The sequence below is a fragment of the Blastococcus saxobsidens DD2 genome, assembly GCF_000284015.1.
In the GTDB taxonomy this organism is placed as follows: Bacteria; Actinomycetota; Actinomycetes; order Mycobacteriales; family Geodermatophilaceae; genus Blastococcus; species Blastococcus saxobsidens_A.
Genome location: NC_016943.1, coordinates 4,161,976 through 4,219,646, shown reverse-complemented (window position 1 = coordinate 4,219,646; position 57,671 = coordinate 4,161,976). Strand labels below are relative to the sequence as shown.

Below are 57,671 nucleotides of genomic sequence, written 5' to 3'. Positions count from 1 at the left end.
CACCACGTCGCCGCCACCGACCCAGCGGAGAACCTCTTCGACGTCGTCCACCAGCACGGTGGCACCACCGGTCACCACCGCCCTCCCGTCGCGCCCGACCACGGTAAGCACGCCGTTGGTGAGGCGACCGTGGTCCCCAACCGTGGCGAACCCGTCCGGAGCGATGGTGAACGGTCCTCCCGGGGCGAGGTAGCCGTGAGACAAGAACGGTGACCGAGTCCAGATCACGCCGTCGCGGATCTCCAGTTCGACATCGGGGAAAAGGCGCAAATCCTCCTCATCGGAGCCCCAGGCGACGAAGGACAACTCCGCCGCGCCGTAGTAGTGGCTCACGCGAGCTCCCGCCGCAGTGGCCCGGCGGGCCACCGTGCGAGTCAGCCGGTCACCTGCGACGACGAGATGCATTCCGGCGACATCGACTCCGTCGTCGAGAGCACCGATGAGCGCCATCGGCGTCAGAAGTCCGTGGCTCGCGCCGGCAGAGGCCGGGACGACGTCCGCGCCGACGAACCGGGCGTGTGCTGCCGCGAACAGATTCATCGACGCCCCGAGCGGGCCGGGCACCCACACCCGCGAGTCCGCCGCGATGCCGGTCAGCTGCGACACCGCGGGAAATGACTCGACCCAGGACGCGGCGGTGCGGACCACCGACCGCGGCCGTGCGGTGGTCCCCGACGTCACCAGGCAGATACGCCGCCCATCGGCGTAGGCGGACAGAACCGACGCGACCGGGTCAACGGTGCCGAGGACGTCCACCGGGTCCGTCGTCATCACTTCCGCCTTTTGCGGGTTGGCGGCCCGCTCACGTCGAGATGGTGCCATCGACTGCGGCCGCGCAGGCCAGTTTGGCGGCTGGGGCTTCGTGCTGGCGCTCGGAGGGACCTGCGGTGTGCCCGCCGTCTCGTTCATCGCCGACCGCAAGTCGAAAAAGGTCGTTGATCTTCGACAGCCTACCGGCTTCTGCTTGGTGCCACGATGGTGGCCAAACTGCCGCGTTCAGGGTCGTCCATAGCGGTCCACGGACGACGTGGCAGCCGTTTGACCTGCGTAACGGACTGCTGCGGACCACCGCGAATACAGGCAAGCCCCTCTGGCAGTGTGGATCAGAACTCCAGGGCTGCCCAGTCCCACGGTGGGGCAATGCTTCGCAGCGTGGCGTCGCCGCCGTTCTGGGTTACCGGGCCTGACCGGGTGTTCATCGCCCGGCGCGACCGCAGCCAGCTCACGTCGACGATCCTCGCGTTCGGCGAACTGACCGACCTGGTCGAGCGGATGCTTCGGAAGTCCGGACGGCGGGTCGACATAAGCACGCCCTTCGCCAACGCGACGATACCCGGCCGCTCGCCGCCGGACGCCGTGATCCCGGACATTACCTCCGGGTGAACCGTTGACCTGCACGGATTCTCATAACCTGCCCTATGACCTGCGCTTACAGGTATGGGCAGCCGTTGGCGGACGACGGCCAGTTGTGGACGTCCCGCGGACTATCTGCGGACTCCATGCGGACCAGGGTTGACCCCGGGATAGGTCGATGACCGTTCCGGAAGTTTGGCGAGCGAAGGCTCATCCAGCGACGGGGGCGCCGGGGCCCGATCCTGGCCAACGGTTACGCGGTGCTCGGTGGCCCACCAATCGAGTGACCACCGAAGGTGTCCCGCTTGGGCTGACGGGTAGGGCGACAGCCGACGAGGCGGGCCACAGGGGGTGGGGTGGCGATGATCGAGAGTCAGTGGATCACCTGGGAGCCGTGTCCCCGCTGCGGGGACACAGCGGCGGTTGGTTGGAGCGAGGTCGGTCGGTTCAGGGGCCCCATCGAGTTCGACTGCCACAACGACTGCCGCGTGAGCATCTGTGAGCTGGTGAGGACGTTCCCGCCCGAGCGAGCCACCCGCATTGAGCATCATCCCGTGGAGGACTTGTGCGACGCCTCGGAGGTCGCCTGCGACGCGGTGCGCCGGGGAGCTGTGGCCATCACGATCGCCGCCGGATTCGGGGGCGCGGCCCGGGTGACGATCGTCTGGCGCCCCGAGCACTCGTGACCGATGCGCGACGCAATCGGTAGTCAGGCCGATCGCTGCCAGGGGCGCAAACGACCGGCGAGCACACGCGCAATGCGACCGGTGGCTGGCCGCGGGCCAGTGGCAATGGCGTCAGCGCCGGACTCGGCTGCGGCCGCATCGTCCACGAGGGGTGCCGCGCGGAGGCCGGTCCGTGGCCGCAGCTCCGGCAGGCCCGGCGTGCTCGCGGCGTGCTGGCCGTACGACAGGCCGAGCGGTGAGATCGCCACGGTGTCGGTCAGCTCATCGACGTCATCAAGGTCAGGCTCTGGCTCAGGGGCACGGTGTCGCGCTCGGGAGGCAGCTGCTGAGCCTGGCTGCGCGTGGTTCCACTTCACGCGTTCTCTATCGGCAGTCCGTGGGCGCTCGTTGACCGTGCCAGTCGCGTCGCCGCTGGGCATGGCAGGGTTGATGATCACAAGACGGTCGGTGTCAGCGACAGGGAGTCGTGGTAGACGTTCATCACCAGTGAGATCTGATCTGCCGTGAGGATGTTCACGCGAAGGCCTCGCCGTCCTCCTTCACCTCCACGCAGCGCCAGTGGGTTGTGTCACCAGCGGTCGGTGAAGCGCACGTGGCAGTCCTGATGATTGGGCGACAGAGGATGAACCGGGCGGTGACGGTCGGCCGGCCGCTCACCGCCGTCCCGATCTTGAGATCAGGGTCCATCACATGATCTTGCCGGGGCCTGCGCTGGTCCCGGGCGGAACTTCCCATTCGCAATGTGGGAAAGCCGCCGCCCTCCACCTCCCATATCCTTGCCGATGTGACCTCCGACGCACCGACGGCGGCGATCGCCTGCCGCGGGTGCCCCCACGGATACCTGGAGCACGACGACAGCGGCGGCCACTGTGGCGGTCGGATCGGTGGGTTTTCCTCACCCGCGACCGCTCTGCCCTGCCCGTGTCCCGGGTTCCGGTGGGTCGATCCCGGCGGGCCAGCGGTGGGCAGCTACCGGGACCCGCCGAGCGCGCGCATGTAGGGCGCGACGCCACTGGCGGGTGGGCAACCTAGAGGAAGGTGAAGCTCTATGCGGCCCTTTCCGACTCCCTAGCGCGGTCGATCCACTGGCGCTTCTCACGCCTAGCCATGTCCGCCCAATCCCAGGAGATCGCCGTCTTCGCCCCTGTGAAGCGCCACATGTCGAACGCCTTGCGGCCGGAGAGCTCCTCGGCATCGGTCCAGTCGGACACGCAGTTCTCCTTGAGGGGAAGTCAGAAGAGATTCCCGCACATGGTGGCCTGACCGCCGCGAGCTGTCGAGACCCCCCCGTTATCTTTCGTGATCTGCGCATCCTTCCGATCGCCAGCCGAGGCTCTGCAAGGTTCCACTGCCTAAAAAGTCGACTGCAGGAGCTGGCGACATCCACCTGGGAGTCGACACCGCAGTTCAGCGTGCAGCCGCGCCCCGCCGCGCAACACGGCGGCAGGACTGCTGCACGGTCGGAGTCGGGGATCGAGACGGCGGGGTAGTAGCCCTCGGCAAGCAGCCCTGGGTCGGGAAGCCGGCCCCGGGGGCTGCACGCTCCTCACTCGCCGGGATGAGCTTGTCTCCGCCGCCGTTCCGGCGTCGCCGGCATCGGAGCCACTCTTGCCCATGCAGGTCCGGCCGACGCTTACCTTGCCTTGGGACGCCCTCGACTCTCAGAGCTGCGCCGAGGACGGGATGCCCGACTGGCAGACGCTGATCGTCGTGGGTCCGATGAAGCGGCGCGACGCCCACGGGCACGTGACGCTCGAGTGGACGGTGACCGCGGACTGTCGGCCGGCCGAGTGACACAGCCGGATCCAGCGCCAGGGCACGGAAGGCGATGACCGGGCGCTGCCCGATCGGCCGCTCGCGTGCCGGGCGAGGACGACGGCGTGCGACGTCAGCGCCCCGCCCGGTGCGCCCAGACATGTCGGCGAGGGCGTCGGACATCCGGGCGGTGCACTCCGCGGCCAGATCCAGGCAGATCCACGGCCTTCGATCACGCAGCACCAGAGACCGTCGGCGGAACCGAGGGGCTGACGATGTCGCCACGCGCAAGGAGGAAGGGGGCGACGAGCGGCGGCGGGTAGCCGTGGTGACGGTGTCGGTTGTTGCCGGATGACGTGGGTGGCCGAACTTCGTCGACTCGCCACGGGTCACCGGTTCCGTGACGGGGTACGACGGCGTTCTCGCCCATCGGTCGGCACCACCTCGGCCGGCGATGCGGATGGTGCCCGGCGATGCGGTTATCCCGGCGATGCGGATGGTGCCCGGCGATGCGGATGGTGTGAGTGCGATGCCACGGCAGGACGGTCCCGGTTCTCTGCAGCCGGTGCTGCGAATACGCCCGGCCGCAGATGTCGACGCGCCGAGGGTCGCGGCCCTGCACGGGGCCAGCGTCGCAGCCTCGGTGCGCGCGACCGGACGCGTCAAGGAGCATCCCGGCTCCTACGCCGACCGGCTGGTTGCCTACATCGAGTCCGTCCGTTCTCCCCGGCACGTCCTGCTGTACGCGGAGCTGTGGAGGAAGCCGGTCGGGTTTGCGTTGCTGGGGCCACCGTCGCGGAAGGCCGAAGCGGACGGCCGCGCGGTCGGCGAGCTCTGCCAGCTGCACGTGCTACCGACTCGCCGGCGCCGTTACATCGGCAGCGCCCTGCACGCGGCGGCCCTGCGCTGGTGGCGTCACACCGGCGAAGAGGAGGCCTGGTCGACGGTTCGCGATGATAATGTGCCGGCCCGCCGGTTCCTGGACCACCACGGCTGGCAGCTCACCGACCCGGCGCGTGACCTCGCCGGTGCCGTCCCGTGGCTGACCTACCGGTTGCCGCTCACCCGAATCGGTTGAGAGCACCCCGGGTGTCCTCACCGGGCCGTCATCAGCGCGGTCATCGCAGGCGCCGAAGCGGAGTGCGCAACGCCGTCGAACGAGCAGGCGCCCGAATCGCCGCCGACCCCGTTCTCGCTCAATAACCAGGGGGACGCTGACGCAGCCTGCCTCGCCTCCGCGGCCCGCTCACGGGGTGGCGATCAGTCCGTCCGCGCTCCTGTGGCGTGGTGGGGAGGCTGGCGGTCCGGTCGGCGCACGCCCCGATCCCCGTGGTGTCATGGTCTGGCCTTGCGGACAGAAGCTCCTTCGGGCCACGCTGCGCGTGGCGCCGGCTGCGTCGTCGAAAAGGTCGGCCTTGCGGGGCTGTGCTTGCTGATCCCCCGACCCGTCCGGCAGCTCAAAGTAGGGTCTTCGGCGCCGGCTCCTCCCGACCCCTGAGCAGCGCTCTGTGCCGGACGGGCCGGGGGAATGGGTGCCCCCACATGTGGTTCATGCGGTCGGCGGTGCGGGCGTGGGCGGCTTCCTCGGCATCGCTGAGCACGCAGTCGGTGCCGGGCGGGGTGGTCAGCAGTCGGGCGGTGAGCAGTCGGGTGTCGTCGGTGGGGGAGAGGTCGGAGCAGACCGGCCAGCCGTGCGAGAAGCGAGACCAGCTTGGTGGGCTCGGTCCGGCGGTGGCCGCTGGGGAGCGGCACGGCGTCGGCGTCGACCAGCTCGGCGATGTCGGGACCCAGCCCAGGGTGGCCGAGGGCGGCGGCGGTTCCGCACAAGAGGTCGATGTCGGCGGCGGGCAGGATGAGCGCGGTCAGCGGCGCGTGCTCGTAGCGGCCGTCCGGGGCGAGCAGCCGGCCACACACGGGCCGGGCCCCCGGGACTGGGTGGGCGCGAGGGCGCTGAGCAGGCGCTGCACGGCGGCGAGGGCGACCCGGCCGGCCAGCGGCGCCGGCAACCGCAGCGGCTCCGTGCCGGCGCCCGGATCCCGCCGGTCGTCGTCCTCCCACGTGCCCAGGCACAGCAGGATCTCCTCCAGGGCGCGCAGCGGCGCCAGCGGCTCGCCGTCGAGGTCGACGACCAGCACGGTGCGCTGCCCCGGCGGGGTCTCCTCGCTCGAGCCGTGGGGGCCGGTCGCCTGCTCAGCCACGGGCGGACCACCGCTCGGTGGCCGACCGGCCGGTCATGCCGGCGGCCCGGCCGATGTCGGCCCACGAGGCCCCGGCCGCGACTGCGGCGCGCACCGCCTCGTCCAGCGCGCGGGCGGCGGCGGCCTGCCGGGCGGCGGCCACCTCGACGTCTTCGAGGGCTTGCCATCCGGCGATGTGCCGGCGCCATTCCTGTCTCACCCGGTTCTCGTCGGCAGCCTCCAGATCGGCCCACGGGCCAGCGGTGGCCAGCCGCCGCACCGCGGGGTCGGCCAGCTCCGGTGGTACGCGGGTCCAGGGGGTGCCGCGCCAGCCGCAAGTGCAGCCGGCGACCCAGCCGACGACCGCGGCGTCGGGGCGCCACTCCTCGGCCTGGTCGACCACCTCCAGGCCATCCTCGTCGCTGGTGTAGGCGTGCACGATCCCGTCGCCGGGGAGAACCGTGCCGTCGGACCAGACGCCTTCGGCGGTGCAGCCGTCGCGGTAGGTCAGCCGCACCCGGTCGCCGTTGCAGGGCCCGTCGTCGGGCCCGCGGGCCACCAGAACACCGCGGGCGCTGCTGGCGCCGGGGCCTTGCGCGCCGTCGGCGAACACCGGCACCACCCAGCCCTCGTGCTCCTGGCCGTCGGCGACCGGGCCCATCCATCCCATCGCTCCTCCTCTCGATGCGCGTGAGCAGCGTCGCCGTTCCGGCGCTGCCGGAGCCCGTCCCGGCCGGCTTCTGTGGACGACCGTCGTCGTCCACAGCCGGGGGGTGGCCACAAGGCCTCACCGTGTGCCCGGAGTTCGAAGCGGCCCCGCGCCCCGTCCAGCCGCTCTCGGAGGCGAGCGGCTATCGGTGCGGGGACTGGTCTGCTTGTGCGTCGATCCAGCTGCGCAGGTCGGCGCGGCGGTAGAGGACGCGCCGGCCGAGTCGGAAGCTGTTCGGGCCTGTGCCGAGGTGTCGCCAGTACCGGAGGGTGGCGACGGGCGCGCGGAGCACGTCCGCGGCCTCGGTGATGGTGAGCAACTCGGGCTCGTGGTCGGCCGTGGGGGCGGGCATGGCTGGCTCCCGGAGGTCGTCGGTGGTGGGCGGTGCCTTCACCACAGAAGGCGCCATTTCGGGCCCGGTGGTGACACTTCACAGCCAGCCTTGTCTGACTGTCTCCGGTTGTTCTCCTGTAGTGGCGGCTGTGGCGCGTCACCTGCCAGCGACGGAGACCCTGCATCTGCCGACGCCGGGGGCGGCGCCGAGACAGCCGGTGCACCCCCCGGTGATGCGGCTGGGTTCGGCCCCGTCTTGGTAAGCGGTCTCCCGGACCGCCTCGTTCGTCTGCGGCCGATGCCCGGTTGTCACTCCCCGACGCTGTCCCTGACCGACCCGCGCCGCCCGCACTTCTGAGGCACGTTCTCCGGTAGGCAGACGACAGTCGGGGAACCCGTGTGCCCACAGGGACTGGAGAACCACTGGAGGCCCGCTGCCGGCCGGGGGTCCGTCCTCCTGTTGTCCTCCAGTCAGCCGATGCCGGCCGCGAGCATCGGGGCGCTCCTGCGCAATGGGTCCCTGTGGACAACGGCTCCTGTCCATAACATCCGGACGGACGCCCTCGAGCGGGCGCCGGCCTGGCCACGCTCGACTCATGGCGCGCGACACCGACCCCGGGCACGGCGAGACGTCGGGGCCCGTGACCGGTCCGCCAGGGTCTCCCGCGACGTGTCGGGTGATCGAGGCTCGCTGACCCGTGGGTCCGCCGTCGACATCGTTGTGCGGGGGCCGGTGGGGCAGTCCAGGAGCGCCCTTCGGGCCACGCTGCGCGTGGCGCCGGCTGCGCCGTCATCAAGGTCCGCCTGCGGCGGGCTGTCCTTGCTGGTCCCCCGACCCGTCCGGCAGCTCAGCGTAGGGGCCTCCCGCGCCATCTCCTCCCGACCGGACCAAGATCCTTCCGCCCTTCGGGCGCTGCGCTGCGGAAGCAGTCTTGGTCCGGTCGTCCCCCGCCGCCGCTCCCGGCCCCTGAGCAGAGCTCTGTGCCGGACGGGCCGGGGAATGGGTGGCAGGACACCCGTTCCGTAGTCCCTCGCGTACCGGTTTCGGCTCCGGTACCGGGAGGGTCCAGATGACCTGCGCCAGCAGCAACACCGGTGGGAGAGGCGGAGCCGGCCACGGCTCAGCGCGCTCGCGGTCCTGGCGCCGTGCACGAATACGCCAAACATCACCGGCACCGACGGGCACACTGACCGGGCCGCACCCGCCGCCGCGACGGCGACAGGAGCGGCAGGGGGTGCCGTCCGGTGGGACGCCGAGCGGTCGGCCGGGGCGAGGGTGCTGCGCGGGTATCGGGTCGCGCACGGTCTCCGACATCTCTCAGACCGAGGGCGACCCCTGCCGACGTCGCACCCGACCTGTTGTATGGCGCCGCCCCCGCCGCCCCCTCTGGAATCCCTGGCCCAGATCACCGCCCACGGCTACACGCCCACCCGGGAGTACTGCGGGCAGGCCCACGGCCACACGGGTCCACAGGTCCGCACCGTGCGGGTCCGTCCGGAGGACGCACACGGGGCGGTTGGCGCACGGAAAGCGCGACCACCAGACGAACGACATCTCCGATGTGGTTGACATCACTTCGTCTACCGGGGTACGCATAAACGGAACATCTGTTCCGTTCTGAAACACCGTCCTTGAGACCAGTCACGTAGGACGGTCGGCGATTGGGTGGGCATGGGCCAGGATCTCGACCACGACGGCGCTGCAACCTTCCCCGGGCCCGGCCCTGTATCTGCCAGTGCGCTCGTCGCGGAGCGGGCAGGTGCGCCGCACCCGCGGCCAAACGTCAATCCGTCCGCACCAGACGGCACACAGGTTGAGTGGCGTTCACTACTGGTGGGGACTAAGCGGCTTCGTTCCGGACGCCAAGCGCGATGACGGTCACCGGAGACTTGGCTGCATCGAGCCGACTGCCCACCGACACGGCCTATCTGCGCGTGCTCACGCTCAACAACATCGCCGCAGGCGCAGGAGACCTGGGCAGCAGTCGTCGACTGGTGGATCAGCTGCGGAACACGGCTCCTCCCTCACCGGGACAGGACGCCTTCGCGCTGGCGACCCAGTTGCATGCGCGGACCCAAGACGACTTCTTCCCTGCCGGCCGTTCGCACGTCGGTGCGGTGACCCTCGCCGCGGCGTTGGCCTTGGCAGACGAGAGCAGTGACCGATTTCTCGAGTCGCTGGCGGCCGGCTACCGAACCATGTGCGCGGTTGCGCGGGTGTACTCGGCAGACGCGCAGCAGCGCGGCTACCGGCCGTCCGGCCTGTTTGGCGCCTTCGGCGCCGCCGCGACAGCTGCAACCGCGCTAGGCATGTCGGCGGACGAGACGGCGAACGCAATCGGACTCGCCGCGGTCATGGCCGGCGGAACGAATCAGGCATGGCTCGACGGATCCGACGAGTGGCTCCTCGAGGTCGGGATCGCCGCCCGGGCCGGCGTGGAAGCCGCTCTGCTGACCCGGGTGGGTGCCATGGCAGCCCCGGAGGCGTTGGAAGGGGACGCTGGGTGGAGCACGGCCTTCTTCGATGATCCAGGCTCCGCACGGCTGACCGCGTCGATGTCAGCGGGTGCCCCGTCGATCGCCGAGATCGCGGTGAAGCCCTACCCGATCAGTGGTATCGCCCAGGTGCCGACCCACCTGGCGTGCGCCGCCCATGCCTGGCTCGCGGGTCGCAGGCCCCGGTCGGTCGTCGTCCGGATGTCGGAGGCAGAAGTCGGTTACCCCGGTACGCTCAACCGGGGCCCGTTTCGGTCGCGCGGCCAAGCGCTCATGAGCGTGTCCCACTGCGTCGCGGCCGGCCTCGCCGACGGCACCGTGCGGCTGTCGCGGCTCGACGAGCCGGGTCCTCTGGCCTCACTGGCGGATGTGGTCCAGGTCGTCCCTGACGCGACTTTGAGCGAGATGTCGGCTGTGCTCACCGTCGTCACAGGCGATGGCACGGAGACGTTCACCGGCGAGGGAGGCGCTCTCCTCTTCCCCACATCCGAGTCCGCTGATGTCCCAGCTTTGGCCGCGCACTGCGAGGCCCCGAGAGCGGTCGTACAGGCCGCACACGACGAGCTGGCTCACGACTGCCCGGATGCGGGCTTCATCAGGGCGCTCCTGGTCGACTCCGGCCGGGCGCGAGCTCAGGAGAGGAACAAGAGATGACAGACGTCGCCGTGGCCGGGGTCGGGATGCACCCCAGCGGACGCTTCCCCCATGCGTCGCTGAAAGACCTGGCGCGTGTTTCGGTTCTGCGGGCCCTGGATGACGCGGGCATGGGCGTGAAGGACATTCAGGCCGTCTACTCGTCGAACGCCATGGCCGGCCTGCTCCAAGGGCAGGAACAGATCCGTGGACAGTCGGTCCTGCGGGAGATCGGCATTGAACGGGTACCTGTGGTCAACGTCGAGAACGCGTGCGCAAGTGGGTCGAGCGCCTTCCGGGAAGCAATCATCGCGGTTCGAGCGGGAGTCGCCGACACCGTTCTCGCCGTGGGCTTCGAAAAGATGTTCGTCGATGAGCTGAATCGCTCGTTGAACGCCCTGGAGACTGCGGCCGACCTGGACGTGGTCGGCGGGCTGGGCCTCCAGTTCACCGCGGTCTACGCCCTGCGGCTCCGCAAGCGACTCGACGACGGCAGCCTGACACTGCAGGACCTTGTCGACGTGGCCGTGAAGAGCCATCACAACGGCTCTCTCAATCCGTACGCCCAGCATCGCAAGCCCGTGACAGCAGATCAGGTTCTGGCGTCCCGGCCGATTGCCGAGCCGCTCACACTGCTCATGTGCAGCTCGATGTGTGACGGCTCAGCGGCGGCCATCGTGACGCGAGCGGACCTTCCGAGCCGCACCGGGAAGCCACGCATCCTGGTGCGTGCCAGCGCGGCCGCCTCGGGTTTCACGGCCACGGAAACGCCAGGACCATCAACAGCGACGGGCTGTGCGCGTCAGGCCTACGAGGAAGCCGGCATCGGACCGGAGGACATCGACGTCGCCGAGGTGCACGACGCCATGGCACCGGGCGAGCTCCTCTACTACGAGCAGCTGGGTTTCTGTGAACCGGGCGGGGCCGCCGATCTGCTGCGCAGCGGTGCTACCGCCATCGACGGAAAAATTGCGGTGAATCCCAGCGGAGGGCTGTCCTCGCGCGGCCACCCGGTAGGCGCAACCGGCCTCGCGCAGATCTCTGAGTTGGTGTGGCAGCTGCGCGGGGAGGCCGAGGGCCGGCAGGTCACGAGGCCGCGCATGGCCATGGCCCAGAACAGCGGGGGGTGGCTGGAAGGCGAATCCGCCGCATCAAACGTCCACATTCTGGAGCGGACAGACCCATGGAATTGAGCGCGCACGAGTTCACCAACACTCGCGACCGGCCGCGCCTCGACCGCGACAGCGGACGACTCGTCGGCACGCGGTGCACGGAGTGCGGAGCGGTCTCCTGGCCAGGACGGGCCGTGTGCTATCGCTGCGGACAGGCGACCATGGCGATATCGGAGTTCGCCAACCGGGGAAGGATTCTGTCCTACACGACGGTCTGGGTGGCGCGCCCGGGCCTGGCGCCGCCGTACACACTCGGCCAGATCCAGTTGGACGACGACGGCCCCCTGGTTTTCGGGCACATCCGTGAACTCGGCGACGGGACTCGCGTCCCCGTCCCGGTCCGGATGGTCGTGGCCGACACGGATGACGCCGTCCCGCCGTTCTGGTTCGAGCCGGCCTGAGGGACTAGGGACCGATGGATCTCGCCTACCTGTTGCGCAACAGCGCCCGCTATCACCCGCAAGCGACTGCGGTGTCCGACGGTGAACACTCCCTGACCTTCGCCCAGCTGTCGTCACGGTCGGCCCGTCTCGTGAACGCGCTCACCGGGCTCGGAGCGCGGACCGGCGATCGGGTCGCCGTCCTGCTGCGGAACAGGTGGGAGTTCGCCGAGGTCGACGCCGCGCTGGCCACAGGAGGCTTTGTCCGGGTCGCACTCAACGCCCGCCTGGCGCTCGACGACTTCTCTTTCTGCCTCGCCGACTGCGATGCCCGGGTGATCATCACGGAGAGCTACTTCGACGAGATCGCGCTCGCGCTGGTCGAACGGCATGACGTGACCTGGATCCGCATGGACGGCGGTGACGTGCCGGCCATGGCTCGCGACTACGAGGACGCGCTGCAAGCGGGGCATGACGTAGCTCCGAGCCTCGGCGATCTGACCGATCACCCGGCCTGGATTTCCTACACCTCCGGAACCACGGGGCGACCGAAAGGCGTGGTGCTCAGTCACCGGGCCCTGGCGCATGTCGTCTTCAACGTGGCCCTCGAACTGGGACCGATGCACGACCGGACCTCGATGCTCCTTCCTCAAGCCTTGTCACACGGTGCCGGCTACATGCAGATGGCCGGTCTGGCGATGGGCTCGGCCAGCTACGTGATGCGTCAGTTCGACCCGGAGCGCGCAATCGCACTTGGGAAGCAGCACGGGATCACGACCTTGAAACTCGTGCCGACGATGCTGGCCACCCTCGTGGAAAGGCGCACCGAGGTGCCCTTCGAATCGGTGGTCTACGGCGCCTCCCCGATCGGTCCGCGACTCCTGGAAGAGGCACTGGATCTGATGGGTCCCCGACTCATCCAGATCTACGGGCAGTCGGAGGCGCCGGTCACCCTCACCGTTCTGCGCAAGCATGAACACGAGGGTTCCGGAGAGGAGCGGTTCTCCGCCGGCCGACCGTGGTCGACGATCGAGGCGCGCATCGTCGACGAGGACGGTCAGGACGTCGTCGCGGGCGAGGCCGGCGAGCTCATTGTCAAGGCTCCCCAGGTGATGGACGGCTACCACAACTTGGCAGCGGAGACCGCTGACGTCCTGCGGGACGGCTGGGTGTGGACGAAGGACATGGCCCGTGTCGATGAGCGCGGGTTCGTCTACCTGCTCGGACGCCGCGACCAGATGATCAACACGGGCGGATTCAATGTGGCCCCCGCCGAGGTGGAAGGCGTCGTCGGTCACCACCCTCGGGTCAAGGAGTGCGCGGCTTTCGCATTGCCGGATGAGCAGTGGGGCGAGGCCGTCGCCGTAGCCATCGTGCCTGCCGACTCGGACCCGATGGATCCGGCGGAAATCATCGAGTTCTGCCGACCCCGCCTCAGTTTCCGGCGCCCTCGGCAGGTTTTCTTCATTGAAGCAATGCCCTATTCGCCTTACGGCAAAGTCGACCGCCGGCGATTGATGCAGTTGATCGGAAAGGAAAACCCGTGACGAGGGAAGGCCGACAGTCGGCTAATGCCGAGGAGCGCTATTCGACGAGTGGGTTTCAGACCCGGCCCTTCTACGCGTCAGCCGACGTGGAGGGTCAATGGCTCGCCGAGGAGACAGACTTCCCGCCACCTGGCCGGTTCCCGTACACCCGCGGGTTCACGAGCGGCGGATATCGCGACGAACTCTGGGCGAGAGAGATGTACGCGGGATTCGGTTCCGCCGAGGAGGCCAACCGGCGCTACAGGTTCCTCATCGAGAACGGCGCCACTGGCGGTGTGTCGATCGCCTTGGACCTCCCGACCCAGATCGGCTATGACTCCGACGACCCGATGGCGGTCGGCGAGGTCGGGCGGATCGGTGTCGCCCTCGACAGCTACTCCGACATCGACGACCTGTTCTCGGGTGTTGACCTCGCCGGTGCCGGTCACGTCTTCTCGACCGCCAACTCCATCGCGCCGATCGTGTACTCGTGGGTGCTGACGTACTGCGAGCGGCACGACATTGATCCCGGGTCGTTCCGCCTGCAACTGCAGAACGACCCGATCAAGGAGTACGTCGCTCGAGGAACGCACTTCCTTCCCATCGAAGCGGCAGTCCGGCTCGCCACCGACGTCGTCATCCACTCCCACCGGACCACGCCTGGCTGGCTGCCGATCTCGGTGTCCGGTTCACACATGAAGCAGGCAGGCAGCAGCCCGCTGCAGGAGGCGGCCTTCACCCTGGCGAACGGGATCGCCTACCTCGCCGACGCACAGAACAAGGGCCTCTCCATCCCCGATTTTCATCCTAATCTAGAGTTCCATTTCTGCACGGAGATGGACTTTTTCGAGGAGGTCGCCAAGTACCGGGCTGTGCGCCAGGTGTGGTCGCGGATTGCGACCGAGCGGTTCGGCGTCCCCGAGGATCGACTTCGCTTCCGGCTCCACGCGGCCACCTCGGGACAGCCCCTCACCGCTCAGCAGCCGCTGAACAACATCTCGCGGATAACGCTGCAGGCACTGGCGCAGATCCTCGGAGGGGTCGAGGCCACCCGGACGGCGTCCTTCGACGAAGCCCTGGGGATACCGACGGAGGAAGCGGCCAAGACGTCGCTCCGGATCAACCAGATCATGGCGTACGAGACTGGCATCCCGGACACCACCGATCCCTTGGGCGGCTCCTTTTACGTGGAGACCCTGACGGGCCAGATGGCCCAAGGCATGGTCGCTGAACTGGACAAAATCGAGGAGATGGGCGGCGCCCTGGGCGCGGTCGAATCGGGCTACTACGCCCAGGCCCTCGCCGCCGGTGCGTACCAGCAGCAGGTGGCGCTCGACGAAGGCGACCGAGTCATCGTTGGCGTCAACAAGTACCGCAGCGAGGAGCCTCGTCCGTATCCACGGTTCACGGGGGACGAGCAGTCGGAGCAACGGCAGTGCGAGCGACTGTCTCGCCTGCGCGCGGCACGCGACGCCGACCGATGCCGGAAAGCTCTCGAGGACCTGCGCGATGCCTGCGCAGGGACGGACAACGTCATGCCGGCGGTGCACGCGGCCGTCGGGGCTGATTGCACCGTCGGTGAGATCTCCGGCGTATGGCGTGCCGTCTTCGGGGAGCACCACGAGACCAGGTCGGTCCTGTGAGCGACGTCCAGCGCCTGCGAGCCATCCTGGCCAAGCCAGGGTTGGACGGTCACGACCGTGGCGCCAAGGTCGTGGCTCGGGGCCTGCGCGACGCCGGCTTCGAGGTCATCTACACGGGTCTCCGCCAGACCCCCCACGCGATCGCCGTCGCGGCGATGCAAGAGAACGTCGACGTCATCTGTCTGTCGATCCTCTCCGGCGCCCACGTAGGCATCTGCGCCCGGCTGCACCAGGAGCAGGCCGCGCTGGGCACGGACGTCCCGGTGGTGGTCGGCGGCATCATCCCCGACGACGACCGCCCGGCGCTCAAGGCCTCCGGTGTGCGCGCCATATTCGGGCCGGGCTCGGGTCTGCCTGACATCTGCCGCGAGGTCAGGCGCATCGCAGAGGAGTACGCCGGTGCCCCGGCCGAGTGACGCGACCGGAGGGCTCCCGTGCCAGTGCTGACTCGTCCTGCGGACCTGCCAGGGGTGGTGTCACGCGCACGTGACGGCGATGTCCTGGCACTTTCCAGGCTGCTCTCCGTACTGGAGGACACCCCTGAACCGAGCGACTTCCTCGACCTCGTACCTGCCCTCCCGGAGGCGACCGTCACCATCGGTCTCACCGGTCCGCCCGGTGCCGGGAAGTCCACGCTCACCGCTGCGCTCGTCGAGTGCCGACGCGCGCGCTCGCGTCGCGTGGCCGTGCTCGCTGTGGACCCATCGTCCGCGGCAACGCAAGGCGCGGTCCTCGGTGACCGCATCCGCATGACACGGCTGTCCGAGGACGACGGCGTGTTCGTGCGCTCGCTGGCAGCCAGGGGTCACCTTGGCGGCCTCGCGATCCGTCTGCCGGCGGCCATCCGCGCCCTAGCGTGGGCAGGCTTCGACGAGATCATCGTCGAGACGGTGGGCGTGGGCCAGTCGGAGACCGCTATCGCGGATGTTGTCGACACCACCGTGGTCGTGCTCTCCCCAGGACAGGGCGACTCGGTGCAGGCGGCGAAAGCCGGAATCCTCGAGATCGCCGACATCTACGCCGTCAACAAGGCCGACCAATCCGGGGCCGACCGGGTCGTCCGCGACCTCCGGAGCACCATTCTCTTCGCGAGCGGCACCGGGCCCGGGGAATGGAGGCCGCCCGTCGTCCGGACGGTGGCCAGCGACTCCGACGTGGGCCGACTGGACGAACACCTGTCCGACCACTCCACGTGGCTGCGCGACCACGGAAGGCTGAGCGAGAGACGCGTCGCCTTCGTCCGCCGGGAGGTCCGCGGCATCGTCGAGGGCCGATTGAAGCAGAACCTCGACGCTGTACTCAGCGAGGCCGGCCTTCGATCGGTCGTCGAACGCGTCGCCGGTCATGAGACACCGCTTACCGACGCGCTCCGACTCGCGGAATCCAGCCTCGCCGTGGCTCTCGCCAGCGCGGCGCCCGCACCCCGGGCCGGAACCGGCACGCCCGGCGACGGTGGGGGCAGTAAGGCATGAGCGGCGACATGAAGTTCGGATTGGTCATCAACGGCGCGCCGGCAGGTGCCCGGACCGGAGCGGAGCATGTCGAAGCCGCCGTCCTGACCGCACGTGCCGCCCGCGACGCCGGGTTCGACCTCGTGGCCGTCGGACAGCACTTCCTGTCCCCTGAATACCGCTACCTCCAGCCGATCCCGCTGCTAAGCAGGCTTATCCCCGAAACCGGCGACATGTCATTGGCCACCGTGATCCTGCTGCTCCCGCTGCTCCACCCCGTGGAAGCTGCGGAGCAACTCGCCACCCTGGACGTACTCAGCGGAGGACGCCTTGTGGTCGGAGTCGGGTTGGGCTTCCGGGAACCTGAGTTCGCAGCCTTCGGCGTGGACAAGCGGGACCGGGCTGCACGCCAGACCGAGGCGCTGGAACTGATGGCAAAGTTGTGGAGCGGCCAGCCGTTCCGGCACCAGGGAACGTTCTTCCGGGTCGACTCCCCCGGCAGCGGGCTCGTCCCCGAGCAGAGTCCACGCCCGCCGATCTGGGTCGCCGCCATGAACGCGCGATCCTTCGCTCGCGCCGTGGAGGCCGGCTATGTGCCCTACATAGGACCGCGGCTACCCACAGCGGACCTCGCGGCCCTCACGTCCGCCGCCGCGCCCGGCAGTCAGATTGCGATCCGGCGCGAACTCTTCCTCGGGACCGAGGACGACGTGCTCGAGCGAGCCGCTGAGCACATGGGCGCCCGCTTCTCCCATCACGACCGCGGATGGGGCTTCGCAGCCGATGCCGGCGTCCAGGGTGCCGAATCGCTTGAGAGCTTCGCGATCGCGGGTCGACCGGATGCGTGCATCGAACAGCTCCAGGCCGTACGGGACGCCGCAGGCGGACGACCCCTCAAGGTGATCTTGCGCTGCAGCTGGCCGAGCCTGTCCCGAGACGAAGTCGTCGCCATGGTTCACGGATTCGGAAGAGAGGTGCTGCCCACCTTCCGGTAAGGCGTGGCGAACAAACGGTTCGATCAATCTCACGTGGAGGATTTGAAATGTCCCGAGGAAAAAGTACCCGTGCAGGCATCTGCTTGCTGGCAATGACGGTCGCCACCGCAGCGTGTGGGAGTGGCGATACCGATTCCGGCGAAGAGACGGCTGCTGCCGAAGAGGTCCAGATCCGAGTCGCCGACCAGTACTCGACCGAACACCCGATCGCGGTTGCGAGCATTCTCCCTTTCATGGAGGAGGTCGAGCGACAGTCCGACGGCAGGATCACTTTCGAGTACTTCGGCTCCAACGAGCTGGTTGAGGCGACGGACATCCCGTCCGCCATTCAGGACGGGATTGCCGACATGGGGAATCTCCTCTACATCGGGAGCGTCAACCCGCTGATGTACGTGGTGCAGCTTCCCGGTCTCTACGCGGACCCCGAGACAGGTGCGGCATCCGAGGCCCTCCTCGATTTCGTCACCGAGAACGAAAACGTGGCGGGGACTCTCGACGAGACGGGGATCCATCCGTTGATCTGCCTGACCACCACGAACTACCAGATCCTCACGAGCGGCCCCGTGAACTCGCCTCAGGACCTGCAGGGTCGGCAGCTGCGTGCCTCGGGCAACGTGCTGCCCTTGAGCATCGACGCACTCGGGGCAGTGCCAGTCAACCTCAGCATCAATGAGACGTACGAGGCCATCAACCGGGGGGTTGTGGATGGCGTCTCCATCTCGGTGCCGAGCGTGCGCGAGTACGCCTTCACCGAGGTTGCACCGAACGTGGTGGTTAACGTGAACCTGGGCGGCTTCCCCGTCTGCTATGGAATCTCGGAAGGAATCTGGGACGAGCTCTCCCCGGAGGATCAGGAATTGATGACCAGCGTGGGCCGGGAAATTTCTCGGTCAGCCGGTGAGGAACTCGCGGCGACAGTGGAGGAGCAGATCGCCGAGTGGGAGTCATCCGGCGTCACGGTGGTGACCTTTGATGAAGCTGAGCGGTCTGCCGCCGCCGACGCGCTGTCCAGCGTCGAGGAGCGGTGGATCGAGGACCTGGAGGAAAGTGGCATCGCCGACGCGGGTGATGCCGTGGAGCAGTGGAAGACCACCCTCGAAGAGGCGCTCGAGGGTGAACGGTAACCGTGCGGGCCGCCACGGATGAACCCGCGCGCACGGCAAGGGATGCAGGTACCCGACGGCGGCCGAGGATCCTGCCAGCCATACGCATGGTGGTGGACGGCCTCGCAACTGCATTGAAGTGGGTGGCCGTGGCGGTCTTGATCGTCGTGGCGATCGTCACGGTCATCGACATCGTGGCACGCCGGGCAGCGGGCCAGCCCCTGCCTGGCGTGCTCGAGTTCACCGAGGTCGTCGGGATGGTCGTCATCGTCTATGGAGGGCTTGCGACCGCCAACCACATCACGGTGGAAGAGTTGGTAGCGAAGCTGGGGAGAAGGTCTCAAGCAATAGTGCGAGCATTAACAAGCCTCGTCGTCGTGGGAACCTTCGCGATCGCAGCATGGGTCAGCTTCGGCGCGTTCGAGAGGTCCTATACCCGCGAAGAATATGCCACGGGACTTGTGTCGATCCCGCTATATCCATCGCGTCTCATCGTCGCGCTCGGATTCGCGGTGGCCGCGGCAAGGGTGCTCGTGACCGCCCTTGAGCGAATCCGCTTCTCGACCGGAGCTGAACAATGCTAACCGTGATCTTCTCGGTGATAGGGCTCCTCGCACTCATGGCCTTCGGCGTGCCCATCGGCGTGGCCTTGCTCATCGCCGGCCTCGCGGGTATAGCCGCCGGTTTCGGGCCGGACGTCGCGATGGGGTATCTGCAGACCAGTCCCTTCACTAACGTCGCGAGCTTCACCTTGATAGCGATCCCCTTGTTCCTGTTCATGGGCAACCTCGGTGAGCAGGGAGCCGTCTGGGGAAGGCTCTTCGACTTCGCTTACCGCTGGGTCGGTCGCTTCAGAGGCGGACTCGGGATGACGGCCATTCTTGCTGGCACGGTCTTCGCCGCGGTATCCGGGTCATCTGCGGCTTCGGCGGCCACGCTCGGCAAAATTCTGGTGCCGGAGGCAGATAAGTACGGGTACGACAAGCGGTCCATCGTCGCTACAGTCGCGGCCTCCGGGACCTTGGCCATCATGATCCCGCCGAGCATCACGCTGATCGTCTTCGGCGTGCTGACGGAGACATCGGTCGCACGACTATTCGCTGCGGGCGTGGTACCGGGCCTGTTGGGCGCGCTGGCCTACATCGTGACGGTATTTGTCATGGCTCGCAGGCACCCCGAGGCCATGCCCGCAGGAGCAGCCTTCGGTACCAGAGACAAGATAACGAGCACGTGGAAAGCCTCGCCCATCCTGAGCGTGGTCGCCGTCGTTCTCGGAGGCATCTACCTGGGTTGGTTCACGCCGACGGAGGCCGCCGCAATCGGCGTGGTCGGCATCACTGCCGTCTCGGTCAGCCTGGGCGGGCTGCGTACGCGGGGAGGAGTCAAGGCCGCCGAGGAGGCCGTCAAGGCCACCGCCATGATTCTCTTGATCGTGGTGGGCGCCACCATTTTCTCCCGCCTCGTGGCGATCAATCGGATACCAGGCCAGATCACGAGCGCACTTGAGGAGACCGCTATTCCAGGCCTCCTGATAATTATCGGCCTGGTCCTGGTATACGTGCTGCTCGGCCAGTTCCTCGAGCCTCTCAGCATGATGGTGCTCACGCTCCCGGTGGCATTCCCCCTTGTCATGAGCTTGGGATATGAGTCCGCGTGGTTCGCTATTCTCTTCGTCCAGGTTGCGGAGCTAGGGATGATCACCCCGCCGGTAGGAATGAACGTATACGTGTTGACATCGGTGACCGACGTGAAAGTCACCGAGGCCTTCAGGGCGTGTATCCCCTTCTATATCGCAAATGGCGTTCTGCTGACGATCCTGGTAGCCTTCCCGGCGGTCGCCACCTGGCTCCCGGACCTTTTGGGCGTATGACTGAACCGCTGCGGCTGCCCGTCCGGTCTGAGACGATACCGGGATCTTCGAGCGACGTAGCGACTGGAGGCCCTGGCCATGAGCAGCGGCGAACGACCTCGCTTGGTCGAACGGACCATCGATGTGCTCTTGGCTTTGGCCGACGGCCCGTCGTCGTTCGGGGTGATGTCGCAGCGGACGGAACTGTCGAAAGCTACGCTCCACCGCATCCTCGGGGCGCTGTCTCATCAACAGTTCGTCGTTCAAGACCCGGTCGACGGGAAATACATGCTCGGCGCCGGGTGCTACCGGCTCATGACTTCCCTGACACTCGGTCGGGGCGGTATAGGCACGATCAGTCGCCCCGGGCTTGAGCGCCTGCAGGCTCTCTGCGGTGAGACAATTGTGGTACACGTCCGAGCGGGTAGAGACCGCATCTGTGTCGAGGAGCTGGCTAGCCCCCACCCGCTGCGGTACGTCAACGGTGTCGGCTTGGCCGCTCCACTCCATGTCGGCTCAGCAGGGAAAGTCCTGCTTGCCTGGCTCGACGAGTACACACTGGAGCAGATCCTGCCCGTGGATCTTCCTCGCCTGACCGAGCAGACCGTCGTCGACCGTGCGACTCTGCGCGAGGAGCTCAAGCTTGCCCGTCAGCAGGGTTGGGCTCAGAGCGCCGGCGAAAGAGTCGTCGGGGCGGCGGCCATCTCGGCGCCCGTCTTCGGCGCGAACTCCGAAGTCGTCGCCTCGGTGAGCATTCTCGGACCATCTGCTCGGCTGACCGATGAACGGCTCCACGACCTCAAGGACCCGCTACTCAACACTGCACAATGGATAAGTCGGCAGATTCAGGCGATCGACGCGGGAGCGGGCCCTACTGAGGCGATCTGAGGGACTCGCGCTGTCGAGCCTCGGGAGGGTGGTGCCCTGCTCAGAGAGGGGGTGTCCGGGTGCCCAAAGCATCGGGTGATCGGCCGGCTGCTGCGTCACATCGCCGCCGGGTCGGCGCCGGCCTGCCGGTGCCCGTCGCGGATCACCGCGGGAGTCTTGCCCCAGGAGTGGAACCCGGCCCGGGGCGGCCCGTCCGCGCTGGTCGTCTCTGCCACGCCGGTGCCGGACCGCTGATGGCTGTCGGGGAGGACTTCACCGCGGGAGTCGCGGGCCACCGGCTCGTCGGCGCCCTCGGTCTCGAAGTAGGTGCTGGTCGTGTTGAAGAACAGCGGGTCGACATCATATCCGTCTTCCCTCTCAGGTTCGAAGAGCCGGTATTCGTCGTCACCGGCGTCACCAACGCCCGAACCGAGGCCGCGAACACCACGATCAAGCAGATCAAGCGGACCGGCCGCGGCTACCGGAATGCAGGCAACTACCGCGCTCGTATCCTGCTCGCCAGCGCCGCTCGGACGGCAGCGTGAAGATTCACCTCAGCGGGACCGTTCACCAGGAACCGTGAAGAGCCGTATTGGAAAGGTCGAGCGCCAGCTCGAAACGATCAACTGCCCTCAAAACTTCCGACAGTTCATTCGCCCGTGATCAGCTACCCCGTTAATATCAATCCTTGCCGTCGCCCACCATCTCTTTACTCAGGAACTGCACGCATGCTACCTTCGGAGGGGGGTCGGGCCCCGCTTTGCGGGGCCCATCGCCGTTTCTAGGGGTGACTTGCTGGTCATTGTTGGGTGGCGCTGAGAATGCATGGCGGGATGAAGATCTACGCCGGCGCGCCGGCGGCTGCCCGGCAGTACGTGGAGGCCGACCGGGGCCGGGCGGATGACTACTACCTCACCGAGGGCGCCGGCGTCGCCCGCCGGTTCAGCGTCACCGAGGGGCGGGTGACCGAGCTGGCGCCGCTGACCGGCGACGCCTACGAGACGTGGGTGGTCGGCTGCGATCCGGGCACCGGCGAGCCGCGGGGGCAGCTGCGCGGCGACGGGCATGCGGTGCGGTTCGTCGAGGTGGTGGTCAACGGCCCGAAGACCTGGTCGCTGGCGGCCGCGCTGCATCCGGACATCGCGACTGCGTATGACGCGGCCCAGGCCCGGGCGGCCGGGCAGATCATCGGCTGGCTGGGGCAGCACGCCACCACCCGGGTCGGTCCGCGCGGTGGGCAGGTGCAGGTGCCGGTCGAGGTGGCCGAGGCGGTGACGGTGGCGCACTACACGTCGCGGGCCGGGGATCCGCACCGCCATCTGCACCTGCAGATCAACGCCCGGGTGTTCGCGGCCGGGAAATGGCGCGGCCTGCACACCGTCGGCGTCCGCGATTCTCTCGCCGCAATCAACGGTATTGGGCACGCCGCGGTCGCCTGCGACCCGCAATTCCGGGCCGCACTCGCCGCCCACGGATATGCATTGAATGCCGGTGGGGAGATACGGCAGCTTGCGAATTTTGTGGGCGCCTTCAGCGCACGGGCCGCGCAGATCGCCCGGAACATCGACACCTACGAACGAGACTGGGCCGCGGCACATCCCGGGGAATCCCCCGGCTCGGCGTTGCGCCGTTCCTGGGACGCACGAGCGTGGGCAGCGGGCCGCCCGGACAAGGTGTTGCCGCAGCCGGGGGAGGACCTCACGGCACGGTGGCTGGCCGAGCTGGTCGCCCTGGGCTACCGCGACCGGAACGTTCCCACCGGCCTGACACCTACCCCGGTCGGCAGCCTGGACCGGGAACAGGTGGCCGACCGGGTGCTGGCCCGGCTGGCCGCCGCTCGGTCGGCGTGGAACGCCGCCGACGTGCGCGGGGAGGTCGAACAGCTGCTCGCCGCCGCCGGCATCGTCACCGACCCGGCGGTGCGCATGGAGCTCGCCGAGGACCTCACCGCCCGCGCGATGGGCCGGTGCGTGCCGCTGCTGGACCGCCACAGCCCTGTCGGTGGGCTGCCCGAGCACATCCGGGTCTGGACCTCCGCGCCGGTGCTCGCCGTCGAGGCCGACCTCACCGCCCGCCTCGCCTCCCGCGCCACCGAGCGGCCGGCCGGCGTCCCGGACACCGACCCGATCCCGCCGGTCGACGTCACAGCCGGTGCCACCCGGCTGGATGCCGGGCAGGCCGCGGCGGTCGCCGCGCTCGCCGGCCGCCGGCGCCTGGTCGTGATCGAGGGCGCGGCCGGCGCCGGCAAGACCACCACGCTGGCCGCCACCCGGACCCTGCTCGCCGAGCAGGGTCGCCGGCTGATGGTCGTCACCCCGACGCTGAAGGCGGCCAAAGTGGCCGCGGCGGAGGTCGGCGCGGTCGCCGGGTCGGCGGCCCGGCTGGCCTTCGAGCACGGCTGGCGCTGGAACGACGACGGCGCGTGGACCCGCCTCGCCGTCGGCCATCCCGACCCGGTCACCGGCCGCGCCTACGATGGGCCCACTGACCGGGCGCGGCTGCGGGCCGGCGACCTCCTCGTCGTGGACGAGGCGGGCATGCTGGACCAGGACACCGCCCGAGCCCTCCTGACGATCGCCGACGAGTGCCAGGTGCACCTCGCCCTGCTCGGTGACCGGCACCAGCTCGCGGCGGTCGGCCGCGGTGGCGTCCTGGACCTCGCCGCGGCCCAGGTCGACCCGACCGAGCACCTGACCCTGGTCGGGGTGCACCGCTTCACCCGCACCGACGCCACCGGCCGCACCGCACCGGACACCGACTACGCCGACCTGACCCTGGACATGCGGGCCGGCACGAACCCCGGGACGGTGTTCGACGCGCTCCTGGCCCGCAAGCAGATACGGCTGCACCCCGACCCCGAGGCGCTGCGGGAGGCGCTCGCCGCCGACGCGGCCGACGGCTACACCGCGGGCGAGCGCGTGGCCGTGGTGGTCGCCACACGCGAGCAGGCCGCCGCCCTCAACGCCGCCATCCGCGACCGCCTGGTCACCGACGGCCGGGTCGACGACCGACACGTCGTGGTCACCGGGGCCGGGGAGCGGATCGGCGTCGGCGACCAGATCGCCACCCGCCGCAACAACCGCCACCTGCAGGTCGCCAACCGCGACGTGTGGACAGTCACCGGCGTCGACCGAGACGGCGGGCTGCTCGTCACCCCCGCCGGCACCCCGCATGTCACCCCCACCGGCGGCCTGTTCGCCGCTGTCACCCCCGCCGTCACCCCCGCCGTCACCCCGGCCGGGACAGGGGCGCGGGTGCTGCCCGCCGACTACGTCACCGCGCACGTGGAACTGGCCTACGCAACCACCGCGCACGGCGCGCAAGGCGACACCGTGACAGCCGCGCACCTGGTCGTCGGCGAGGAGACCGGAGCCGCTGCCGCCTACGTGGGGATGACCCGCGGCCGTACCGCCAACACCGCCCACCTCGTCGCGACCGAGACCGCCGAGGCGCGGGAGCAGTGGCTCGCGGTCTTCGCCCGCGACCGCGCCGATCTCGGCCCCGCGCACGCCGCCCGGCTGGCCGCCACCGAGGCCACCCGGTACGCCACGCCCCGACCGCTGGAGCAGGCGCTCGCCGACCTGCACTCTGCGTGGACGGCCGAGCAGCGCTGCCTGGATCGGCCCGCCCACGACCTGCCGCGCCGGGACGCGCTGCGCGAGATCGTCGCGCTCGAGTCCGCCCACGCCGACCGGGCCGCCGCGCTGACAGATGCATATCGGCAGACGGGAATCGACGCCCGCCACGCCACGGCGGGGGTCGACGCCAGCGGCGCGGAAGTCACCGCCGAGACCGACCGAATCCGCGACACGCTGCTCGACAGCTGGGACACCGGGCGTGACGCCGCCCGCGACGCCGCGCAGGTCGTGCTCGACGGCCCCGGCCCGCTCCAACTTCGGCGGGCGGCGGTGAACCGGGCCGGCAAGCAGCTCACCGACTGGGCGGACGCCTGGCGGCCCTACCTGCCCGCGATGCCCACAGAACCGCAGCAGATCGCGCGGCTGGCTGACCGGTCCGACGACCGACCGCGGCTGTGGACCGCCTTCGACTCCTACGCCCGCCACCACGCCGAACGTGCCCACCCGGAGCACGCTCAGTTGCGTGCGGTCGCAGCCACCGCCCAGGAGGCCCACCGGCACGCCGGGGCCGCGGTAGCCGACGCCCGCCGTGCGCATGAGGACCGGCTCGCCCGCTTCGGATCTCTCGCCTGGACCCTCGACCCGGCGGAGCGACTGGCCGACACCGACCGACGCATCGCCGCTTCCCACACAGAACTGGCCGCCGTCCGCGCTCGCATCGCGCGCCTGACGGTCGAGCCGGCTCTCCTCACCCAGCCGGCCGACCGCCTTGCCCACGAACGGGACACCTGGCGCGCACACCAGGACGCCGACCCGAACCCACACCGATCGGCCGCGCCGCTGCTGACTGCCCCCGAACCGGGTGTCCGCCTCCCGCGGCCCGAGGACCACACGCCGCTCACGCGGCGCACTGCCGCTGGTCCAGGCATAGGACGATGAAGGTCTACCCGCGGCGCCCTGCCAGGGACGCGGAGGTATGCGCGTGCCCGGCAGGCGCGAGCGGAAGCCGGACAGCAAGGCTGTGCTCGGGGTGACAGCTTTCCAGTCAGTAGCAAAGCCCAAACTGCGGTGGGCGGCGAGGCCCCGAGAACTCACGGAGATGGAGGCGATCAACGGTGGCGTCGATCGCGAAGAGGCCTGACGGGACCTTTCGGCCGCGGTACCGGGACGAGAACGGCAAGGAGCACGCCCGGCACTTCAAGCGGAAGGTCGATGCTCAGCGGTGGCTGGACGAGGTCACCGCGGCGATGGTCACTGGCGACTATGTCGACCCCGCCGCGGGGAAGATCACTTTCAAGGCCTGGTTCGCGCAGTGGTCCGGCCGGCAGGTGTGGGAGCGCGGGACGACACTTGCCGCTCGGCAGGCGGCCGACTCGGTGACCTTCGCCGACGTGCCGATGCGTCAGATCCGTCCCTCCCACGTGCAGCAGTGGGTCAAGGCCATGTCGCAACCGGCACGTGGCCGGAAGGCCGGGCTCGCGGCCAGCACCATCCGGACCCGCTACAACTACGTCCACATGGCGATGCGGGCCGCGGTCGTCGACCGCATCATCAAGTCGGACCCATCGGCCGGCGTGCCGCTGCCACGAGCGCGCAGGGCGTCAGCGTCGATGACCATCCCCGCTGTAGACGAAGTGGGGCGCGCGCTCAGCGCCGCACCGGAGTGGTTCCAGCCGTTCATCGCTGTGTGCGCCTTCGCCGGGCTGCGGCTGGGGGAGACGGCTGGACTGCGGTTGGAGGACGTTGACTTCCTACGCAGGACGATTTCCGTTCGCCGCCAGCTGCAGGGTGAGAACAGCGCGACGACCCAGCCGGTAGCGCCCAAGTTCGGGTCCGAGCGAGTGGTCTACGCCCCAGCCGAGCTGATGGCGCTTCTGGCGAAACACGCAGAGCGACCAGGTGTCCAGCGAGAGGACTGGCTGTTCACGAACGCCGGACAACCTCTGAACCGCAACTCCGCGGGGCACCAGTGGCGGCAGGTCCGCAAGGCCTCCGGGCTCGACGGGTACACACTGCATGACCTGAGGCACTTCTATGCCAGCGGGCTCATCGCCTCCGGATGCGACGTGGTGACCGTTCAGCGAGCGCTCGGGCACTCGTCGGCGACGATCACCCTCGGCGTCTACTCGCACCTGTGGCCCACAGCCGAGGACCGCACGCGCGCCGCAGCGGGCGACCTCATGGCCGCCGCGCTGGGCGCGTCTGCGGACTCCCTGCGGACCGGGAGGCCATAGTGAGCCTCTGACCTGCAGGTATATGGCTGGTCAGCGATAGTTGTCGAACTGCAGGGCGACGTCGAGGTCCGCGCCGCGCAGCAGCTGCTGCACCGCCTGCAGGTCGTCGCGCTTCTTCCCGCTCACCCGGAGCTGGTCGCCCTGGATCTGCGCCTGGACTCCCTTGGGGCCCTCGTCACGGATCAGCTTGGCGATCTTCTTCGCGGTGTCGGACTCGATGCCCTGCTTGATCTTCGCGCCGATCTTGTAGCTCTTCCCCGAGGCCTGCGGCTCGCCGGCGTCCAGGACCTTGAGCGAGATGCCGCGCTTGACCAGCTTCTCCTTGAACACCTCGAGCGCGGCCGCGACCCGCTCCTCGGTGTCCGCCTGGAGGGTCACGCCCTCCTCGCCGGCCCAGGCGATGGTGGCGTTGGTGCCGCGGAAGTCGAAGCGCTGCGAGAGCTCCTTGGCCGCCTGGTTGAGGGCGTTGTCGACCTCCTGCCGGTCGACCTTGCTCACGACGTCGAAGGATGCGTCGGCCATGTCTGTCCTCTCCTGCCGGACGGTCCCGGCGCGCCGGTCGCGTCGCCGGGGACCCGTCACCCGTGGATCCGTCCTCTTGTTACTCTCTCCCGGTACCGAACACGGCGGGTTGCCCGAGTGGCCAATGGGAGCGGACTGTAAATCCGTCGGCTTAGCCTACGAAGGTTCGAATCCTTCACCCGCCACGCCTGGTGCGACGGCCCCCGACCTGCGGTCGGGGGCCGTCGCCGTTCCCGGTGCGGATCAGGGCAGCGTGGGTGCCCGCGCGCTGGAGACGGCGGTGCGCTCGAGTGGCTGGCCGCCCACGAACAGCCAGCCGAACGCGATCTCGACGTGCCGGGTGCAGCGCACGGTCACCTCGGCGCCGTCGGTCTCGGCGGACCAGCTGTCCAGCCGGGTCCCGCCGTCGGCGAGCTGGTCGGCGACCGCTGCCTGGGCCGCCGCGCGGGTGAGGGGTAGCTCGGTGCCGACGCCCCGGGAGTAGACGACCGCCTCGTCGGCCTGGTTCGCGGCGGCCAGCGCGGCGCTGTCGCAGACCGACTGCACCTCCTGCTGTTCCAGGAAGGCGTCGGACGCCGCGATCCCGCCGAAGGCCATGAGGGCGGCGACCAGCCAGCAGACCAGGACGAACGGCAGCGTCGAACCGCGTTCACGATCGTCCAGGGCGGGGCGCATGCCGGGACCGTAAGCACAGCCCGCCGGTCGTCCACCACCTGTGGACACGATCTGTGGACAGTGTGGACAGCGGTTCACCCGACCCGGCGGTGCACGGGGCCGCCTGTGGACGGCGACCGCGCCGGTCGGTCTCCGGCCTCCCGACGCTCGCGGCAAGGGTCGGAGGTCGCCGGGTTCTCGCGACACGGCCCGGGGTGACTGATGGTGTGATCAGAGTTGCACTTGGTCACGACTCGGCGACTGTGACGGCGCGTCATCGTGCCGGTGCTTGCCGCGACCCGTGACGGGAAGGAATGTCTCCCGCGCGGTCCGTATTCGACGACGCTCTGCCCCCGCGCGTGGATGGCTGCCGCTACAGCCAATCAGTCGTGCTCAGAGGGAGTCGCCATGAACAGCAGCATGCAGCGTGACGCACAGTCGGCCCGGGGCGTGAAGTGGGGTCGCGGTGTGAAGTGGGGCCGCGGTGTGAAGTGGGGTCGCAGCACCTCGTGACCACGCTCGACGACGGTCGAGCCACCGGGGCAGCCACTCACAGGAGTGGCTGCCCCGACTCATGTCCGAGGCTCGTCGTGCCGATGGCATGTGCGGACGGGTCCTTTCTCCGAGGTCCGAAGAGGTCGCGGTGACCGAGGTCGCTGTTAGCCTTCGCCCGCCCATCGATCCGGGGAGTCCAGTGCAGGTGCCCGAGCAGGACGTGCGCGAGCCTGCGCGCCCACCGGTGACGACCCGTAGCCCCTGGGGCGTCGCCGTGCTCGCGCTGGCGCTCGCGGTGCCGCTGGGTGTGGCGGTCGTCGAGCGCGGCCCGCTCTCCGTGGACGTGCCGGTGCTGCTCGCGGTGTTCCTGACCGCGGTGGTCGCGGAGTGGGTGAACGTCCACATCGAGTTCCGGCATCAGAGCTTCGTGAACTCGGCCAGCGAGCTGGTGTTCGTCATCGCGCTGCTGGAGATCGGCGGTGTGTGGACCGCGGTCACGCGTGCCGCGGCGGTCGGTGTCGTGCTCGGCATCCAGCGGTTCTCGCGGGCCAAGCTGGTCTTCAACGTGGCCGTCGCGATCATCGACACCGCCGTGGCCGTCTTCGTGCTCGGACTGCTGCCGGTCGGCGACGTGACCGACCCCTGGACGTGGGTCTCGTGCCTGGTGGCGGTGTTCGCGGCGAACGCCGTCGCCGCTGTGATGGTGGCCGGGGCCATCGTCATGACGCAGGGCTACTCCGGGCGCGCGCTGTGGACCAGCCTGCTCGTCCCCGTGGTCGTCGTCTCGCCGGTCGCCGTGCTGATCGGCCTGGCGATCCTGCTCCTCCTGCACGCGGCCCCGTGGTCGTGGGTGATCATCGCCCCGCTCGCCGTGGCTCTCGTCCTGCTCTACCGGCGGTTCGCGGCGGTCACCCGTGAGGGCAACTCGCTCCAGCAGGTCTACGAGTTCGCCCGCCGGGTGGAGGAGGTGCGGCCCGACGAGGCCGGCACCCGCCAGATCGTGCAGGCCGTGCGAGAGCTGCTCAACGCCGAGCGCGTGGCCCTGTGGCTGCCGCCCTACCTGGACGAAGGCCCGCGGCTCGTCGTCGCCACCGAGAGCGGTGCCCACTGGTACGACGGGCCAGGGGATCCCGACGACCCGCTGCGCCGCCGGGCGGTCCTCTCCACCGACGGGGTCATCCAGGTCTGCGCCGCCCGAGCCGACGAGTCCGAGGTCGCGGCACTGGCCCGCCGCGGCGTCTCCGACGTGCTGGGTGCACCGGTGACCACGGCGGCCGGTGAACCCGGGTATCTGGAGGTCTGCGACCGCCGCAGCGACCTGGTCACCTTCGGCACCAGCGAGCGCGGTGCGCTGGACTCGATGCTCACCCACGTCAACGCCGCGATCCGGCAGCAGCAGCTGCTCACCCGGATCCGCTTCGACGCCGACCACGACCGGCTGACCGGCCTGCCCAACCGGCAGCGGCTGGCCGCCGAGATCGACCAGCTGCTCTCCGCCGACCCGGCCGATGCCCGTGCCGGGCTGATCCTCGCCTCCCTCGGCACCTACGCCGACGTCACCGACACCCTGGGTCACGCGGCCAGTGACGAGCTGCTGCTGGTCACCGCCGGGCTGCTGCGCGAGCACGCTCCGCCGCGCGCCCTGCTCGCACGGATGGAGCGCGAGCAGTTCGCCGTGCTGCTGCCGGGCCTCTCCCTGGACGAGACCGAGCGGGCCGCGCGGCGGCTGCGCGAGGCCGCCGCCACGCGGGTCCGGGTCGCCGGCCTGGACCTCGAGGTCTCGCTGACCATCGGCGTCGTCGCCGCACCGGTGCACGGCACCCATGCCGGTGCCCTCATGCAGCGGGCGGACGTCGCCCTGCTCGCCGCCGGCGACTCCGGCGGGGTGGCCAGCTACCACCCGGTCATGGACCAGCAGAGCCTGCGCCGCCTCCAGCTGGGCACCGAGCTGGAGCAGGCCATGGCCGACGGTCAGATCGGGGTGGTCTTCCAGCCGGTCATCGACGCCCAGAGCTCCGACATCGTGTCGGTGGAGACGCTGGTCCGCTGGACGCATCCGCGGTACGGCGCCGTGCCGCCGGAGGACGTGATCGGTCTCGCGGAGCAGATCGGCCGGATCGGGGCCCTCACCGACCACGTCCTGGACCTCGCGCTGGCCCGCTGCCGCCGCTGGCTGGACCAGGGGATCGCGCTCTCGGTCGCGGTGAACGTCTCGGCCCGCTCGCTGGCCGATCCCGACCTCGTCGACCGCGTGCGCTCGGCCCTGGAGCGCCACCGCGTCCCGGGCGAGCTGCTCGTGCTGGAGCTCACCGAGAGCAGCGTCGTCGACGACCAGGTGCGCGAGAGCTCGGTCCTGGAGCACCTCCACGACCTCGGCCTGCGGTTGTCGATGGACGACTTCGGCACCGGCTACTCGTCGCTGTCCCAGCTGCGGCAGCTGCCGATCGACGAAGTGAAGATCGACAAGTCCTTCGTGCTCACCATGGCGACCAGTCAGGGGGAGTCCTTCATCGCCCGCTCGATCATCGAGCTGGCGCACAACCTCGGGCTGTGCGTGGTCGCCGAGGGTGTCGAGGACGAGATGACGCGCAACCAGCTGACGGCCATGGGTTGCGACAAGCTGCAGGGCTTCCTGATCAGCCGGCCGCTGCCCGAGGACCGGCTGGACAAGTGGCTGCTGGCGCGTACGGGCGTCCGATCAGCCGCACCCGGGGCCATCCACCGCCGGCTGTTCGTCCGGACCTGACGAAGGACCGGCGTCCTCCTCGCCCTTCGCAGGCTCGGGGTGAGCCGCTGGACGGGGCCGACCGAGGCGGCTGTTACAGTCGTCGCGCACGGTCCGGAGGGGTCCGCCGGTCGCCACGAGCGGCTTGGTAGAGTTTTCTCTGCTTCCGAGCACGCCCCTTTAGCTCAGTCGGCAGAGCGTCTCCATGGTAAGGAGAAGGTCTACGGTTCGATTCCGTAAAGGGGCTCTGGCAGTAAGCTGACCGGCCGGTCCTGTCGCGAGACCGGGCCGCACGGTCGTCCCGGCGGTGTAGCTCAGCCTGGTAGAGCAAGCGGCTCATAATCGCTGTGTCACCGGTTCAAGTCCGGTCACCGCTACTCCCGACGGACCCGGCAGTTCCGGGTCCGTCATCGTGTCGGCACCTGCCGGCGCGGCACCAGGTCCCGGTTCCGGGGCCTGTCCGACAAGGCTAGGAGCGCTCCTGTGGCAGCCACCGACGTCCGTCCGAAGATCACCCTGGCCTGCCAGGAGTGCAAGAACCGGAACTACATCACCCGCAAGAACCGGCGGAACGACCCCGACCGGCTCGAGCTGAAGAAGTACTGCCCGCGCGAGCGCAAGCACACGCTGCACCGCGAGACCCGCTGACGGTCGACGGCTGCTGAGCGAGGGCGGGAGCATGACGCTGGACCGGGAACTGGTCGGGCGCAGCTACCCGCCCTCTGCCGTCTACGAGGTCGGCCGCGCGAAGATCGCCGAGTTCGCCGCCGCGGTCGGCGCGGACGACCCGGTGCACCGCGACCCGGCGGCCGCCCACGCCGCGGGCCACCCCGACGTGGTGGCGCCGCCCACGTTCGCCATCGTGGTCAGCCTGGAGGCGGCCTTCGTGGTGCTCGGCGATCCCGAGGTGGGGCTCGACTACAGCCGGGTGGTGCACGGCGAGCAGAAGTTCACCCACCACCGCCCGATCCGGGCCGGCGACCGGCTGGTCGCCACCACGACCATCGACGCCGCGCGGAGCGTGGCCGGCAACGACCTGCTGACCGCCCGGGTGGAGCTGGCCACCGAGGACGGCGAGGCCGTGTGCACGGCCGTCTCGATGCTCGTCGCCCGCGGCGGAGGGGATGTCCCGTGACCGAGCGTCCGTCCGACGTCGCCGTCGGCACCGAACTGCCCGCGTTCGTCACCCGGCTCACCCGCGCGGACCTCGTCCGGTACGCGGGCGCCTCCGGTGACTTCAACCCGATCCACTGGAGCGACCGGGTGGCGACCTCCGTCGGCCTGCCGGGCGTCATCGCCCACGGCATGCTCACCATGGGCGTCGCCGCCCGGGCGGTCACCACCTGGACCGGCGACCCGACCGCCCTGCTCGAGTACCACGTCCGATTCGGCCGCCCGGTCGTCGTCCCCGACGACGACCAGGGCGCCGAGGTGACGGTGCGCGGCAAGGTCGGGGCACTGCTCGACGACGGGCGGGCCCGCGTGGACCTGACCGTCACGACCGAGGGGGAGAAGGTGCTCTCCCTGGCGCGCGCGATCGTCCGCCTGCAGTGACCGCACGGGCGCGCGGGCTCTCCGCGGCCGCCGTCCTGCTGGTGCTGCTGCCCGGGTGCACCTCCTTCGCCGACGGCCTCGCCGCCGATCGGGCGGCGGCCCCGTCGACCGGGCGGCCGGACCCGGAGCCGGCGTGTCCGGCCGAGCGGGCGGAGCCCGACCCGGACCGGCCGCGCATCGCCCTGGACCTGCGGCTCGAGGACGACCTGAGCACGGTCACCGGCACGGAGGCGGTGACCTTCACTCCGGACCGCCCGACCGACGAGCTGGTGTTCCGGCTGGTGCCCAACCAGCCCGGGTCCGCCGCGGCCGGTCACCGCCTCGTCGTGGACGACGTGCGGGGCGCCGACGTGGCCGGGAGCCGCTACGAGCTGGCGGGGGCGACCGAGCCCGGTGGGTTGTACGTCGTGGACCTCGAGGACGAGTTGGCCGCGGGGCAGTCCACCGAGGTGGAGCTGGACTTCACGCTGACCCTCGGGGCGGGATCGTTCGAGCGGTTCGGCACCGACACCGGCGTGAGCTGGTGGGCCAGCGGGGCGCCCCTGCTGGCCTGGGAACCGGGGGTCGGCTGGGCGCGGGACCCGTTCGTGGGGCTGTCCGGGGAGACCACCACGAGCCCCGCCGCCGACACGACCGTCCAGGTGTCGGCGCCCGCGGCGCTCACCGTGCTGATGACGGGCGCCCAGGAGCCGCCGTCGAAACCCCGGGACGGTCGTCGGACGTGGCGGTCGTCGGAACCGGTGGCCCGGGACGTCGCCGTCGCGGTGGGGGAGTTCGGCAGCGCCGAATGGGCGACGCCCGGCGGTGTCCACGTGCGCGTCGGCACGCTGCCGGGTGCCGAGCTCGAGCCCGCGGCGCTGCTCGAGCACACGACGGACGCCATCACCCAGCTGGAGGGGTTCCTCGGCCCGTTCCCCTACGACACGCTCACCGTCGCCCTGCTGCCCGACCACGGCGGCGGGATCGAGTACCCCAGCCTGATCCTCCAGGCCACCCCGTCGCGCGAGGTCCTCGTGCACGAGGTGGCGCACATGTGGTTCTACGGGATGGTCGGCAACTCGCAGTTCCGCGACCCCTGGCTGGACGAGGCGTTCGCCACCTACGCCGAAGCCGTGGTGAACCCGTCGTCCGCGCGGCGCCTGGGGTTCGCCACCGGCCTGCACGGCGACGTGGGGGCGGCGATGGACCGGTTCCCCACCCAGCAGCAGTACGTCGCCCGGGTCTACGGCAAGGGCGGGGCCACCCTGCTCGCTGCGCGGGAGGCCGCCGGGGCCGATGCCTTCGACGAGGCACTGCGCTGCTACGTCGACGCGGCGGCGTGGCGCATCGCGACCCCGGAGGACGTCGGAACGGCGCTGGCGGAGCTGCCCGCGGCGGTCGACGTCCTCGTCCGGGCCGGAGCGCTGGACGAGGACGACCTCCCTGGGTGACGGTCCCGTCCCGAGGTTCGCGCCGAGCGTGCGAGGCGTGCGGAGGACGGGGTCCTTCTTCAGCCCGCCTGGCCCAGCAGCCGCTGCATGCGGCTGACACCCTCGACGAGGTCGTCGTCCCCCAGCGCGTAGGACATCCGGACGTACCCGGGGGTGCCGAACGCCTCACCGGGGACGACGGCGACCTCGGCCTGCTCCAGGATCAGCTCGGCCAGCTCCGCGCTGGTCTCCGCGGTGCGGCCGCCGATGGGCCGGCCGAGCAGGCCCTTCACCGACGGGTAGACGTAGAAGGCGCCCTGCGGCTCGGGGCAGGCCACGCCGGGGATCTCGCGGAGCATCGACACGATGGTCTGCCGGCGCCGGTCGAAGGCCTCCCGCATGGTGGCCGCAGCCGAGAGGTCGCCGGCCAGCGCGGCCACCGCGGCTGCCTGCGAGACGTTCGCGACGTTCGACGTCGCGTGCGACTGCAGGTTGGTCGCGGCCTTCACCACGTCGGCCGGGCCGATCATCCAGCCCACCCGCCAGCCGGTCATCGCGTAGGTCTTGGCGACCCCGTTCACCACCACGCAGCGCTCGGCCAGCTCGGGCACGAGCACCGGCATCGACGGGGCGGTGACCCCGCCGTAGGTGAGGTGCTCGTAGATCTCGTCGGTGAGCACCCACAGCCCGTGCTCCACGGCCCAGCGGCCGATCTCCTCGACCTGCTCGGCCGGGTACACCGCCCCCGTCGGGTTCGACGGCGAGCAGAAGAGCAGCACCTTGGTGCGCGGCGTGCGTGCCGCCTCCAGCTGGGCGGCCGAGACCAGGTAGCCGCTCTGCTCGTCCGCCACGACGGGAACGGGGACACCGCCGGCCAGCTGGATCGCCTCGGGGTAGGTCGTCCAGTAGGGCGCGGGCAGGAGCACCTCGTCGCCCGGGTCGAGCATGGTGGCCAGCGCCTCGTAGACGGCCTGCTTGCCCCCGTTGGTCACCAGTACCTGCCCGGCCGTCACCTGCAGGCCGGAGTCCCGCGCCGTCTTGGCGACGATGGCCTCCTTGAGGGCCGGCAGGCCACCCGCGGGGGTGTACCGGTGCATCGCCGGCGTGCGGGCAGCGGCGATCGCCGCCTCCACGATGTAGTCGGGCGTCGGGAAGTCCGGCTCGCCGGCCCCGAACCCGATCACCGGCTTGCCGGCCGCCTTGAGCGCCTTCGCCTTCGCGTCGACCGCGAGCGTCGCGGACTCGGCGATCGCGCCGACGCGGCGGGAGATCCGCCGCTCGGTGGGTGACGGCTCGGTCGGGTGGGCGGACTCCGGGGCGGAGGCGGCGGTCATGGGCCCATCGTGTCAAAGACCCATCGCCGGCGGGGGTGCGCCCGGCACGTAGCCACCCTGGAGGAGCCGGTCGGCGGGACGTTCGCTGCCCGCCCCGCCGGTCCCGTACACTGGCTGCACCGGGGCAGTTGACCCCGCCACCGGCGTGCCCCGGATCCTGCTCGCGGAATCCGGCGTTGCCGTGGCGGTCGGCCGTTCCGGGGCCCCGCCAGGGCAGAGGGGTGTAGCTCAATTGGCAGAGCAGCGGTCTCCAAAACCGCAGGCTGCAGGTTCAAGTCCTGTCACCCCTGCCAGCAGGACACGGCACCAACGACCGACGGCCCTCGCGGGAGAGGCCACCACGACGAGGCGAGCGAGGCCCAGTGAGCGACGAGAAGCCGGACCGCGAGGACGACGTCCGCGCCTCCGACGCCGACCTCACCGACGAGCAGCTCGACGCTGAGACGCCGGGCGTCGACGATGCCGCCGCGCTCGAGGCCGCGGAGGACGACGTGGCCGGCGAGGCCGAGTCCGACGAGGACAAGGTCGTCGCGGGCCGTGCGGGCGACCAGCACGGCCGCCGCCGGGGACGGATCACCGCCGGCGCCGACGACGACGAGGACGACGAGCCGGTGGCCGGCACCCGCCGCGCCGCCCGCCAGGCGGCCGGCCCCGCCCGCGACGGCAGCGGAACGCGGTCGCGGGCCGCGGCGCAGCGGGCGCGGGCCGAGGAGATGCGGCCCCGGCGGTCGCTCATGCGGTTCCTGCGCGAGGTCGTCGCCGAACTGCGCAAGGTGATCTGGCCGGGTCGCCGCGAGCTGATCACCTACACCACCGTGGTCATCGTGTTCGTGGCTTTCATCGTCGCGCTCGTGGCCGGCCTGGACCTGCTCTTCGCACAAGGCGTGATCGCCGTCTTCGGCTGACCCGTTCGTCCGCGCCTGAACGCCCCCTGACAAGGAAGAGACCTCTGTGACCGACCCCCGCGAGCCCTTCGAGACCGACACCGCGGTCGAAGGCATCGATCTGGACGACGCCCGCTTCGAGGCGCGCGGCACCGCCGACGTCGAGACCGGTGCCGGTGAGACCGGCGCCGCCGAGGGGTCCCGCGACACCGCCGACCTCGCCGCCGGCCCCCTGGTCGAGGACGGCGAGGCCGCCGACGTCGCCCCCGAGATCGAGAGCGGGAACCCTGACACCCTCGTGACCGATCCGCTGGCGGCTGCGGCCCCCGACTCCGACCTGACGGTGGAGGAGGAGGACGAGGACCCGGCCGAGGCGATGAAGAAGGCGCTGCGGATCGCCCCGGGCGACTGGTACGTCGTGCACTCCTACGCGGGCTACGAGAACAAGGTGAAGACCAACCTCGAGGCGCGCATCCAGTCGCTGGACGTCGAGGACTACATCTACCAGATCGAGGTGCCCACCGAGGAGGTCACCGAGATCAAGAACGGCAAGCGCTCGCAGGTCAACCGCAAGGTGCTGCCGGGCTACCTGCTGGTCCGCATGGAGCTCAACGACGAGTCGTGGGGCGCGGTCCGCAACACCCCCGGCGTCACCGGCTTCGTGGGCGCCACCTCCAAGCCGTCGCCCCTGACCCTCGACGAGGTCGTCAAGATCCTCGTGCCGGCGACCACGCCGCAGGCGCCCCGGGCCACCGAGGCCGCCGCCGCGACCGGTGGCGGTGCGGCAGCCACGCCGGCCCCCGTCGTCGACTTCGAGGTCGGCGAGTCGGTCACCGTCATGGACGGCCCGTTCGCGACGTTGCCCGCCACCATCAACGAGATCAACGCCGAGCAGCAGAAGCTGCAGGTGCTGGTCTCCATCTTCGGCCGCGAGACGCCCGTCGAGCTGTCGTTCAACCAGGTCAGCAAGATCTGAGCGCTCGACGGCGTTCCGAGCACCAGCTGATCCACCACGGATAGAAGGAAGTCATGCCCCCCAGGAAGCGGTTGACCGCGGTCATCAAGCTCCAGATCAAGGCCGGCGCGGCCACCCCCGCGCCGCCCGTGGGTCCGGCGCTCGGCCAGCACGGCGTCAACATCATGGAGTTCTGCAAGGCCTACAATGCGGCGACCGAGTCGCAGCGCGGCGACGTCGTCCCGGTCGAGATCTCGGTCTTCGAGGACCGGTCGTTCACCTTCGTCACCAAGACCCCGCCGGCTGCGCGCATGCTGCTCAAGGCCGCCGGTGTCGAGAAGGGTTCGGGCGAGCCGCACAAGACCAAGGTCGCCGCGGTCACCCGGGATCAGGTCCGCGAGATCGCCCAGACCAAGATGGTCGACCTCAACGCCAACTCGCTCGAGCAGGCCGAGAAGATCATCGCCGGCACCGCCCGGTCGATGGGCATCACCGTCAAGTAGGAGAACCCCTCTGCCCCCACCGTTGGCACGCTCACGGCGGGGCCCTGCAGAGGGGCCGTTCCAGCACGTCACGAGTGGGAGGGCCGTCGCCGGCCCGCGCACCACACGACCGGGGCACCCGCATCCGGAGAGGACAGATCATGGCGAAGCACGGCAAGAAGTTCCGCGCCGCGGCCGAGAAGGTCGACCGCGACAACCTGTACAGCCCGCTCCAGGCCGCCTCGCTGGCCAAGGAGACGTCGACGACCGCCTACGACGCCACCGTCGAGGTGGCCATGCGCTTGGGCGTCGACCCGCGCAAGGCCGACCAGATGGTCCGCGGCACGGTCAACCTGCCCCACGGCACCGGCAAGACCGCCCGCGTCATCGTCTTCGCGACCGGTGACAAGGCCGCCGAGGCCGAGGCCGCCGGTGCCGACGTCGTCGGCACCGACGACCTGATCGAGCGCATCCAGGGCGGCTTCCTGGATTTCGACGCCGCGATCGCGACGCCGGACCAGATGGCCAAGGTCGGCCGGATCGCGCGCATCCTCGGCCCCCGTGGCCTGATGCCGAACCCGAAGACCGGCACCGTGACCCCCGACGTCACCAAGGCCGTCAACGACATCAAGGGCGGAAAGATCAACTTCCGCGTCGACAAGCAGGCGAACCTGCACCTGGTCATCGGCAAGGCGTCGTTCGACGAGGCCAAGCTGGTCGAGAACTACGCCGCGGCCCTCGACGAGGTGCTCCGCGCCAAGCCGTCGTCGGCCAAGGGCCGCTACCTCAAGAAGGTCACCATCTCCACCACCATGGGCCCCGGCATCCCGGTCGACCCGAACCGCACCCGCAACCTGACGGCGGACGAGCCGACCGCCTGATGATCAGGTGACCTGGTCGTTCCGGGTCCTGGCTCACCGCCGACAGTGAGCCAGGACCCCGCCAGGTGAGCCAGGACGGCCCCGCTGCGCACCCGCGCGGCGGGGCCGTCGGCGTATGGCGTATCGTTGCCGCTGTTCCCCCCAAGACCGTTGGTCGTCGCACGTCCGCGTGCGATCGAAGGTCCCGGAGATCCGGGCGACCCGCGCAGGAGGACGGTTCGATCGACGGGCGCGTGCGCCCGTCCCTCGCCCCGTGCGCCCTGCGCCGGGGCGTTCTCGTCTCCCGGGCCGTTGATCGCCCGCAGTCGTGCAACGGCCGGTGGTCGCCCGACAGACGAGAGGAGGCCCATGCCCACGCAGGCGAAGGCCGCGGTGATCGACGAGATCACCGAGCGGTTCCAGAACTCGAGTGCGGCGGTGCTCACCGAGTACCGCGGGCTGACCGTGGCGCAGCTGACCCAGCTGCGCCGTTCCCTCGGTGAGGGCAGCAGCTACGCCGTCGTCAAGAACACCCTGACGAAGCGGGCGGCGGACTCGATCGGTTTCTCCGATCTCGCCCCGCTGCTCACCGGCCCCACGGCGATCGCCTTCATCGAGGGTGACCCGGTGAACGCCGCCAAGGCCATCCGTGACTTCGCGCGCGCCAACCCGCTGCTCGTCGTCAAGGGCGGCGTGGTGGAGGGCCGCACGGTCGACGCCGCCGAGGTCACCCGCCTCGCCGACGTCGAGAGCCGTGAGGTGCTCCTGGCCAAGCTGGCCGGCGCCATGAAGGGCAACCTGACCAAGGCCGCCGGGCTCTTCCAGGCCCCGCTGTCGCAGGTCGCCCGCCTGGCCGCCGCACTGCAGGAGAAGAAGGCCGCCGACGCACCGGCTGCCGAGGCTCCCGCCGCGGCCGCCCCGGCCTCCGATGAAGCTGCTGCTGACACCACCCCCGACACGGCCGCTCAGGCCACCGACTCGCCGGCCGCCGACGCGGCCAGCGACGACTGACCCAGAAGGAGATCACCATGGCGAAGCTTTCCAGCGCCGAGCTGCTCGACGCGTTCAAGGAGATGACCCTCCTCGAGCTGTCCGACTTCGTGAAGCAGTTCGAGGAGACGTTCGACGTCACCGCTGCTGCTCCTGTGGCCGTCGCGGCCGCCCCGGCCGCCGGTGGCGGCGGCGGTGGCGACGAGGCCGTTGCCGAGCAGGACGAGTTCGACGTCATCCTCGAGGCGGCCGGCGACAAGAAGATCCAGGTCATCAAGGAGGTGCGCGGTCTGACCTCGCTCGGCCTCAAGGAGGCCAAGGACCTGGTCGACAACGCGCCGAAGCCCGTCCTCGAGAAGGTCGCCAAGGACGCTGCCGAGAAGGCCAAGGCCGCCCTCGAGGGCGCCGGCGCCACCGTCACGGTCAAGTGACCCCTCGCCCGGCGGTCTCGATCGCCGGGTACGTCACCGGCACGTGACCCCTCACCCGGCGGCTTCGATCGCCGGGTAGGTCACGGTCCGTGACCTCCTCCCGGCCCGAGCCGGGAATGCACCATCCCGCACAGGGGCCGTCCTCCTCCCGGAGGGCGGCCCCTGTCGCATGTCCGGGTGGTTTCTGACCCGAGGACGAGATCCGGCTCACGTAACCGACGTGACACACGTAACCTCCGCCGCAGGTGATCGTTACTGACTGGTAGTGGCGCGTGGCGTGACCCTCCGGATGTGGAGCAGGTCAGGCTGCTGCGTTGCCGGGGCCCGTCGTGCGGCGGGGCGGGGAACTGGCAGCTCGGCCGGGAGCGGGAGGCGAAGGACACGTGGGCGTCGCAGTCGAGGTCTCGGGGCTGACCAAGTCGTTCGGCAGCCAGAACATCTGGAGCGATGTCACGCTCACCCTGCCGCCCGGGGAGATCTCCGTCCTGCTCGGCCCCTCCGGCACCGGCAAGTCGGTGTTCCTCAAGTCGCTCGTCGGGCTGCTCAAGCCCGAGCGCGGCTCCATCGTCATCGACGAGACCGACATCGTCCGCACGAGCGAGCTCAAGCTCTACGAGGTCCGGAAGCTCTTCGGGGTGCTGTTCCAGGACGGCGCCCTCTTCGGCTCGATGAACCTGTTCGACAACATCGCCTTCCCGTTGCGCGAGCACACCCGGAAGAGCGAGTCGGCGATCCGCAGCATCGTCCTCGAGAAGATGGACATGGTCGGTCTGCAGGGCGCCGAGGGGAAGCTCCCGGGCGAGATCTCCGGCGGGATGCGCAAGCGCGCCGGCCTGGCCCGTGCCCTGGTCCTCGACCCGGAGATCATCCTGTTCGACGAGCCGGACTCCGGCCTCGACCCGGTCCGCGTGGCCTACCTCAACCAGCTGATCGTCGACCTCAACGCCCAGATCGACGCCACCTTCCTCATCGTCACGCACGACATCGGGACGGCGCGGACGGTGCCGGACAACCTCGGACTGCTCTTCCGCCGGAACCTGGTCATGTTCGGCCCGCGCGAGCAGCTGCTCACCTCGCAGGAGCCCGTCGTGCGGCAGTTCCTCAACGGCCGTCGCGAGGGCCCCATCGGGATGAGCGAGGAGAAGGACGTCGCCCAGGTCGAGGCCGAGATGGCCGCACTCGAGGCCCGCGGCGGCGACCAGCACAACGGGGTGGGACCCAAGGGCGCCTCCGGGGGCGACGCCGTCCCGCCGCAGCTGGAGCCCACCCCGGGCCTGCCCGAGCGCAAGGCGGCCCGCCGGCGGCAGGAGCGGGTGGCGCGCATGCTGCACGAGTTCGACCCGCAGACCGCCGAGGCGATCCGTGCCTCGCTGCCCCAGGACCTGCTGGCCCAGGTGGACGCCGGCGTCTACACCCCCACGCGGGGCTCCGCGGGCCGGCACTGGGCCCCCGAGCCCGACGCGATGCCCGCCGGCTCGACCGCCACGGCCGTCCTGCCCCGGTCCGGGGGCGAGGTGTGACCGCCACCGAACGGCCGAAGGCCCCGGGTCTGCTCGACGGGAAGTTCTCGCCGACCCGGCCGCTGGCGGCCAGCGGCAACCTGTTCGCCTTCGCGCTGGACGTGCTCAAGGCGCTGCCCAGGCGGCCCTTCCAGATCCGGGAGTTCATCCAGCAGACCTGGTTCGTCGCCAGCGTCACCATCCTGCCGACGGCGCTGGTCGCGATCCCCTTCGGCGCGGTCATCGCCCTCCAGCTCGGCTCGCTGACCCGGCAGCTCGGTGCCCAGTCCTTCACCGGGTCCGCCTCCGTCCTCGCGGTGCTCCGCGAGGCCAGTCCCATCGTGACCGCGCTGCTGATCGCCGGCGCCGGGGGATCGGCCATCTGCGCCGACCTGGGCGCGCGCAAGATCCGCGACGAGATCGACGCGATGGAGGTCCTCGGCATCAGCCCGATCCAGCGGCTGGTCGTCCCGCGGGTGCTCGCCTCGATGCTGGTGGCCGTGCTGCTCAACGGCCTGGTCAGCGTGGTCGGCGTCGCCGGCGGCTACTTCTTCAACGTCATCCTCCAGGGCGGCACGCCCGGGGCCTATCTCGCCTCGTTCAGCGCGCTCGCCCAGGTCGAGGACTTCTGGTCCGGCGAGATCAAGGCACTGATCTTCGGGTTGATCGCCGCCATCGTGGCCTCCTACAAGGGGTTGCGTGCCGGCGGTGGGCCCAAGGGCGTGGGTGACGCGGTGAACCAGTCCGTCGTCATCACGTTCCTGCTGCTGTTCGCGGTGAACTTCGTGATCACCGCGATCTACTTCCAGCTCGTCCCGCCGAAGGGGCAGTGATGGCGCTGCTCTCTCCGGTCGACCGCGTCCGGGTCGGTGCGCGGCGGCTCGCCACGACCGTCTACCGCCGCCCGCTCGACACCCTCGACGACCTCGGTGACCAGCTCGGCTTCTACGGCCGGGCACTGGGCTGGGTGCCGCGCACCCTGCGGCGCTACAAGCGGGAGACGTTCCGCCTGCTCGCCGAGGTGACCTTCGGGACCGGCGCGCTGGCCGTCATCGGCGGCACGGTCGGCGTCATCGCGTTCCTCTCCTTCTTCACCGGCACCGAGGTCGGGCTGCAGGGCTACGCGGCGCTGGACCAGCTCGGGACGTCGGCGTTCACCGGCTTCCTCTCGGCGTACTTCAACACCCGGGAGATCGCCCCGCTGGTGGCCGGCCTGGCGCTGTCGGCGACGGTCGGCTGCGGGTTCACCGCGCAGATCGGCGCCATGCGGATCAACGAGGAGATCGACGCACTCGAGGTCATGGGGGTGCCGTCGCTGCCCTTCCTCGTGACCACCCGCATCATCGCCGGCTTCGTCGCCGTCATCCCGCTGTACGTCCTGGGGCTGCTGACCAGCTACTTCGCGACGCGCACCATCGCGACGCAGGCCTTCGGGCAGTCCACGGGCACCTACGACCACTACTTCAACCTGTTCCTGCCACCGGAGGACGTCCTCTGGTCGTTCCTCAAGGTGCTGGTGTTCGCGGTCGTGATCATCCTGACCCACTGCTACTACGGCTACCGCGCGAGCGGTGGGCCGGCGGGTGTCGGACTGGCCGTCGGCCGCGCGGTGCGGTTCTCGATCGTCGCCATCAACATCATCGACCTGTTCCTGTCCCTGGCCATCTGGGGATCGACCACGACCGTCCGGATCGCGGGGTGAGCGAACGATGAGCACGACGATCCGGATCCGGCTCCAGGGCCTGGCCTTCCTCGTCGTCCTGGCGCTCCTGCTGGGGTTGTCGGTGGCGGTCTACAACAAGGCCTTCACGGAGGTCGCCCGCGTCACGCTGGAGACCGACACCGCCGGCAACCAGCTGCAGGAGGCCTCGGACGTCAAGGTCCGCGGCGTTCTCGTCGGGGAGGTCCGGGAGGTGGCGGCCAGCGCCGAGGGCGCCACCATCGAGCTGGCCATCGAGCCGGAGCACCTCGACCAGATCCCGGCCGACGTGACCGCGCGGCTGCTGCCGAAGACGCTGTTCGGCGAGCGCTACGTCTCGCTCGAGCTGCCCCAGGACGCCGGCGGGGAGCGGCTGGCCGACGGCGACGTCATCGGCCAGGACCGCACCAGCAACGCCATCGAGCTGCAGCGGGTCATCGACGACACCCTGCCGCTGCTGCAGGCCGTCCACCCCGACGACCTCTCCTTCACCCTCGGCGCCGTGGCCGACGCCCTGCGCGGCCGCGGGGATGCCCTCGGGGCCAACCTGGCCGCGACCGGGGACTACTTCGGGGAGATCAACACCGTGCTCCCCGAGCTGCAGGCGGACATCTCGGGCCTGGCCGACTTCGCCGAGACCTACGAGGGTGCCGCCGACGACCTGCTCGCCGTGCTCGACAACCTGGCCGTGACCAACACGACGGTGGTGGGCCAGGCCGAGCAGCTGCGCCGGACCTTCACGGTCGGAGCCGGCTCGGCCGACCTCACGGCGGACTTCCTGGAGCGGAACGAGCGCAACCTGATCTCCCTCGCGGAGACGTCCCGTCCGGTGCTGGGGCTGTTCGCGGAGTACTCGCCGATCTACCCGTGCCTCCTCGAGGGCCTGAGCCGTTCGGTGCCCCGCATCGGCGAGACCTTCGGGATGGACGGCGACCCGGCACTCAACCTGAACATCCAGTTCACGTTCCCGCCGCGGAACCCCTACCTGCCCGGCGACCAGCCGGTCTACGCCGATGCCGCGCCGCCCGACTGCCGGGGGCTCGACGACATCGACACCGAGATCGCCCAGGCCCAGGCGGGGGAGTACTACTGCCCCTACCCGCCCGACGACGGCGTCCGGTCGCCCGAGAGCGCGGAGCGACCCGAGCCCGCGTGCTACCGCGGTGGAGCCGTCGACGGCGGCAACCCCGACAACGTGCCGCGCACCCAGGCGGGGCAGTCGCTGCCCGACGTGCTCGCCGGCTCGACCGCCGAGCTCGACTTCGTGCGCAGCATCCTCGCCTACCAGACAGGCGCCGACCCCGAGGACGTGTCCGATCTCGGCGCCGCCACCCTGGCTCCGATCCTGCGCGGGAAGAGCGTGATGCTGCGATGAAGGGCCAGTTCCGCGGCCTCGGCGGGCCGCTGGTGAAGCTGGTGGCGTTCGGGGTGGTCACCATGATGGCGGCGTACGTGCTCATCACCACCATCACCAACGCCGGCTACGGCGAGCAGCTGACCTACACGGCGCAGTTCACCGACGTCGCCGGGCTGGTCGAGGGCGACGAGGTCCGCATCGCCGGCGTGCGCGTCGGCCAGGTGGCCGGCATCGGCCTGGGGGAGGGCACGGACCGTCCGGTGGCCGAGGTGGAACTGGAGGTCAGCGCCGGCGTCCCGCTCCCGAAGGCGGTCGAGGCGACCATCCGCTACCGGAACCTGGTGGGGCAGCGGTACATCGTGCTCACCGAAGGAGAGGGCTCGGGTGGGGAGACCCTCGACGAGGGGGCGGTCATCCCGCTGGCCCGGACGACGAACGCCCTCGACCTCACGGTGCTGTTCGGCGGTTTCCAGCCACTCCTGCAGGCGCTCTCCCCGGCGGACGTGAACCGGGTGTCCTTCGAGATCATCCAGGTGTTCCAGGGCGAGGGCGGGACCGTCGAGAGCCTGCTCGCGCACGTCGGCTCGCTGACCAGCAGCCTCGCCGACCGGGACCAGGTGATCGGCAGCGTGATCGACAACCTCACCACCGTCATGGGCACGCTGGCGGCCCGGGACCAGCAGCTGTCGGACCTGGTGGTGAGCCTGCAGCAGTTCGTCACCGGCCTGGCCGGCGACCGGGAGGTCATCTTCGACTCGCTGCAGACCATCGACCAGCTGGCCGTGGCCACCAGCGGCTTCCTGCAGGACGCGCGGGCGCCGCTGACCGCCGACATCGAGGCCCTCGATACCCTGGCCGGGAACCTCGCGGACACCGGCGACGTCGTGGAGCGCTTCCTCCAGACCGCGCCGGCCAAGCTCGACCTCACGACGCGCACCGCCATCAACGGCAGCTGGTTCAACTTCTTCATGTGCCGGGCCGGCGGAACCGTGACCCTGCCCGCCACTCCGCTCGACCCGAACGGGCAGCCGGTGGCCCGGGCGTTCGAGTTCGAGAGCGGCGCGGAGGGGTGCAACTGATGGCCCGTCAGTCCAGGAACTTCCGGGACCGCAACCCGGTGACCATCGGCGCGGTCAGCCTGACCCTCATCGCCGTCCTGGTGTTCCTCGCCTTCAACGCGCAGTCCCTGCCGCTGATCGGGGGCGGCACCCTCTACCAGGCCCAGTTCTCCGAGGCGGCCGGCCTGCAGCCCGACGACCCGGTGCGGGTCGCCGGGGTCAAGGTCGGCCAGGTCGAGAGCCTCGCCCTGGAGGACGGTGCGGTGACCGTCGAGTTCCGGGTGAAGGACGCCTTCGTCGGGGACCGCTCGGAGGCGGCGATCAAGATCGAGACGGTGCTGGGCGCCAAGTACGTGGCGCTCGTCCCGCGGGGTTCGCAGCCACTGGAACCCGAGGAGCGCATCCCGCTGGAGCGGACGGCGTCGCCGTACGACGTCGTGGAGGCCTTCGCCGATCTCTCCTCCACGGTGCAGAAGATGGACACCGCGCAGCTCGCCGCCAGCTTCGAGGTCCTGGCCGAGACCTTCGCCGAGACCCCGGAGGAGGTGCGGACCTCGCTCCAGGGGCTGGCCAGGCTGTCGGACACCATCGCCTCGCGCGACGCGCAGCTGCGGGAGCTGCTGGGAGCGACCCGCCAGGTGACCCAGGTGCTCGCCGACCGCAACGGGGAGTTCACCCAGCTGATCCTCGACTCCAACACCCTGCTCGCCGAGGTGCAGGAGCGGCGCGAGCTCATCGACTCGATCCTGACCAGCACCCAGGAGCTCGCCCGTCAGCTCTCCGGGCTGGCCGACGACAACCGCGAGGCGCTGACCCCGGCGCTGCAGCAGCTGTCCCGGGTCACCGACATCCTGTCGCGCAACCGGGCCGCGCTGGCCCAGACGGTGAAGGAGCTCGCGCCCTTCGTCCGGGTCTTCACCAACACGCTCGGCAACGGTCGGTGGTTCGACAGCTTCGTCAACGACCTGCTGCCCACGGTCGTGGGCGCGGCCGCCTGCACGGCGGCCAGCACGCCCGTGACCGGCTGCATCCCGGGAGGACAGGAATGAGCGGCGCACTGCAGCGAGGTGTCGCGCTGGCTGCGGCCCTGGTGCTCCTGGCCGCGCTCGGCTGGACGGTCCTGCGCCCGGCCGGCCAGTACCGGGTGACCGCCTGGTTCACCGAGACGGTCGGCCTGTACCCGGGCTCGGAGGTCCGGGTGCTCGGCATCCCGATCGGCACCGTCGACGACATCGAGCCGCTGGGCGACAAGGTCCGGGTGGAGATGAGCATCGACGACGACTACGACGTCCCCGCCGACGCGGACGCGATCGTCCTGGCGCCGTCGCTGGTGTCCGACCGGTACGTGCAGCTGGCGCCGGTCTACGACGGCGGCCCCACCATGGGCGACGGCGCGGAGATCCCGCTGGACCGCACCGCCATCCCGGTGGAGCTCGACGCCGTCTACGGCGCGCTCGACGAGCTGTCCGCCGCGCTGGGGCCGGACGGCGCCAACCGGAACGGCGCGCTGTCGGACCTCGTCGACGTCGGGGCGGCCAACCTGGCGGGCAACGGCGAGGCGCTGAACCGCACCCTCACCGGGTTCTCCCAGGCCGTGGAGACCCTGGCGGAGAACCGCGACGACCTGTTCGGCTCCCTGGAGAACCTGCAGACGTTCACCTCCGCGCTGGCCACGATCGACGCCCAGGTCGGCCAGTTCAACGCGAACATGGCCGCGGTGGCCGACCTGCTGGCCGGCGAGCGGCAGGACCTGCAGGAGGCCGTCGCGCTGCTCACCGACGCCCTGGGGGACGTCGCCGGGTTCGTGCGGGACAACACCACCCTGCTCACCACGAACGTCGACCGGCTGGCCGACGTGACCCTGGTCCTCGTGCAGCAGCGGGCCAGGCTCGCCGAGGTGCTCGACGTCGCCCCGGCTGCCCTCGGCAACCTGGCGCGGGCCTACAACCCCGACTACGGCACCCTCGACACGCGGGACAACGGGCTCGGCTCGCTCAACGCCGAGGTGGTCGTCTGCGGCGTCCTCGCCCAGGTGGGCCGGGTGGACCTGGCGGCCGACCTGCCGCTGCCGGTCGACCCCGCCGCGCCGCTGCGCGATGCGACCCAGGAGATCTGCGCCCGGCTGCTCTCCGGGGACGCGAACGCCGACGGCAGTCTCGACGACCTGAACGGCAACGGGCAGCCCGACTACGAGGAGCTCCGCCAGGCCCTCCTCGGTGCAGTCGGTGGCGGCGGGGGCGTTGGCGGCAGCCTGCTGCCGGGCCTGGTGCCGGTCTCCCCGGTGGGTGTCCGATGAGCCGGCGGCTGCAGCGCGCCGCCGCGCTGGCGGCGGCGACCGTGCTCCTGGGCGGCTGCGGCTTCCGGGGGGCCTACTCGTTCGACCTGCCCGGAGGAGCCGACACCGGCGACGACCCGTACACGGTCGAGATCGAGTTCCTCGACGTCCTCGACCTCGTGCCGCAGTCCGGCGTCCGCGTCGCCGACGTGCCGGTCGGGCAGGTGGACTCCATCGAGCTGAACGAGGAGGACTGGACCGCCGTCGTGACGGTCGAGGTCAACGGCGACGTCGAACTGCCGGCCAACGCGGTGGCGGCGATCCAGCAGTCGTCGCTGCTCGGCGAGAAGTACGTGGAGCTGGCTCCCCCCGGGAACCAGGAGCCGGCGGGCAGCCTGCGCGAGGCGCCCCGGATCCCGCTCGACCGCACCAACCGGAACGTCGAGGTGGAGGAGCTGCTCGGGGCGCTGTCACTCGTGCTCAACGGCGGCGGGCTGACCCAGCTCCAGACGATCCACCGCGAGCTCGGGAACGCGCTGGAGGGGCGGGAGACCGAGATCAAGGACACCCTCGACCACCTCGACACGTTCATCGGCGGCCTCGATGCCCAGAAGGCCGAGATCAACCGCGCGCTCGACCGCGCCGACGAGCTGTCGGCCACCCTGGCCGAGCGCACCGCGACCATCGAGAACGCCCTGGACACCATCGGTCCGGGCCTCGACGTCATCAACGAGCAGCGCGACCTGCTCGTGTCGATGCTGGAGGGCCTGGCCCGGCTGGGCGACGTCGGGACGCGGATCATCAACCGGTCGGCCGCCGACACGGTGGAGGACCTCAAGCTCCTGCAGCCGATCCTCAGCCAGCTGGCCGCCGCGGGGCCCGACCTCGCCAACTCGCTCGAGCTGCTGCTGACCTATCCGTTCCCGGACAGCTCGCTCTCGGCGCTGAACTACCGGCAGGCCCAGTCCGGCGGCGTGGCCCTGTTCACCAACATGACCGCCACGGTGGACCTGGATCTGACCCACCTGCTGTGCCGGTACGTCATCGACCAGAACGGCGCACTGCAGGAACTGCCGCTGGAGGAGGCGCTCACGCAGGGCAGGTGCGGCGTCGAAGGCGGCGGCCAGGCCGGCGGCGGGACCGGCGGTTCTCCCATGACGCCGACCTCGTCGGGGGAGGCGCCATCCGGGCTGGGCGGCATCCCCGGCCGGATCCTGGAGCAGGTACCCGGCGCCGACCAGCCGGTGGGCCGCCTCGGCCTGCCGTCCGTGCCGGAGGTGGGGCCGTGATCACCCGCAGCACCAAGCTGAAGCTGCTTGCCTTCGCCACCCTGGCCGTCATGGGCATGGCCTACCTGGGGTTCACCTACGTCGGGCTGGACCGGGTCCTGCTGGGCGGCGGGTACGAGGTGGCGGCCGACTTCCAGGACTCCGGGGGGATCTTCGTCAACGCCGAGGTCACCTACCGGGGTGTCGAGGTCGGCCGGGTCACCGACATGCAGGTCATCGAGGACGGCGTGCGGGTGGTCCTCCGGATCGATCCCGGCGCGGCCCCCATCCCGGCCGACACCGAGGCGGCGGTCGCGACCCGCAGCGCGGTGGGGGAGCAGTACGTCATCCTGCGGCCCACCGGCGCCGGCGAGCCCTACCTCGAGGACGGGGCGGTCATCCCGCAGGAGCGCACCAGCATCCCCGTGCCGGTGGAGCAGATGCTGCTGAACCTGGACGAGCTCGTCGGGTCGATCGACCCGGAGAGCCTGCGGATCGTCGTCGAGGAGCTAGGACGGGCCGTCGAGGGCTCCGGGGACGACCTCGGGCGGCTGATCGACAACGGCGACCTGCTGCTGGCCCGCGCGCAGGAGTCGCTGCCGGAGACGCTCCGGCTGATCACCGACGCGCAGACGGTCCTGGACACCCAGCGGGAGAACCGCACCGCCATCCGCCAGTGGGCGTCGGACCTGCGGCTGTTCACCGACACGCTGGTGGCGATGGACCCGGATCTGCGCACCCTCGTGGTGAACGCGCCCGACGCGAGCCAGTCGCTGCAGGACGTGGTGGACGAGGCCGGCCCGGGCCTGGGATCCCTGGTCCGGAACCTGGACATCCTCAACGGGGTGCAGATCCCCCGGCTGGACGGCGTCCGGCAGATGCTCGTCACCTACCCCGACGCCGTCACCGGCGGGTTCACCGTCGTCCGCCGCGACGAGGACGGCGTGCTCCGTTCGCACTTCGGCTTCGTGCTCAACGCCGGGGAGCCGCACGCGTGCACGTCCGGCTACGTCCCCAGCAGCAGTACGCCCACCCGGGGCGCGGTCGAGAACGTGGACACCGACGCCGTCCGCTGCCAGGTGGTCGACGGCGTCGACCCGCAGCCGGGCGACGACTACGACGAGAACGGCTCGAACATCCGCGGCGCGCAGAACATCGGCCGGGACGGCGGCCGCGGCACGACCGCCCCGCAGGACGAGGTGGGAGCGGGCGGCCCGCTGCCGCCCACGGCGCTTCCCGACCTGGTCAGCGGACTGCTCTCCGCAACGCCGATCGCCACCCTTACGGGCTGACTTGCGGCTCGCCGCAGTCCCACACCAGCCAAGGACGAGGAGGATCGCCCGGGTGACGAGCGAAACGCACGCATGTGCGCTGGCCGAGGAGGAATCCCTGGCCTCTCCGGCTCCCGGTGACGAGCGCGCCGACGAGGGGTCACCGGGCGCTGTCGGCGACGCGGCGGCTGACCGGTCGCGCGGCCGGCTGTCCCTGCCCCTCGTCCCGATCCTGGTCGCGCTGCTGGTCCTGCTCCTCGCCGCGATCGCGTTCCTCTGGCTGACCCGGCCGGGGGAGTCCGCCGTCCGCACCGACGACTACGCCGAGGCGCTGCAGGCGGCGCGGTCGGGCGTCGTCGACCTGACCTCCTTCGATCACCTGACCCTCGACGACGACATCGAGCAGATCAGGCGGGTCGCCACCGGAGACCTCCGCGAGGAGTCGGTGGCCGAGCTCGACGGCCGGCGCCAGCAGATCACCGACCTGCAGGCCGTGGTGAACACCGAGGTCGTGGGGGCCGGCGTCACCCGTGCCGACGGCGACGACGCCACCGTCCTGATGGTCATCCAGTCGACGCAGGAGAGCGCGGCGAGCCCGCAGGCGCAGATCTCGCGCTACCGCATCCAGGTGGACCTGGCGAAGGAGGACGGGCGCTGGCTCCTGTCCGGGATCACGGGAACGGGAGCCGGCGGCGATGACTGATCTCCCCGAAGACCGCATGCCGGACGACCGCCCCCGGCCGACGCCGCGAGCCCGTCCGCGGGTCGGCGCCCGTCCCGGTCCGCGGCCCCGCGTCGCGGGCAGCCGGCGCGACCGCGACGAGACGGCCGAGCCGGGCCGGCCGGCGGTGGCCCCGGAGGCCGCCACGGATCCGGCCGTAACACCGGGGCCGCTGGACGTGGCGCAGCCCCCGGTGGTCGCGCCGCCGGCGGCCGACCCGGCGCCCGCACCGCGCACCGACCGCCCCGGGGTGACGGCCCGAGCCCGGCCGAGCCGGTCGGCAGGGGCCTCCGCCGGGGGACCGGCCGCGGCCCCGGCGGCCGGCACGGTGCGACGGCGTGCCCCGGCAGCCGTACTGGTCCTCGCCCTGCTGTGCGGGCTCGCCGGTGCCGGTGCCGGTGCCGGTGTGCTGCTGTGGCAGCGGCTGGACCCCGCACACGTGGACCCGGCGGTCTTCGCCGCCGCCCGCAGCGGGATCGAGGCCGTCTACGCCTACGACTACGAGGACTCCGAGGGCAGCGTCCAGGGCAAGCTCGACGCGCTCACCGGCGACCTGCGCGACCAGTACGAACGGGACCTCACCCAGGGCGGGATCATCGACACCTACGAGCAGGTCTCGGCGACCACCCGGTACGAGGTGCTCGACATCGGGCTGCAGCAGGTCGACGAAGCCCAGGGCACCGCGACCCTCGTGGTGTTCGGCGAGTACGTCGTCGAGTCGGTGAACAGCGGCACCCAGCCGGCTCCCGAGGGCTCGGAGTGCCAGGTCACCCCGGAGAGTGCGCAGTCCTGCGTGCAGACGGTGCGGGTCGGCCTGGTGCAGACCGACGGCGAGTGGAAGATCAGCGAGCTGACGCTGCTCACGACGAGCTGACCCCCGCGGCCCACCCCGGGCATAGGAGGCTATGCCTACGGTTCCGGCGTCGAATCCATAGGCAGAGCCTCCTATGCCGTCGTCCGTGCGTGCCGGGCTTCGGCGTGGCGGTCCCGCGCACGGGGGCCGGCTGGCATCATGGGTGCCGGCGCACACCCCGCCGGGCCGCTTCCGGGTCCGCGCGTCCCGGGATGTGGTACCGGTCGCACCGGTACCCCCTGCGTGGACACAGCGCCTCACCAGGCGTAGGGTCTCCTGTTGCGCTGCCCTCTGACTGCCTGCCCGCCGAGACGGGTCACGACGGATGCCCGGGAATCCCCCGGACACTGCCCTCGCTGACCGTCGTAGCGGGTGATCCCGGCCGTCGCGGACAGCCTCGCCATTACCGACGACGACCCAGGACGACCCCGCAGCACACCGCCCGCACGTCGTGAGGTCCTTGGAAGGACGCATCTTGGCAGGCTCTCGCCCCACCAGCATCAACCCCAGCACCACCGAATCCGGCCCCTTCGGCCAGCAGAACCAGTCTCCCGTCTCGGGTCCCCGTACCGGCGAGGCCGACCAGGCGAAGATCCCTGGCGCCCCGATCCGCGTCTCCTTCGCCAAGATCTCCGAGCCGCTCGCGGTCCCCGACCTGCTGGCGCTGCAGACCGCGTCGTTCGACTGGCTGGTCGGCAGCCCCGACTGGCGGGCCACCCTCTCGCCCGAGGAGCAGGCCGACGCCGTCGGCGGCCTGGCCGAGATCCTCGAGGAGATCTCCCCGATCGAGGACTTCAGCGGCTCGATGTCGCTGTCCTTCTCCAACCCGCGCTTCGAGGACGTCAAGGCGTCCCTCGAGGAGTGCAAGGACAAGGACATGACCTACGCGGCGCCGCTGTTCGTCACCGCCGAGTTCATGAACAACACCACCGGTGAGATCAAGAGCCAGACGGTGTTCATGGGCGACTTCCCGATCATGACGAACAAGGGCACGTTCGTCATCAACGGGACCGAGCGCGTCGTCGTCTCCCAGCTCGTCCGGAGCCCCGGCGTCTACTTCGACAAGACCCTGGACAAGACGTCGGACAAGGACGTCTTCAGCGCCAAGGTCATCCCCAGCCGTGGTGCGTGGCTGGAGTTCGACGTCGACAAGCGCGACACCGTCGGCGTCCGCATCGACCGCAAGCGCCGCCAGCCGGTCACCGTGCTCCTCAAGGCCCTGGGCTGGGGCGAGGACCGCATCCGCGAGCACTTCCAGTGGTCGCCCACCGTCCTGGCCACCCTGGAGAAGGACCACATCGCCGGGCAGGACGAGGCCCTGCTCGACATCTACCGCAAGCTGCGGCCGGGCGAGCCGCCGACGCGCGAGTCGGCGCAGGCGCTGCTGGAGAACCTGTTCTTCAACCCGAAGCGCTACGACCTCGCCAAGGTCGGCCGCTACAAGGTCAAGAAGAAGCTGGGTGTCGACGTGCCGCAGAGCACCTCGACGCTGACCGAGGACGACATCGTCGCCACCATCGAGTACGTCGTGCGGCTCCACGCCGGCGAGCCCGATCACGGCACCGACGACATCGACCACTTCGGCAACCGCCGCCTGCGCACCGTCGGTGAGCTGATCCAGAACCAGATCCGGGTCGGCCTGTCCCGCATGGAGCGCGTGGTTCGCGAGCGGATGACGACGCAGGACGTCGAGGCGATCACGCCGCAGACCCTGATCAACATCCGGCCGGTCGTCGCCTCCATCAAGGAGTTCTTCGGCACCAGCCAGCTGTCCCAGTTCATGGACCAGACCAACCCGCTCGCGGGCCTGACCCACAAGCGCCGCCTCTCGGCGCTGGGTCCCGGCGGTCTGTCCCGCGAGCGGGCCGGCATGGAGGTGCGCGACGTGCACCCCAGCCACTACGGCCGCATGTGCCCGATCGAGACGCCGGAAGGCCCGAACATCGGCCTGATCGGTTCGCTGTCCTCGTTCGGCCGGGTGAACCCGTTCGGCTTCATCGAGACGCCGTACCGCAAGGTCGAGAACGGCACCGTCACGACCCAGATCGACTACCTGACCGCCGACGAGGAGGACCGCTTCGTCGTCGCGCAGGCCAACAGCCCGCTCGACGCGCAGGGTCGCCTCGCCGAGGAGCGCGTCCTGGTCCGCACCAAGGGCGGTGAGGTCGACTACCTCGCCCCCGAGAACGTGGACTACATGGACGTCTCGCCGCGGCAGATGACCTCGGTCGCGACGGCGATGATCCCGTTCCTCGAGCACGACGACGCCAACCGTGCGCTCATGGGCGCGAACATGCAGCGTCAGGCGGTGCCGCTGCTGCGCAGCGAGGCCCCGCTGGTCGGTACCGGCATGGAGTTGCGCGCCGCCGTCGACGCCGGCGACGTCGTCGTGGCGGAGAAGGCCGGTGTGGTCGAGGACTCCACTGCCGACTACGTCACCGTCATGGCCGACGACGGCACCCGGCAGACCTACCGGCTGCTGAAGTTCCGCCGGTCGAACCAGGGCACCTCGATCAACCAGAGCCCCGTCGTGGACGAGGGTCAGCGGGTCGAGGTGGGCCAGGTCATCGCCGACGGGCCGTGCACCGACCAGGGCGAGATGGCGCTGGGCAAGAACCTGCTCGTCGCCTTCATGCCGTGGGAGGGCCACAACTACGAGGACGCGATCATCCTGTCGCAGCGCCTCGTGCAGGACGACGTCCTGTCCTCGATCCACATCGAGGAGTTCGAGGTCGACGCCCGCGACACCAAGCTCGGCGCCGAGGAGATCACCCGGGACATCCCGAACGTCTCCGAGGACGTGCTCGCCGACCTGGACGAGCGCGGCATCATCCGCATCGGCGCCGAGGTCGTCCCCGGCGACATCCTCGTCGGCAAGGTGACGCCCAAGGGCGAGACCGAGCTGACGCCCGAGGAGCGGCTGCTGCGGGCGATCTTCGGTGAGAAGGCTCGCGAGGTCCGCGACACCAGCCTCAAGGTGAAGCACGGGGAGTCCGGCAAGGTCATCGGTGTCCGCGTGTTCTCGCGCGAGGACGGCGACGAGCTGCCTGCCGGCGTCAACGAGCTGATCCGGGTCTACGTCGCCCAGATGCGCAAGATCTCCGATGGCGACAAGCTCGCCGGGCGCCACGGCAACAAGGGCGTCATCTCGAAGATCCTGCCGCAGGAGGACATGCCGTTCCTCGAGGACGGCACCCCGGTCGACATCGTGCTCAACCCGCTCGGCGTCCCCGGCCGGATGAACGTCGGCCAGGTGCTGGAGACCCACCTCGGGTGGGTCGCCAAGCAGGGCTGGCAGGTCGAGGGCAACCCGGACTGGGCGAAGAACCTGCCCGAGGCCGCGAAGTCGGCGGGTCCGGGCACGCGCACGGCGACGCCGGTGTTCGACGGTGCGCGCGAGGAGGAGATCGTCGGGCTGCTCGGCTCCACGACCCCGAACCGCGACGGCGACCGGATGGTCAAGGAGACCGGCAAGGCGCGGCTGTTCGACGGCCGCTCCGGGGAGCCCTTCCCCGAGCCGATCTCGGTGGGCTACGTCTACATCCTGAAGCTGCTGCACCTGGTCGACGACAAGATCCACGCCCGTTCGACCGGCCCGTACTCGATGATCACGCAGCAGCCGCTGGGTGGTAAGGCGCAGTTCGGTGGTCAGCGCTTCGGCGAGATGGAGTGCTGGGCGATGCAGGCCTACGGCGCGGCCTACGCGCTGCAGGAGCTGCTCACCATCAAGTCCGACGACATCCTCGGCCGCGTCAAGGTCTACGAGGCGATCGTCAAGGGCGAGAACATCCCCGAGCCGGGCATCCCGGAGTCGTTCAAGGTGTTGCTCAAGGAGCTGCAGTCGCTCTGCCTCAACGTCGAGGTGCTGTCCGGTGACGGGCAGGCGATCGAGCTGCGCGACACCGACGACGAGGTATTCCGGGCCGCGGAGGAGCTGGGCATCGACCTGTCCCGCCGCGAGCCCTCCAGCGTCGAAGACGTGTGATCGGTTGCCGGCCGGTCCTGAGCAGTCAGGGCCGGCCGGCACCCCTCCTCAGCCATCAGTTCGAAAGTGCAGTACTCGATCCCCGGAAAGGGGTCATCACGTTGCTCGACGTCAACTTCTTCGATGAGTTGCGCATCGGCCTGGCCACCGGCGACGACATCCGCCAGTGGTCGCACGGTGAGGTGAAGAAGCCCGAGACCATCAACTACCGGACGCTGCGGCCGGAGAAGGATGGTCTGTTCTGCGAGAAGATCTTCGGTCCCACCCGGGACTGGGAGTGCTACTGCGGCAAGTACAAGCGGGTCCGGTTCAAGGGCATCATCTGCGAGCGCTGCGGCGTCGAGGTGACCCGGGCCAAGGTCCGTCGTGAGCGGATGGGCCACATCGAGCTGGCCGCTCCGGTCACCCACATCTGGTTCTTCAAGGGCGTTCCCTCGCGCCTGGGCTACCTGCTCGACCTGGCGCCCAAGGACCTCGAGAAGATCATCTACTTCGCGGCCTACATGATCACCTCGGTCGACGGCGAGGCGCGGCACCGCGACCTCTCGACCATCGAGGCCGAGATCAGCGCCGAGAAGTCCAACCTCGAGGGCCGGCGTGACGCCGACGTCGAGGCCCGCCAGCAGAAGCTGGAGGCCGACCTCGCCGAGCTCGAGGCCGAGGGTGCCAAGTCCGACGTGCGCCGCAAGGTGCGCGAGGGCGGCGAGCGCGAGATGCGCCAGCTGCGGGACCGCGCCCAGCGGGAGATCGACCGCCTCGACGAGGTGATGGACACCTTCCGCAAGCTCGAGGTCAAGCAGCTCATCGCCGACGAGGGCCTCTACCGCGAGCTGCGCGACCGCTTCGGTGAGTACTTCGAGGGTGGCATGGGCGCCGCGGCGCTGCAGAAGCTGCTCGCGAGCTTCGACCTCGACGCCGAGGCCGTCTCGCTGCGGGAGACCATCCGCAGCGGCAAGGGCCAGCGCAAGCTGCGGGCCCTCAAGCGGCTGAAGGTCGTCGCGGCCTTCCAGCAGACCCGCAACTCGCCCATGGGCATGGTGCTGGACTGCGTGCCGGTCATCCCGCCGGACCTGCGCCCGATGGTGCAGCTCGACGGTGGCCGCTTCGCCACCAGCGACATGAATGACCTGTACCGCCGGGTCATCAACCGGAACAACCGGCTGAAGCGGCTGCTCGACCTCGGCGCCCCCGAGATCATCGTCAACAACGAGAAGCGGATGCTCCAGGAGTCCGTGGACGCGCTGTTCGACAACGGCCGTCGCGGCCGGCCGGTCACCGGCCCGGGCAACCGCCCGCTGAAGTCGCTGAGCGACCTGCTCAAGGGCAAGCAGGGCCGGTTCCGCCAGAACCTCCTCGGCAAGCGCGTCGACTACTCCGGCCGTTCGGTCATCGTCGTCGGCCCGCAGCTGAAGCTGCACCAGTGCGGCCTGCCCAAGCAGATGGCGCTGGA

Annotated in this window: 48 protein-coding genes, 4 tRNA genes and 3 pseudogenes (2 of these 55 only partly in view); 47 read left to right on the top strand and 8 right to left on the bottom strand. The window is 70.3% G+C overall.

Annotation, left to right across the window (positions count from 1 at the left end; translation table 11 throughout):
• Nucleotides 1-909, bottom strand: partial view of an AMP-binding protein gene (locus tag BLASA_RS19985; RefSeq protein ID WP_083878067.1) — the 5' portion only. It extends 261 nt beyond the left edge of the window; only the first 909 of its 1,170 coding nucleotides appear in the window; it begins with the start codon at nucleotides 907-909; the stop codon falls past the left edge of the window.
• A 231-nt stretch (nucleotides 910-1,140) separates the two neighbouring features.
• Here BLASA_RS19985 and BLASA_RS19980 point away from each other — a divergent pair, with 231 nt between their 5' ends.
• Complete coding sequence (locus tag BLASA_RS19980) at nucleotides 1,141-1,383, top strand: type II secretion system protein E (RefSeq protein ID WP_014378056.1); 243 nt, start codon at nucleotides 1,141-1,143, stop codon at nucleotides 1,381-1,383.
• Between the two features lie 524 nt (nucleotides 1,384-1,907).
• Nucleotides 1,908-2,039: a hypothetical protein gene (locus BLASA_RS26370; protein ID WP_269446677.1), complete on the top strand. Its 132-nt coding sequence runs from the start codon at nucleotides 1,908-1,910 to the stop codon at nucleotides 2,037-2,039.
• A gap of 1,046 nt (nucleotides 2,040-3,085) precedes the next feature.
• On the opposite strand, the gene BLASA_RS25245 is transcribed toward BLASA_RS26370, so the two are convergent.
• The gene (locus BLASA_RS25245; protein WP_014378052.1) at nucleotides 3,086-3,250 is read right to left on the bottom strand and encodes a hypothetical protein; all 165 of its coding nucleotides are present in this window, start codon (nucleotides 3,248-3,250) and stop codon (nucleotides 3,086-3,088) included.
• A gap of 998 nt (nucleotides 3,251-4,248) precedes the next feature.
• Between BLASA_RS25245 and BLASA_RS19965 the strand changes: the two genes are divergently transcribed.
• On the top strand, nucleotides 4,249-4,872 hold the full coding sequence (locus tag BLASA_RS19965; RefSeq protein ID WP_083878066.1) for a GNAT family N-acetyltransferase: 624 nt from the start codon (nucleotides 4,249-4,251) through the stop codon (nucleotides 4,870-4,872).
• 784 nt (nucleotides 4,873-5,656) lie between these two features.
• Here BLASA_RS19965 and BLASA_RS26085 read toward each other — a convergent pair.
• The 3 genes from BLASA_RS26085 to BLASA_RS19950 form a co-directional block, all read right to left on the bottom strand.
• Nucleotides 5,657-5,992, bottom strand: coding sequence for a hypothetical protein (locus BLASA_RS26085; protein ID WP_014378048.1), 336 nt, complete (start codon nucleotides 5,990-5,992; stop codon nucleotides 5,657-5,659).
• A complete protein-coding gene (locus tag BLASA_RS19955) occupies nucleotides 5,985-6,641 on the bottom strand; it encodes a hypothetical protein (protein ID WP_014378047.1) in 657 nt (218 codons plus the stop codon). Before BLASA_RS19955 ends, BLASA_RS26085 begins: the two co-directional genes overlap by 8 nt.
• A gap of 181 nt (nucleotides 6,642-6,822) precedes the next feature.
• A complete protein-coding gene (locus BLASA_RS19950; RefSeq protein WP_041776771.1) occupies nucleotides 6,823-7,032 on the bottom strand; it encodes a helix-turn-helix transcriptional regulator in 210 nt (69 codons plus the stop codon).
• 1,853 nt (nucleotides 7,033-8,885) lie between these two features.
• Between BLASA_RS19950 and BLASA_RS23695 the strand changes: the two genes are divergently transcribed.
• The 16 genes and pseudogenes from BLASA_RS23695 to BLASA_RS19875 all read left to right on the top strand — a co-directional run bounded on the left by BLASA_RS23695 (nucleotide 8,886) and on the right by BLASA_RS19875 (nucleotide 26,940).
• Nucleotides 8,886-10,163, top strand: coding sequence for an MmgE/PrpD family protein (locus BLASA_RS23695; protein WP_014378044.1), 1,278 nt, complete (start codon nucleotides 8,886-8,888; stop codon nucleotides 10,161-10,163).
• Entirely contained in the window at nucleotides 10,160-11,335 is a 1,176-nt protein-coding gene (locus BLASA_RS19940; RefSeq protein WP_014378043.1) for a thiolase C-terminal domain-containing protein, read from the top strand. Before BLASA_RS23695 ends, BLASA_RS19940 begins: the two co-directional genes overlap by 4 nt.
• Nucleotides 11,326-11,457, top strand: a pseudogene (locus BLASA_RS26610) (zinc ribbon domain-containing protein); the annotation flags it as partial. The gene BLASA_RS19940 and the pseudogene BLASA_RS26610, both read left to right, overlap by 10 nt.
• An 18-nt stretch (nucleotides 11,458-11,475) precedes the next feature.
• Nucleotides 11,476-11,715, top strand: coding sequence for an OB-fold domain-containing protein (locus BLASA_RS26080; RefSeq protein ID WP_041775867.1), 240 nt, complete (start codon nucleotides 11,476-11,478; stop codon nucleotides 11,713-11,715).
• A 14-nt stretch (nucleotides 11,716-11,729) separates the two neighbouring features.
• Nucleotides 11,730-13,241: a class I adenylate-forming enzyme family protein gene (locus BLASA_RS19930; protein ID WP_014378041.1), complete on the top strand. Its 1,512-nt coding sequence runs from the start codon at nucleotides 11,730-11,732 to the stop codon at nucleotides 13,239-13,241.
• Nucleotides 13,238-14,863 (top strand): acyl-CoA mutase large subunit family protein, encoded by a 1,626-nt coding sequence (locus BLASA_RS19925; protein ID WP_014378040.1) that lies wholly within the window; start codon nucleotides 13,238-13,240, stop codon nucleotides 14,861-14,863. The genes BLASA_RS19930 and BLASA_RS19925 overlap by 4 nt, the downstream gene beginning before the upstream one ends.
• Complete coding sequence (locus tag BLASA_RS19920; protein ID WP_014378039.1) at nucleotides 14,860-15,279, top strand: cobalamin B12-binding domain-containing protein; 420 nt, start codon at nucleotides 14,860-14,862, stop codon at nucleotides 15,277-15,279. Before BLASA_RS19925 ends, BLASA_RS19920 begins: the two co-directional genes overlap by 4 nt.
• 18 nt (nucleotides 15,280-15,297) lie before the next feature.
• Nucleotides 15,298-16,335 (top strand): methylmalonyl Co-A mutase-associated GTPase MeaB, encoded by a 1,038-nt coding sequence (meaB, locus tag BLASA_RS19915; protein WP_083878064.1) that lies wholly within the window; start codon nucleotides 15,298-15,300, stop codon nucleotides 16,333-16,335.
• Nucleotides 16,332-17,309: an LLM class flavin-dependent oxidoreductase gene (locus tag BLASA_RS23690; RefSeq protein ID WP_014378037.1), complete on the top strand. Its 978-nt coding sequence runs from the start codon at nucleotides 16,332-16,334 to the stop codon at nucleotides 17,307-17,309. The genes meaB and BLASA_RS23690 overlap by 4 nt, the downstream gene beginning before the upstream one ends.
• A gap of 92 nt (nucleotides 17,310-17,401) precedes the next feature.
• Nucleotides 17,402-18,433, top strand: a complete 1,032-nt coding sequence (gene dctP / locus BLASA_RS19905; RefSeq protein ID WP_041775865.1) for a TRAP transporter substrate-binding protein DctP — start codon at nucleotides 17,402-17,404, stop codon at nucleotides 18,431-18,433.
• Between the two features lie 2 nt (nucleotides 18,434-18,435).
• A complete protein-coding gene (locus BLASA_RS19900; protein WP_166486601.1) occupies nucleotides 18,436-18,996 on the top strand; it encodes a TRAP transporter small permease in 561 nt (186 codons plus the stop codon).
• A gap of 2 nt (nucleotides 18,997-18,998) precedes the next feature.
• Entirely contained in the window at nucleotides 18,999-20,282 is a 1,284-nt protein-coding gene (locus tag BLASA_RS19895; RefSeq protein WP_051005077.1) for a TRAP transporter large permease, read from the top strand.
• Nucleotides 20,283-20,384: 102 nt separating this feature from the next.
• Nucleotides 20,385-21,149, top strand: a complete 765-nt coding sequence (locus BLASA_RS19890) for an IclR family transcriptional regulator (RefSeq protein WP_041775864.1) — start codon at nucleotides 20,385-20,387, stop codon at nucleotides 21,147-21,149.
• 359 nt (nucleotides 21,150-21,508) lie between these two features.
• Nucleotides 21,509-21,673 (top strand): annotated as a pseudogene (locus BLASA_RS24405) (transposase); the annotation flags it as partial.
• 288 nt (nucleotides 21,674-21,961) lie between these two features.
• A complete protein-coding gene (locus BLASA_RS19880) occupies nucleotides 21,962-25,645 on the top strand; it encodes a relaxase domain-containing protein (RefSeq protein WP_014378032.1) in 3,684 nt (1,227 codons plus the stop codon).
• 176 nt (nucleotides 25,646-25,821) lie between these two features.
• Entirely contained in the window at nucleotides 25,822-26,940 is a 1,119-nt protein-coding gene (locus BLASA_RS19875; protein ID WP_014378031.1) for a tyrosine-type recombinase/integrase, read from the top strand.
• Nucleotides 26,941-26,970: 30 nt separating this feature from the next.
• Here the strand turns inward: BLASA_RS19875 and BLASA_RS19870 are convergent, their stop codons facing one another.
• The gene (locus BLASA_RS19870; protein WP_014378030.1) at nucleotides 26,971-27,462 is read right to left on the bottom strand and encodes a YajQ family cyclic di-GMP-binding protein; all 492 of its coding nucleotides are present in this window, start codon (nucleotides 27,460-27,462) and stop codon (nucleotides 26,971-26,973) included.
• A 103-nt stretch (nucleotides 27,463-27,565) separates the two neighbouring features.
• Between BLASA_RS19870 and BLASA_RS19865 the strand changes: the two genes are divergently transcribed.
• Nucleotides 27,566-27,647 (top strand) — tRNA-Tyr (locus BLASA_RS19865).
• A 58-nt stretch (nucleotides 27,648-27,705) separates the two neighbouring features.
• Here the strand turns inward: BLASA_RS19865 and BLASA_RS19860 are convergent.
• Complete coding sequence (locus BLASA_RS19860) at nucleotides 27,706-28,137, bottom strand: pilus assembly protein TadG-related protein (protein WP_014378029.1); 432 nt, start codon at nucleotides 28,135-28,137, stop codon at nucleotides 27,706-27,708.
• A gap of 679 nt (nucleotides 28,138-28,816) precedes the next feature.
• Between BLASA_RS19860 and BLASA_RS19855 the strand changes: the two genes are divergently transcribed.
• The 7 genes from BLASA_RS19855 (at nucleotide 28,817) to BLASA_RS19825 (ending at nucleotide 34,320) form a co-directional block, all read left to right on the top strand.
• Nucleotides 28,817-31,357: a putative bifunctional diguanylate cyclase/phosphodiesterase gene (locus BLASA_RS19855; protein ID WP_231839500.1), complete on the top strand. Its 2,541-nt coding sequence runs from the start codon at nucleotides 28,817-28,819 to the stop codon at nucleotides 31,355-31,357.
• Between the two features lie 153 nt (nucleotides 31,358-31,510).
• A tRNA-Thr gene (locus BLASA_RS19850) sits at nucleotides 31,511-31,583 on the top strand.
• Nucleotides 31,584-31,639: 56 nt separating this feature from the next.
• Nucleotides 31,640-31,713 (top strand) — tRNA-Met (locus BLASA_RS19845).
• A 106-nt stretch (nucleotides 31,714-31,819) separates the two neighbouring features.
• Entirely contained in the window at nucleotides 31,820-31,984 is a 165-nt protein-coding gene (rpmG, locus tag BLASA_RS19840; protein WP_014378026.1) for a 50S ribosomal protein L33, read from the top strand.
• 31 nt (nucleotides 31,985-32,015) lie between these two features.
• Nucleotides 32,016-32,471: an FAS1-like dehydratase domain-containing protein gene (locus BLASA_RS19835; protein WP_014378025.1), complete on the top strand. Its 456-nt coding sequence runs from the start codon at nucleotides 32,016-32,018 to the stop codon at nucleotides 32,469-32,471.
• Entirely contained in the window at nucleotides 32,468-32,890 is a 423-nt protein-coding gene (locus BLASA_RS19830) for a MaoC family dehydratase (protein ID WP_014378024.1), read from the top strand. The genes BLASA_RS19835 and BLASA_RS19830 overlap by 4 nt, the downstream gene beginning before the upstream one ends.
• Complete coding sequence (locus BLASA_RS19825; protein WP_014378023.1) at nucleotides 32,887-34,320, top strand: M1 family aminopeptidase; 1,434 nt, start codon at nucleotides 32,887-32,889, stop codon at nucleotides 34,318-34,320. The genes BLASA_RS19830 and BLASA_RS19825 overlap by 4 nt, the downstream gene beginning before the upstream one ends.
• 59 nt (nucleotides 34,321-34,379) lie before the next feature.
• On the opposite strand, the gene BLASA_RS19820 is transcribed toward BLASA_RS19825, so the two are convergent.
• Complete coding sequence (locus BLASA_RS19820; RefSeq protein WP_014378022.1) at nucleotides 34,380-35,633, bottom strand: pyridoxal phosphate-dependent aminotransferase; 1,254 nt, start codon at nucleotides 35,631-35,633, stop codon at nucleotides 34,380-34,382.
• A gap of 217 nt (nucleotides 35,634-35,850) precedes the next feature.
• Between BLASA_RS19820 and BLASA_RS19815 the strand changes: the two genes are divergently transcribed.
• The 20 genes and pseudogenes from BLASA_RS19815 to BLASA_RS19720 all read left to right on the top strand — a co-directional run.
• Nucleotides 35,851-35,926, top strand: a tRNA-Trp gene (locus tag BLASA_RS19815).
• Between the two features lie 69 nt (nucleotides 35,927-35,995).
• Nucleotides 35,996-36,538, top strand: coding sequence for a preprotein translocase subunit SecE (gene secE / locus BLASA_RS24400; protein WP_014378020.1), 543 nt, complete (start codon nucleotides 35,996-35,998; stop codon nucleotides 36,536-36,538).
• 46 nt (nucleotides 36,539-36,584) lie between these two features.
• Complete coding sequence (nusG, locus tag BLASA_RS19805) at nucleotides 36,585-37,493, top strand: transcription termination/antitermination protein NusG (RefSeq protein WP_014378019.1); 909 nt, start codon at nucleotides 36,585-36,587, stop codon at nucleotides 37,491-37,493.
• 53 nt (nucleotides 37,494-37,546) lie between these two features.
• Nucleotides 37,547-37,975, top strand: a complete 429-nt coding sequence (gene rplK, locus BLASA_RS19800) for a 50S ribosomal protein L11 (protein ID WP_014378018.1) — start codon at nucleotides 37,547-37,549, stop codon at nucleotides 37,973-37,975.
• A 140-nt stretch (nucleotides 37,976-38,115) separates the two neighbouring features.
• Nucleotides 38,116-38,835, top strand: coding sequence for a 50S ribosomal protein L1 (gene rplA, locus BLASA_RS19795; RefSeq protein ID WP_014378017.1), 720 nt, complete (start codon nucleotides 38,116-38,118; stop codon nucleotides 38,833-38,835).
• A gap of 348 nt (nucleotides 38,836-39,183) precedes the next feature.
• Nucleotides 39,184-39,708, top strand: a pseudogene (gene rplJ, locus BLASA_RS19790) (50S ribosomal protein L10); the annotation flags it as partial.
• A gap of 134 nt (nucleotides 39,709-39,842) precedes the next feature.
• Nucleotides 39,843-40,235, top strand: coding sequence for a 50S ribosomal protein L7/L12 (gene rplL / locus BLASA_RS19785; protein WP_014378015.1), 393 nt, complete (start codon nucleotides 39,843-39,845; stop codon nucleotides 40,233-40,235).
• 383 nt (nucleotides 40,236-40,618) lie between these two features.
• On the top strand, nucleotides 40,619-41,755 hold the full coding sequence (locus BLASA_RS19780) for an ABC transporter ATP-binding protein (protein ID WP_014378013.1): 1,137 nt from the start codon (nucleotides 40,619-40,621) through the stop codon (nucleotides 41,753-41,755).
• 29 nt (nucleotides 41,756-41,784) lie between these two features.
• A complete protein-coding gene (locus tag BLASA_RS19775; RefSeq protein WP_051005232.1) occupies nucleotides 41,785-42,567 on the top strand; it encodes an MlaE family ABC transporter permease in 783 nt (260 codons plus the stop codon).
• The gene (locus tag BLASA_RS19770; RefSeq protein WP_014378011.1) at nucleotides 42,567-43,436 is read left to right on the top strand and encodes an MlaE family ABC transporter permease; all 870 of its coding nucleotides are present in this window, start codon (nucleotides 42,567-42,569) and stop codon (nucleotides 43,434-43,436) included. The genes BLASA_RS19775 and BLASA_RS19770 overlap by 1 nt, the downstream gene beginning before the upstream one ends.
• A gap of 7 nt (nucleotides 43,437-43,443) precedes the next feature.
• Entirely contained in the window at nucleotides 43,444-44,808 is a 1,365-nt protein-coding gene (locus BLASA_RS19765) for an MCE family protein (protein WP_014378010.1), read from the top strand.
• The gene (locus BLASA_RS19760; protein WP_014378009.1) at nucleotides 44,805-45,869 is read left to right on the top strand and encodes an MCE family protein; all 1,065 of its coding nucleotides are present in this window, start codon (nucleotides 44,805-44,807) and stop codon (nucleotides 45,867-45,869) included. The genes BLASA_RS19765 and BLASA_RS19760 overlap by 4 nt, the downstream gene beginning before the upstream one ends.
• The gene (locus tag BLASA_RS19755; RefSeq protein WP_014378008.1) at nucleotides 45,869-46,897 is read left to right on the top strand and encodes an MCE family protein; all 1,029 of its coding nucleotides are present in this window, start codon (nucleotides 45,869-45,871) and stop codon (nucleotides 46,895-46,897) included. The genes BLASA_RS19760 and BLASA_RS19755 overlap by 1 nt, the downstream gene beginning before the upstream one ends.
• A complete protein-coding gene (locus BLASA_RS19750; protein ID WP_014378007.1) occupies nucleotides 46,894-48,144 on the top strand; it encodes an MCE family protein in 1,251 nt (416 codons plus the stop codon). The genes BLASA_RS19755 and BLASA_RS19750 overlap by 4 nt, the downstream gene beginning before the upstream one ends.
• On the top strand, nucleotides 48,141-49,412 hold the full coding sequence (locus BLASA_RS19745) for an MCE family protein (RefSeq protein ID WP_014378006.1): 1,272 nt from the start codon (nucleotides 48,141-48,143) through the stop codon (nucleotides 49,410-49,412). The genes BLASA_RS19750 and BLASA_RS19745 overlap by 4 nt, the downstream gene beginning before the upstream one ends.
• The gene (locus BLASA_RS19740; protein WP_014378005.1) at nucleotides 49,409-50,683 is read left to right on the top strand and encodes an MlaD family protein; all 1,275 of its coding nucleotides are present in this window, start codon (nucleotides 49,409-49,411) and stop codon (nucleotides 50,681-50,683) included. The genes BLASA_RS19745 and BLASA_RS19740 overlap by 4 nt, the downstream gene beginning before the upstream one ends.
• Nucleotides 50,684-50,735: 52 nt before the next feature.
• On the top strand, nucleotides 50,736-51,365 hold the full coding sequence (locus BLASA_RS19735; RefSeq protein WP_014378004.1) for a hypothetical protein: 630 nt from the start codon (nucleotides 50,736-50,738) through the stop codon (nucleotides 51,363-51,365).
• Entirely contained in the window at nucleotides 51,358-52,257 is a 900-nt protein-coding gene (locus BLASA_RS19730) for a hypothetical protein (protein ID WP_166486600.1), read from the top strand. The genes BLASA_RS19735 and BLASA_RS19730 overlap by 8 nt, the downstream gene beginning before the upstream one ends.
• Nucleotides 52,258-52,828: 571 nt before the next feature.
• Nucleotides 52,829-56,221 carry a DNA-directed RNA polymerase subunit beta gene (gene rpoB, locus BLASA_RS19725; RefSeq protein WP_051005230.1) on the top strand — a complete coding sequence of 1,131 codons (3,393 nt, stop codon included), beginning with the start codon at nucleotides 52,829-52,831 and terminating at the stop codon, nucleotides 56,219-56,221.
• Nucleotides 56,222-56,322: 101 nt separating this feature from the next.
• On the top strand, nucleotides 56,323-57,671 hold the start of the coding sequence (locus tag BLASA_RS19720) for a DNA-directed RNA polymerase subunit beta' (RefSeq protein ID WP_014378000.1). The gene runs 2,557 nt beyond the window's last position; 1,349 of the gene's 3,906 nt are visible here — the first part of the coding sequence; the start codon lies at nucleotides 56,323-56,325; the stop codon falls past the right edge of the window.

Coding starts and splice junctions, on each gene's coding strand:
- BLASA_RS19980 (WP_014378056.1), top strand. CDS start 1,141: ATGCTTCGCAGCGTGGCGTCGCCGCCGTTCTGGGTTACCGGGCCTGAC.
- BLASA_RS19965 (WP_083878066.1), top strand. CDS start 4,249: ATGCGGATGGTGCCCGGCGATGCGGTTATCCCGGCGATGCGGATGGTG.
- BLASA_RS19955 (WP_014378047.1), bottom strand. CDS start 6,641: ATGGGATGGATGGGCCCGGTCGCCGACGGCCAGGAGCACGAGGGCTGG.
- BLASA_RS19950 (WP_041776771.1), bottom strand. CDS start 7,032: ATGCCCGCCCCCACGGCCGACCACGAGCCCGAGTTGCTCACCATCACC.
- BLASA_RS23695 (WP_014378044.1), top strand. CDS start 8,886: ATGACGGTCACCGGAGACTTGGCTGCATCGAGCCGACTGCCCACCGAC.
- BLASA_RS19940 (WP_014378043.1), top strand. CDS start 10,160: ATGACAGACGTCGCCGTGGCCGGGGTCGGGATGCACCCCAGCGGACGC.
- BLASA_RS26080 (WP_041775867.1), top strand. CDS start 11,476: ATGGCGATATCGGAGTTCGCCAACCGGGGAAGGATTCTGTCCTACACG.
- BLASA_RS19930 (WP_014378041.1), top strand. CDS start 11,730: ATGGATCTCGCCTACCTGTTGCGCAACAGCGCCCGCTATCACCCGCAA.
- BLASA_RS23690 (WP_014378037.1), top strand. CDS start 16,332: ATGAGCGGCGACATGAAGTTCGGATTGGTCATCAACGGCGCGCCGGCA.
- dctP (WP_041775865.1), top strand. CDS start 17,402: ATGACGGTCGCCACCGCAGCGTGTGGGAGTGGCGATACCGATTCCGGC.
- BLASA_RS19880 (WP_014378032.1), top strand. CDS start 21,962: ATGAAGATCTACGCCGGCGCGCCGGCGGCTGCCCGGCAGTACGTGGAG.
- BLASA_RS19870 (WP_014378030.1), bottom strand. CDS start 27,462: ATGGCCGACGCATCCTTCGACGTCGTGAGCAAGGTCGACCGGCAGGAG.
- BLASA_RS19860 (WP_014378029.1), bottom strand. CDS start 28,137: ATGCGCCCCGCCCTGGACGATCGTGAACGCGGTTCGACGCTGCCGTTC.
- BLASA_RS19835 (WP_014378025.1), top strand. CDS start 32,016: ATGACGCTGGACCGGGAACTGGTCGGGCGCAGCTACCCGCCCTCTGCC.
- BLASA_RS19820 (WP_014378022.1), bottom strand. CDS start 35,633: ATGACCGCCGCCTCCGCCCCGGAGTCCGCCCACCCGACCGAGCCGTCA.
- rplK (WP_014378018.1), top strand. CDS start 37,547: ATGCCCCCCAGGAAGCGGTTGACCGCGGTCATCAAGCTCCAGATCAAG.
- rplA (WP_014378017.1), top strand. CDS start 38,116: ATGGCGAAGCACGGCAAGAAGTTCCGCGCCGCGGCCGAGAAGGTCGAC.
- rplL (WP_014378015.1), top strand. CDS start 39,843: ATGGCGAAGCTTTCCAGCGCCGAGCTGCTCGACGCGTTCAAGGAGATG.
- BLASA_RS19770 (WP_014378011.1), top strand. CDS start 42,567: ATGGCGCTGCTCTCTCCGGTCGACCGCGTCCGGGTCGGTGCGCGGCGG.
- BLASA_RS19765 (WP_014378010.1), top strand. CDS start 43,444: ATGAGCACGACGATCCGGATCCGGCTCCAGGGCCTGGCCTTCCTCGTC.
- BLASA_RS19760 (WP_014378009.1), top strand. CDS start 44,805: ATGAAGGGCCAGTTCCGCGGCCTCGGCGGGCCGCTGGTGAAGCTGGTG.
- BLASA_RS19755 (WP_014378008.1), top strand. CDS start 45,869: ATGGCCCGTCAGTCCAGGAACTTCCGGGACCGCAACCCGGTGACCATC.
- BLASA_RS19750 (WP_014378007.1), top strand. CDS start 46,894: ATGAGCGGCGCACTGCAGCGAGGTGTCGCGCTGGCTGCGGCCCTGGTG.
- BLASA_RS19745 (WP_014378006.1), top strand. CDS start 48,141: ATGAGCCGGCGGCTGCAGCGCGCCGCCGCGCTGGCGGCGGCGACCGTG.
- BLASA_RS19730 (WP_166486600.1), top strand. CDS start 51,358: ATGACTGATCTCCCCGAAGACCGCATGCCGGACGACCGCCCCCGGCCG.